Source organism: Nocardiopsis sp. NPDC006139, from assembly GCF_040614155.1.
GTDB classification, from domain to species: domain Bacteria; phylum Actinomycetota; class Actinomycetes; order Streptosporangiales; family Streptosporangiaceae; genus Nocardiopsis; species Nocardiopsis changdeensis.
Window position 1 is genome coordinate 1 of sequence record NZ_JBEXTT010000030.1, and the last position, 56,731, is coordinate 56,731.

Here is a 56,731-nt window from a genome sequence, read left to right on the forward strand (position 1 = left end):
GAGCCGGAGCACCCCTACACGCAGGCGCTGCTGGCGGCGGTGCCGCGGGTGGAGGTCTCCCGGGCCCAGCGCCGCGCCCAGGACCGCGCCGACCGGGCCGAGCGCGAACGCGGGGAGCAGCGGGCCGCGGGTGCGGTCACCGGGGAGACCCCGGGGCGGGAGGGGTTCGCGGCGTTCACGCCCAAGGAGCCCGAGGGCGGGCGGGAGGCCCTGCTCACGGTCTCGGGGGTGGGCCAGCGCTTCAAGGTGCGCGGCGGGATGTGGGGGCGCTCCACCGACTTCTGGGCCGTCAAGGGCGTCAGCTTCGACCTGTACAGGGGCGAGACGCTGGGGATCGTGGGCGAGTCGGGCTCGGGCAAGAGCACGCTGTCGCGGATGGTCATGCGCCTGCTGGAGCCGACCGAGGGCACCATCGTGTTCGAGGGGCGGGACATCACCCACATCGCCGAACACCGGATGCGTCCGTTGCGGCGTGATGTGCAGATGGTGTTCCAGAACCCGTACTCGTCGCTGAACCCGCGTGTGACGGTGGGCGACGCGATCGGGACGGCGCTGCGGGTGCAGGGCGAGCGCGACACCAAGAAGATCAAGCGCGAGGTGCAGGAGCTGCTGGACCGGGTCGGGTTGGAACCCGGCCACTACAACCGGTTCCCGCACGCGTTCTCGGGCGGTCAGCGCCAGCGGATCGCGATCGCGCGGGCGCTGATCCTCAAGCCGAAGCTGATCATCTGCGACGAGCCGGTGTCGGCGCTGGACGTGTCCACGCAGGACCAGGTGCTGCGGCTGCTGTCGGAGCTGCAGGACGACTTCGGGCTGACCTACATCTTCGTGGCCCATGACCTGGCGGTGGTGCGCCAGGTGAGCGACCGGGTCGCGGTGATGCGCAAGGGCGAGATCGTGGAGCTGGGCGACAGCGACTCCATCTACGAGAACCCGCAGAGCGACTACACCCGCCAACTGCTCAACGCCGCACCCGTGCTCGACCCGGACCAGGCGCGCGAGCTGCGCGCCGAGCGGGTCCGCGAGCGCGCCGAAGGGGCCTGAGCCGGGGCCCGGCCGGGGCGCCGCCCCGGCCGGGACCGCCGGCCCGAACCGTCAGAAGAGGTCGCGGCGCCCGGCCAGGGCGTCGACCCACCGGTCCAGCTCCCGGCTCCAGTCCATCGCGGCCGCCTGCTCGTGGGTGACGTTGAAGCTCTTGAAGGTGTCGCGCCCCTCGGTGAACAGCCCCGGCTTCTTGTCCAGCTCCAGGACCACGTCCATACCGTGCTCGTCGGTGACGAACGACAGCTCCAGCTGGTTCAGGCCCCGGTAGCGGCTCGGGGCGTAGTACTCGATCTCCTGGTAGAAGGGCAGCCGCTGGCGGGTGCGGGCGATGCGCCCGCGTTCCAGGTCGGCCTTCTTGAACCGGAAGCCCAGGGAGTCCAGCGCGAGCAGCACCGCCTGCTGGGCGGGCAGCGGCTCGATCGCCACCGGGTCCAGGTCGCCGGGGTCGACGGCGCCCGCGACGGCCAGGCGCGTGTTGACGCCGAGGTTCATGCCGTACAGCCGCTGGCCGCCCAGGGACGTGACGGGGGCCTCCCAGGGCACGGGCAGCTCGAAGGGGACCTCGAACCGCTGTCCGGGGACCAGGCCGGTCCGCCCGCCCAGCCGGACCCGGTGGAACTCCATGTGGGAGGTGACCTCGCTGTCACCGATCTCGGACTCGACCGCGGCCTGCAGGCCCACGGTGAGCTCCTCGACCTCCTGCTCGACGTTCCCGCCCTCGACCAGGACGGTGCCGCGCACCGTGCCGCCGGGACGGGTGGACGCCGAGTCCAGGTGGGTCTCGACCGAGGCCCCGCCGAAACCGATGCCGGCGAGCAGACGCTTGAGAACCATGGGCCTTTCCTGTTCCCGCCCCGGCGGTGCCGATCCGGGCGGGGCGTTCGGGAGTGTTCGGGCATAGGGGAGAGCGGCACCCTCACACGTACAGACGGCCGGCGGCGGGTCCCGGTTCCCCTCAGGCCGCGAGTCCGCGCAGCAGGGCCCGCAGCCCGTAGTGGAAGCGGGCGGCGGCCTCCTCCGCGTCGGGGGCGTCCTCGTCGTCCTGGTGGCGGACCTGGTGGACGACGGCGCCCAGGCAGTGGGCGTACAGGGCGTCGGCGGCGCGGTCGAGGTCGCCCTCGGGCACCCCGGCGTCGGTGAAGGCGCGGTGGACCAGCGCGCGGGCGGCGGCGTCGGCGGGAGTGGCGGGTGCGCGGTGCACCAGCAGGGACAGGGCGCCGGAGTACTCCAGCAGCCGGGCACGGTACCCGTCGGCCCAGGAGGTCAGGCGCTCGTCCCAGGGGCGGGTGTCGGCCTCCTCGGCGCCGTCCTCCTGCGGCTCCCCGCCGTCCTGGTCGTCGGCCTCCTCCGGGAGGGCGTCGCCGGTGGCGCCGGGGGAGGTCACGTAGGCGGCGATGGCGTTGAAGAGCTGCTCCTTGCCCAGGGGGAAGTGGTGGTAGATGGCCATGGCCTCCACCTCCAGGGCGTCGCCCAGCCGCCGCATGGACAGCCCGCCCAGCCCGCGCCCGGCGATGATGTGGAGCGCCTCCAGGATGATGCGCTCCCGGCTGAGCCCCGCGTAGTTCCTACTCACTTGTTTCCTTTCGGAAGTTTTGTCATCAAATGTGGCGTTTTCTGTGCGTCGAGGCCATCACCGACGCACGATCCGGCTCGCCTCATGATCCACGTCACCACTACAGTGCCATTGCAGGCGGTGTACCCGGTGAACGGAGCGAGCGATGGGACTTGGCGGACGAGGCACGGCGCAGGCGCGGGAGAGCCTGGTCGCCGACCGCGAACGGGCCGGACGGCTCGACGACCTCCTGCGGGAGGTGGCGGCCGCCCAGGCGGCGCTGGAGGAGGCCCGCGAGTCGGGGGCCGCGGTGGAGGAGCTGCACGAGCGCGCGCTGGCGCTGGACACCGCGCTCACCGAGGCGATGCGGGCCGCCTACGCCCGCGAGCGCGTGCTCGTCGGGGAGAAGGGCTACCGCGACCGCATCCACCGGCGCAAGCGGCTGGCCCGGCCCGCGGTGCGCGAGGCCACCGAGGTCGCCGAACAGCTGCTCACCGCCCGTGAGGCCCACCGGCTGCACGGCGTGCCGCGGGTGCCCCGCACGGTCGGCGCCCTCTGACGTCCGCGCCGCCCCGCGCCCCCCGCGGGCGCGGGGCCCGCACGCACGGTAGTTTTGGGCGCGAACGGGTATGGGGCCCGGAGCACGAACGCCGAACGTGGGGAGCGCAGGAGGAGATGGCGGAGTTCATCCGCGTCGACCCGACGTCGAAGGTACCGCCCTATGAGCAGATCCGGACGACCGTGGCGATGGCGGCCGCAGCCGGGGAGCTCCCGGTCGGCTACCGGCTGCCGACGGTACGGGCGCTGGCCGGGGACCTGTCGGTGGCGGTCAACACCGTGGCCCGCGCCTACCGCGAACTGGAGCAGGCCGGGGTCGTCGAGACCCGGGGCCGCTCGGGCACCTTCATCGCGGCCGCGGGGGACGACCAGCGCGCGGAGGCGCTGGCGGCCGCCCGCGCCTACGCCGAGGTGATCTCCCGGGTGGGGCTGGACCACGACGAGGCCGTGGACATCCTGCGCGCCGCGCTGGACTCCGCCCGGCCCACGGGCTGAGGCTCCGCGGGCCGGGCGCCGCTCAGCGGCGCAGGCCCAGCACGGAGACGAGGTAGAAGAGGATCAGGCCCGCCCACACGGCGGCGATGGCGGCGGCCCCGCCCACCATGGCCGCGACGATCGCGGTGGCGGGGAGGCTCACCCCCAGGCACACCAGGGACAGCACCATCCGCACCGTGTTGGAGGGGACCCCCACCTTCTCCTTGTGCTCGCGCTGCCGGTGTTCCAGGTGGCGCCGGACGCTGGTGTCGATGGCGTCGTCCATGCGCTCGATCAGAGAGGTCGCCAGCGCGTCGTCGTACTCGGGCCCGAGCTCGCGGCCGGCGCGCAGCGCGGCGGCGATATCGGCCTGCCGCTGGGAGGTGCTGTCGGTCATCTCCCCATAGTGGCACCCGCCGAGGACCCCGGGAGCCCCTCGGCCCCGATCCCGGGGAAGGTTCAGGGACATCCCCGATCCCGGACACGCCGAAGGGCCGCCCCCCGGTGCGGGAGGCGGCCCCTGTCGGCGGCTAGCTGGCGAAGTCGAGCAGCTGCTGGGCGCGGCTCGGGTGGCGCAGCTTGGAGAGCGACTGCTTCTCCAGCTGCCGGATGCGCTCCCGGGTCAGCCCCAGGTGCTTGCCGATCTCGTCCAGGGTGCGCGGCCGGCCGTCCATCAGGCCGAAGCGCAGCGACATGATGGTCGCCTCGCGCGGCTCCAGGTCGGACAGGGCGTTGCGCAGCTGGTCGGCCATGAGCTGGCGGTCGACCACCTCGGAGGCCTCCGAGGCGTCCACGTCCTCGATGAGGTCGCCGATGCGGGTCTCGCCGTCCTCGCCGATGGTGGAGTCCAGGCTGATGGGCTGGCGGGTGACCCGCAGCAGCTCCTCGATCTGGGCCGGGGTCTTGTCCAGCTCCAGCGCCAGCTCCTCCGGGGTGGGCTCGCGGCCCAGCGCCTGGTGCATGTCCCGCTCCAGGCGGCTGACCTTGCTCAGCAGCTCCAGCACGTGGACGGGCAGGCGGATGGTGCGCGCCGAGTCGGCGAAACCGCGCTGGATCGCCTGGCGGATCCACCACATGGCGTAGGTGGAGAACTTGAAGCCCTTGGTGTAGTCGAACTTCTCCACCGCGCGGATCAGGCCGAGGTTGCCCTCCTGGACCACGTCCAGCAGCGACATGCCCCGGTCGCTGTACTTCTTGGCCACCGACACCACCAGGCGCAGGTTGGCCTCCAGCATGTGGGACTTGGCCTTGCGGCCGTCCTCGGCGATCCACTCCAGCTCGTCGCGCTCGGCCTCGGACATCGGCACGGAGGTGTCGACCTCGCCGTGCAGGCCCAGCCGGTACTCCGCGTACAGGCCCGCCTCGACCCGCTTGGCCAGCTCGACCTCCTGCTCGGCGGTGAGCAGCTGTCGGCGGCCGATGGCCTTGAGGTAGGTGTGGACGGAGTCGCCCATGGCGGGGGACTGGTCGTCCAGGTCGGCCTCGCCGGTCTCCGGGTCGATGGTGGCCTGGGATGTGTCCTCGGTCTTCTTGGTGCGCCGCGTGGTGCGGGTTTTCCTCCGGGGGGAGGGGCCCTTGCGCGGTGCGACCTTGCCGGATGCGGCCTTGGGTGCCTCGTCGGTGTCGGGCACCGTCGCGATGAGAGTGTTTTCCAGCACGTCGTCCTCGGCGTCGGGTTCGGCCACCGGTGCGGAGTGGTCGCCCCCGTTGGCGAGCCGGACCCCGTGGTCGGTGAGTTCACGCAGGATGGCACGGCCGTCGCCGGCGGAGACTCCGGCCGCGGAGAAGGCGGTGCGCAGCTCGGCGAGGGACAGGTGCCCCTGGGCGCGCCCGCGGGCGAGCAGGTCGGTCAGCGCCGCGCGGTCCGCCGCGAGCGGAGCGGTGCCGTCGGTGGGCGCCGAACGGGTCCGGGCGGAGCTCGTCATCCGGACACCTCCCTCCCTTCCATGACGTGTGGCACGTGGCGGAAGGCTCCCGCCGACTGGACGCGCCAATATGTCCAACGTGTCGGGGTGTCAAATGTTCCCCGTCTCGATTGGATATCTTTCGAAGTGGTATGGATCACCGCGCGTTCAGTGGCGGGCGGCGGGAGGCAGCGGGTATGGGAGCCCGCCCGGGCGGCCGTGCCGGGGCGCGGCGCTCCGGGCGCGGGGGAGGGCGCAGGGGCGTGGGCGGGTGGACTCGTGGCTGTCGCCAACTGCGGACCTCCTTGGCAGAGGGGCCGTGGGGTCCGGGCATTCGGGCGGCCCGGATACTCAGGTAGACGCCGGGCGGCCCGGGGAAGTTCCCCACATGGGCGGACATGTCCTCTCATGTGGTGGCGGCCGGCCCCGGTCGGGGCACGGACCGCCCGCCCGGCCGCGGCCTCAGCCGCGGCGCAGCGCCACCAGGTCCGGTTTGCCCGAGGCCAGCATCGGCAGCCGGTCGCGCACCTCCACCTCGCGCGGGGCCGCATAGGCGGGCAGCCGGTCGCGCACCACCGCCCGCAGGTGCTCCAGGGCGGGCGGCGCGGCCGGGTCGGCGGGCACCACCACCGCGCACACCCGCTCCCCCCACTCGGGGTCGGGGCGGCCCACCACCACCGATTCGGCCACCGACGGGTCGGCCATGATCAGCGCGTTGACCTGCCCGGGAACCACCTTGTGGCCGCCGGTGTTGATCACCTCGTCCATCCGGCCCAGGATCTCCAGCCGCTCCCCGTCCCAGCGCCCCAGGTCGTTGGTGCGCAGCACCCGGGACCCGTCGGCGGCGGTGTCCGGGCCCGGCACCGGATCCGCCCCCGGCGCGGTCCGGTAGCGGGTGAGCAGGGTCGGCCCCGACAGCAGCACCCGGCCGGCGCCGTCCGGGCCCGGGGCGTCGGTCGCCACCCCCACCCCGTCCAGGGGCACGCCGTCGTAGACGCACCCGCCGCAGGTCTCGCTCATGCCGTAGGTGGTGACCACCCGGCCGCCGGCGGCGCGCGCCGCCGCCAGCAGCTCGGGTTCGGCGGCCGCGCCGCCCAGCAGGATCACCCCGAACACCGACAGGTCCGCGCCCGCGGCCAGCAGCCGCCGCAGCTGGGTCGGCACCAGGGACACGTGCGGGCGGAGCCCCTCCGCCAGGGAGAGCACCCCCTCCACCGAGAACGGGGCGTGCACCGCCCCGGTGCCCGTGACCAGGGCGCGCAGCATCACCTGTAGACCGGAGATGTGCCCGGCGGGCAGTACGCACAGCCAGGAGTCGCCCGGCCGGGCCCCGATCCGCGCCACCGACGCCCGCGCCGAGGCGAGCAGCGCCGCGGCCGACAGCTCCACGCCCTTGGGCGCGCCCGTCGACCCGGAGGTGGTGACCACCAGGGCCGTCCCGGGAGAGGCGGGCAGACCGCCCTCCAGGGGAGACTCCCCCTCGGGGGTCAGCACCGAGGAGGGGCGCATCGCCCCCAGCAGCTCGCGCACCCGGGCGTCCGGGGTCCCGGCGGGCACCGGCATCAGCGCAGGGCCCCCGCCCTCCAGCGCCGCGGCCAGCAGGTCGGACAGGTGATCCGGCTCCAGCCCCACGGCGGCGCGCAGCGCCGGGCCGTCGGCGGTCGTCGGGTCGGGGACGTCGGGAAGGTTCACGGAAGCCACGGGGCACAAGGGTACGCCCGCCACGCTCCCGGGGGGCGTACCCGGTCGTCCCCGTCGGCCTGGCACAATGCGTAGGGTTGACGCGGGGGTCGCCCCGGAGGGGGCTCCGTGGGAGCCGGTCCGGGCACCCGCCGTTCCGATGTCCCGTGAGGAGAAGCAGTAGCCGTGAGCAGCGTGATCGACTGGCAGCGGTCGGGCGAGTATTCCGACATCATCTACGAGACCGCGGAGGGCATCGCCAAGATCACGATCAACCGGCCCGAACGGCACAACGCGTTCCGGCCGCAGACCCTCTTCGAGCTGCAGCAGGCGTTCAACATCGCCCGCGACGACTCCGAGGTGGGCGTGATCATCTTCACCGGCGCGGGCGACCAGGCGTTCTGCTCCGGCGGCGACCAGAAGATCCGCGGCGACGACGGCTACATCGGCGACGACGCCGTGGCCCGCCAGGGCATCGGCCGCCTCAACGTCCTGGACCTCCAGGTGCAGATCCGCCGCCTGCCCAAGCCGGTCATCGCCATGGTCGCCGGCTGGTCCATCGGCGGCGGCAACGTGCTCCAGGTGTGCTGCGACCTCACCATCGCCGCTGACAACGCCAAGTTCGGCCAGACCGGCCCCAAGGTCGGCTCCTTCGACGGCGGCTACGGCTCCTGGCTGCTCGCCGAGACCGTCGGCCTGAAGAAGGCCCGCGAGATCTGGTACCTGTGCCGCCAGTACAGCGCCCAGGAGGCGCTGGACATGGGCATGATCAACACCGTGGTGCCGCTGGCCGACCTGGAGAAGGAGACCGTCTCCTGGGCCCGCGAGCTGCTGGAGAAGTCCCCCCTGGCGCTGCGCATGCTCAAGGGCGCCATCAACGCCGTCAGCGACGGCGCCGCCGGGATGCAGCAGTTCGCCGGCGACGCCACCATGCTCTACTACATGAGCGAGGAGGCCCAGGAGGGCCGGGACGCCTTCAAGGAGAAGCGCCGTCCGGAGTTCGACAAGTTCCCGCGCCGCCCGTGACACCGTCCCCCGACCCCGCCGCGGAGACCGGCCCCGGAGCGGGCCGGGCCTTCGCCATCGGCCTGCGCAACCGGTTCCGCGGCATCACCGTGCGCGAGGGCATGCTGGTGCGCGGGCCCGCCGGGTGGGGCGAGTTCTCGCCCTTCGCCGAGTACGGCCCGCGCGAGTGCGCCCGCTGGTGGGCGGCCTGCCATGAGGCCGCCCACCGCGGGTGGCCCGCCCCCGTGCGCGACCGGGTCGCGGTCAACGTCACCGTCCCGGCCGTGGACCCCGGGCGGGCCCACGCCATCGTCGCCGCGGGCGGCTGCGCCACCGCCAAGGTGAAGGTCGCGGAGCGGGGTCAGGACCCCGCCGAGGACCTGGCCCGGGTGGAGGCGGTGCGCGACGCCATCGGCCCCTCGGGGAAGGTGCGCGTGGACGCCAACGGGGCCTGGGACGTGGACACCGCGGTGCGGATGGTGCGCGCCCTGGACCGGTACGGGCTGGAGTACGTCGAGCAGCCCTGCGCCACCCTGGACGAACTCGCCGCGGTGCGCCGTCGGGTGGACGTGCCGGTGGCCGCCGATGAGTCGGTCCGCCGCGCCGAGGACCCCCTGAAGGTGCGCGCCGCCGACGCCGCCGACATCGTCGTGCTCAAGGTGCAGCCCCTGGGCGGGGTGCGCGCCGCCCTGCGGGTCGCCGAGGCCTGCGGGCTTCCGGTGGTGGTCTCCAGCGCCGTCGAGACGTCGGTGGGCCTGGCCGCCGGGGTGGCGCTGGCCGCCGCCCTGCCGGAGCTGCCCTACGCGTGCGGCCTGGCGACCATGCAGATGCTCACCGCCGACGTCACCGCCGACCCGCTGCTTCCCGAGAACGGGTACCTGCCGGTACGGGCGGTGGAGGTCGACGAGGAGCGGCTGCGCGCGGTCGAGACCGAGCCCGGGCCCTGGCGCGCCCGCGCCGCGGCCGCCATTGCCGCCGACCGCCGGGATTGACCGGTACAGGACACGGATCACACGGGCGGGCGTTCGCCGTTCGCGCCCGAACGGGGTTCACTGGGAGGTGTGCGCCCGTGAGAAGAGGGGTGCCGGGCGGCACCCCGGCGTCCTGCGGTGATACTTGTTGCACACTTTGACGAACGAAAGCGTTTGGATGAATCCGTCTACCGCCCTGGCGCGGGTCCTCGTCGACGAACTGGCCCGCTGCGGCCTGGCCGAGGCCGTGGTCGCGCCGGGGTCCCGCTCGACGCCGCTCGCGCTCGCCCTGGTCTCCCACCCCGGGATCCGGGTGCACGTGCGGGTGGACGAGCGGTCGGCGTCCTTCCTCGCGCTGGGACTGGCCCGGGCGTCGCGCCGCCCCGTGGCCGTGGTGTGCACCTCCGGGACCGCCGCCGCCAACTTCCACCCCGCGGTGCTGGAGGCCGACGAGAGCGGGGTGCCGCTGCTGGTGCTGACGGCCGACCGGCCGCCCGAGCTGCGCGGCACCGGCGCCAACCAGACCGTGGACCAGATCGGCCTGTACGGCGGTGCGGTGCGGATGTTCGCCGAGGTCGGCACGCCCGACCCCGTGCCGGGGATGGTCGCCTACTGGCGCTCGCTGGTGGGGCGCGCCTGGGGCGCCGCCCGCGGCGGGCGGCCCGGGCCGGTGCACCTGAACGTGGCGTTCCGCGACCCGCTCACCCCCGACGGCCCCGGCCGGGAGTGGCCCGAGCCCCTGGAGGGGCGGGCCGGCGGGGCGCCGTGGATCTCGCGCCCGGGGCCGTTCGCCGAACCCCCGGCCTTCGTGCTGCCCGACGTGGAGCGCGGCGTGATCGTGTGCGGCGACGGCGACTACGACCCGGTGCCGTTCCTGGCGCTGGCCGAGCTCACCGGCTGGCCGCTGCTGGCCGAACCCACCTCCAACGCCCGCCGGACGGGCGCGGTCTCCGCCTACCGGCAGCTGCTGGCGTCCCCGGCGATCGCCGCGGGACCCGCACCGGACCTGGTGGTGAGCGTGGGGCGGCCCAACCTGTCCCGGCAGACCCTGGCGTTCCTGCGCCGGGCCCGCCGCCACGTGGTGGTCACCGCGGGGTCCCTGGGGGACCCGTGCGCGGCGCTGCCGGACGGGTTCGCCGACCCGGCGCGCACCGCCACCGACGTGGTGGCCGCCGTCGCCGCCCCGCCGGCGCTGACCTTCGACGAGCCGCGCCGCACCGACTGGTCGCGGCTGTGGCTGCGGGCCGAGGCCGCGGCCCGCGCGGCGCTGGACGCGGTGCTGGACGAGCAGGAGACGCTCACCGAGCCGCGGCTGGCCCGCGACCTGGTGTCGCACCTGGCCGCGGGGTCGCTGCTGTTCGCGGGTTCGAGCATGCCCATCCGCGACCTGGACGCCACCATGCGCGCCCGCTGCGGGGTGCGCCTGGTCGGCAACCGGGGCGTGAGCGGCATCGACGGCACGGTGTCCACGGCGATCGGCGCCGCCCTGGCCCACCAGGCGGCCGACCCGGCCGCGGGGGCGTTCGCCCTGCTGGGCGACCTGGCGGTGCTGCACGACCAGAACGGGCTGATCATCGGGCCGGGGGAGCCGCGCCCGGACCTGGCGATCGTGGTGGTCAACAACGACGGCGGCGGGATCTTCTCCGGCCTGGAGCAGGCCGGGCACCCGGACTTCGAGCGGGTCTTCGGGACCCCGCACGGGGTGTCGATGGAGCGGGTGGCGGCGATGGCGGACGTGCCCTACGTCCACCTGGAGTGGGCCACCGACCTGCCCAAGGCGCTGCTGGGGGAGGGGGTGCGCATCGTGGAGGTGCGCACCGACCGCGCCGAGAGCGCGGCCCTGCGCAGACGCCTGCAGACGGCGGTCGACGCGGCCCTGGCCGAGGCCCTGTAGCCCCCCGGCCGAGCCCTGTAGCCTTTGTGCCCACCGCGCCCCGCCGGACCCGGTCCGGCGGGGCGGTTCTTTCCGCGAGGTCTCCGCGATTTTCGCGCGTCGCGATGAGTCCCGGGGCGTTCGGTGGTCGTACCGTCGAACCCGGAACCGAGGAGGAACCCCCGATGCGCAACGTGACCTGTTCGATGGGCGTCTCGCTGGACGGCTACATCGCCGGGCCGGACGGCGGATTCAACTGGTCGCCGCCCGACCGGGACGTCTTCGAGCTGGCCACCGACGAGGTGCGCCGGACCGGCGCCTACCTGCTGGGGCGGCGTCTGTACGAGACGATGACGTACTGGGAGACGGCCGACCAGCACCCGGAGCACGACCACCCGACGCGCGCGTTCGCCGAGCTCTGGCGGGCGCTGCCCAAGGTGGTCTTCTCCTCCTCGCTCTCCGAGGTGCAGGGCAACACCCGCCTGGCGTCCGGCGGCCTGGCGGAGGAGGTCGAGCGGCTGCGGGCCGAGCCGGGGGAGGGCGACATCGCGATCGGCGGCGCCACCCTGGCCGCCGAGGCGGCCGCGCTGGGCCTGATCGACGAGTACCGGCTCCGGGTCCACCCGGTGCTGGTCGGCGGCGGCACCCCGTTCTTCCCCCGGGCCGAGCGCCATGTGGACCTCGACCCCGTCGAGTCCCGCCCCGTCGGCTCCTCGAAGGTGGTCTACCTCCGCTACCGCGTGGTCCGCTGACCGGCGCGGCCGCACGCACGGACCGGAGCCCGCCTCGGCCGCGTTCGAAATCGGTCACGGTGTCGGAGAACGCCGCCGGTTCCGCCCAGCCCGCCGCGGCGTAGTGGCGGACGATGTGCGGGCCGAAGACGGCGCGGGCGGCCTCTCTGGTCTTCTCGGCCCGGCTCGAGACTCCCGGCGGCACCGACCAGATCCGACCGCGGTGTCCCGGGCCCCGCAGCCCGCGGGACCCGGGGGCACGTCCACGTCACGGTGCTGTCCGGCTCACCCGTGCATGAGCACGAGGGGTGAGAGCCGCGACGGATGGGCGGGCTCATCCGGCGTGGGCGGAGCCGTCCCGTAGGGCGTGTTCCACCCGGAGCCGCTGGGTGTGGTGCATCGGCAGGTCCTCGATCTCGGTGGGCGCGAACCAGCGCACCTCGTGCGACTCGTTGCTGACCGCGAGTTGTCCGCCCACCACCCGGGCCCGGAAGCACACGTTGAACTGGCGGCGGACCTCGCCGTCGCTGTAGGCGATGACGTGCCGGGCGTCGGTGTAGGTGCCGACCAGGCCGGTCACCTCCACCTCGTACCCGGTCTCCTCCCGTACTTCGCGCACCGCCGCCTGCGGCAGGCTCTCGGTCATCTCCATCGCCCCGCCGGGCATCGCCCACAGCCCGTTGTCCACCCGCCGCTGCAGCAGCAATCGTCCCTTGCCGTCGATGACGGCCGCGCTGGCCGCGACCACCAGGCTGTTCGGGACCGGCGCGGCCGGGTCGTCGTAGTACTCGGTACGGGCCATGTTCCGGTTCACCCCTCCAACGGGCGGGCATCGTTCCATACGGCTTCCATACTGGCGGCGTAGGCGTCGAACAGTCCCCTTCGGGTGATTCGTTCAAGCCGTAGTAGCGGGTTGCCGTAGGCGTTGACCCCGTACAGGTGGGTGTTGACGTACATGTGGTTATCGGCCCGGTAGAGCGAGTTGTACAGCGTCGTGGAGTGCACCCGCACCGCGGCTCCGGGCACGATCGCCAACGGCCGGTAGTGCATCGCGGCCAGGTGGCACCGGGACTGGATGCCGTGACCGAAGTTCTCCTCCTCCCCGCGTACACGCACGGCTTCGCAGCCGGGGTCTCCGATGAGCACACGCACTCGGACACCGTTCTCGGCCTTTTCTCTGAGCAGGTCGTTCCAACCGGGGATCTGCTCGTGGAGGAACAGGGCCGCGTAGACCAGGATGTCGATCGACCTCGTCGCGGCCGCGAACATCGTCCGCCACTGCTCGATCGGTACCTCGGAGCGTTGAAGGTGAACGGACTTCAGGTCCTGTTCCGCGCCCGTTCCGTTCTCCCTCCTCTGCTCCAGAGAGGGCCAGAGTTCGTGGACGTCCACACCGAGTGTTCTGGCCACCGCATGGGCGTTGCGACGGTGGGGCACACGCCCGGTACTGATCCAGCGGGCCACGGTCTTGGGGTCGGTGTGCACCTGCTCGGCGAGTGAGGCCACCGTGTGCCCGGACTGCTCCAGGCAGAGGCGAAGCCGTTCGTTAGGGGGCATGGGGACGTTCTATCGCAGCAGGACGTCCTTCGAGGTGTCCTTCGTGCGGTAGATCCGTCCTCCGGTCCAGGAACAAACTGAGGACCACATCACCGGCGCACACGAAGGAGCGTGCAGCGATGCAGGAACACGCCCACCCCGTACAGGCGGTGGAGGTATCCGGACCGGAACCCTTCTTCCCCGACGTCATCGAACTCGGCGATGCGGTGGAGATGACCGAGGGGACGAGCAGCCGGAGCGGCACCGAGGACAAGCGCTACAAGTACCAGTGACCACGCGCGAGGTCAGTGCCTCAAAGACAGGAGAAGCCATGGGCTGGTTCGGCGGGGTGGTCACCGCCTCCACGTCCTCCGCCCCGCGACCGATGTCCCCGACCTGGTCAGTGGAGCTCTCCTGTGGGGCGCTGTGGACGGTGGGCCCGGGTGCCGGGCCCACTGTCACCGTCGCCGGGGCCGGCCCGCTGACGGGTGCGGTACTCGGCAGCCACACGGTGTCCGAAGACGATCTGCGCGCTTGGCTACAAGGAGCCTGGCGTGCAGGACCTCCCTCGTGGGCCGGCACGTACGCGGTGGTCGTCGCCCACCATGGCGGGGCGACGGTGTTCGCCGATCCCGTACACGCGCTCCCCCTCTACTTCTGCGAGGTGGAGGGCTCAGTGGTGTGGGCGTCCTCCAGCCGTGCCCTGTCCGGCCTCACCGGTACCGGAGTGGACCTGGCCTGGGTGTCGGGCCTGCTCGTGGACCCGGCAGGACCGCACCTGCCTGAGCGAAGCGCATTCCAGCAGGTGTACGCCGTTCCTCCAGGGCACCGCTTGAATATGCGTCGCGGAGGACAGGCCGTGGCCGACCGGTGGTGGTCATCGCCCAGGACGCTGCCCCGGACCGAGGCCGTGCCCCGGTTCGGGAAGGCGCTGACAGGCGCCGTGGAGGTGCGGCTCGCACAGGCGGAGCTTCTCTCCTGTGATCTGAGCGGAGGCCTGGACTCGACCTCCCTGTGTCTCCTCGCCGAGCAGCGGGCCACGGGCGCTCGGCATTTGACCGCCTGGACGGTCCACCCCGTCTCCAGAGACCACGGCGGCGACCTCGATCATGCACGAGAGGCCGCGCACGGACGGCTCGGCATGCGCCACGAACTGCTGGCCCTGAACGAGAGCGAACTCCCCTACAGCGGCCTGGCACGAATGCCGCCGACTGATGAGCCTGCTCCGTCCACCATCACTTGTGCCCGGCACATCGTCGCCTATGAGCGGATCAGGATCGCGGGAAGCACCCTGCACATGACCGGTGACGGCGGCGACGCGTTGCTGATGCAGTCGCCCGAGTCCGCGTTGAGGTCGGCGTCGCGAGGTCGCGTGATCCGTGCCCTTCGTGACCTGCACGGGTGGGCCAAGCTCGACCGGCGTTCCCCGGTGGGCCTCCTGCGACAGTCGCCCCGGGCCGGGGACGGGGTCTCCTCCCGCTGGCTCACCTTGAAGGCACAGACCATGGCGGCCCCCGGAGGCGGCCGTGGTGTGGTCGGCTTCCTGCGCTCGGACGCGGAACTTCTCGCGTTGCGCGGTATCGGGCGCACCGCCCATGCCGATGCGCAGTTCGCCGGGGCTTTCGGGGTTCGTCTGGAGGCTCCGTTCCTGGACAGGGCCGTCATGGAGACCGCCCTGACATTCCGTGTCACGGATCGGGGGTCGCCGTGGAGTTACAAGCCGCAGCTGGTGGCGGCGATGCGCGATGTCCTGCCGGAGGCGATCACGCGACGCCGCACCAAGGGAGGCACCGATGCCGACCACCACCTGGGGTTGCGTGCACGGCTTTCGGAGGTGTCGGACCTCTTGGACGGCTGGTTGGCCGGTCACGGTCTGATCGACCCGAAAGCGCTACGACAGGAGCTCTACCTGGCGGCGCTGGGCAGGGACGCCCCCTGGGGGCTGCTGGAGCCGGTGGTCTCCGCCGAGGTGTGGGGACGTGTGGTCGAGGCGAGCCCTCCGACCGAGTGGACCCGGAGCCGGGAACGGCAGGAGGCGGGATGACGGCACTTCCACCGCACCTTGTGCCGGCCTCGCAACTGCGGCTGATCTGTTTCCCGTCCGTCTGTGTCGCCCTGGACGTGGAGACGGGGGCCTTGCTGCTGCTCTCCGGGGAGGCCGCTCGGCTGATCTCGCACCTGGAACGTGCGGGAGGCGCGACTTCGGTCCTGTCTTCCTCGGCTCGGGAGCGAGCCGTCGCGGCGTTGGTGAACTCAGGAGTCCTCGTCGGGGGAGAGGAATCCGAGGCCTGGGACAGGGTGAGACCGGGGATCCCCTCCTCATCCAGTTGGGGAACACGGGAGAGCCCCGCCGCGCTCGCGCCGATTCCCCGTTCCTCGCCGCGTTGGTATGCGTTGGGAGCCTGCGCGCTGCTGCTTGTCCTGGGTGGTGGGGTGCTCGGTCGTACAAGAGCGTTCGCCCGTACCCGGCGTCTGGTCGGGCGGACGGCGATGGGTCCTCCCGAGCCCGCCGCGGCGGAGGCGGCGGCGTACGCGGTAAGGAGGATCGGCCGCCTGCTGCCGCTGCGCGTGGCATGTTGGGAGGAGGCCGCGGCGACCACCGTCGCCCTGCACCGGGCGGGGTACCAGGCCGTGTTCCGGCACGGGGCGGCCACCGATCCGGTGCGGTTGCACGCTTGGGTCGAGGTCGGCGGCCGACCGGTCGCCGAAGCCGACGACATCACCGATTACACATCCTTCGAGGAGTCCTGTGAGTGACATCGCCGAACCGGTTCTGTGGGCGCGGGTCGAGGGCATCGCGCTGGGGGCGCTGCGGGCTGATCTGGCCCGGGAGTACTGGCGGTGGGAGAGCGATCCGGGTGCGGTGCTCGGATACGGGCGGCAGGTTCCCGAGAGCGCGGAGTCGCGGGCCGAGGGACTGGAACACCAGCTGCGAGGGGCGCCCGACCAGGTACGATTCACCGTCTACGACACGCAGGGCGGTGGACCGGTGCCGTGCGGGTTGGCGAGTCTGCTGATCGACCACCAGGTGCGCACGGCGGAGTTCGTTCTGGTCGTCGCGCCGGAGAGTCGCGGCCGGGGTGTGGGGACAGCGGCCACGCGGCTGACCCTGGACTACGCCTTCCATGTGATCGGGTTGGAGATGGTCTGGCTCAAGGTGCTCGAGCCCAATGCCGCAGGGCGCACCGCCTACGCCAAGGCTGGGTTCCGGGAGGTGGGCATGCTGCGTAGCGCGGGGGCCTGGCGGGGGCGGCGCTGCGGGGAGGTGGTCATGGACGCCCTGCCCGAGGACTTCCCATGGCCATCGGTGATCGTGGGCGAGGGTGACTGATCCGGACCGTACGGACATCGGCTTCGGCGTATGCGGCCGTTCATCATCGGGGGGAAGGGCGACGGAGGGTGAAGCTTCCCGTGCTTGCCGAGCCGACCGACCGCATTCGCGCCTCCCCGGCCCTGTGGACCTGAAGTACCGCCGACTCACCCGGGGCCGCCCCTCGGGGCAGGGGCGGCCCCGGCGTGTCCCGTTTCAGCCGGCCAGGGCGTCGGCGACCCGGCGCCAGGTCGGGAGGCCGCCGGTCGGGCCGCGCAGGAGGGTGACGTGGGGGACGGCGTCCAGGAAACCGAGGCTGCGGTCCCAGGCCGGGTGCCCCGCGAGCGCGTCCCCGGCCTTGGGCACCAGGAACGTCGGCACGCCGCGGCCGATCATCTCGCACACCAGCGCGACCGCGAACGTGTCCGTGATGCCGAGCGCCGTCTTGTTGGTGCTGTTGAACGTCCACGGGCAGGCCAGGACCGCGTCCGGCGGGGGCAGGCTCACGCCGGTCCCCGGCCGGCGGAAGTCCACGCGCACCGGTTCGCCCGTCAGCTCCTCCAGCGCGTCGAGGTCGTGGAAGCGGGTGCCCGTCGGCGTGCACAGCACGGTGACGCGCCACCCCTCGTCCTGGAGCAGGCGGACCAGGTCGGGGGCGGTCTCCTCCGGTGCGGTGGTGGCCCCGGAGAGTGTGAGGTACAGGGTTCGCATGCGGTCCAGTCTGGCCGCCGCGGACGGGCGGCGCCCCGCCGGGGAGGCCCGGCGGGGCGTTCGCGTCAGCCGCGCTCGAAGTGGCGGCGGCGCTCGAAGTCGGTGACGGTGGCCGAGAAGGCCGCCAGCTCGGCCCGCCCGGCGGCGGCGTAGTGGCGGACGACGTCCAGGCCGAAGACCGCGCGGGCGATGTCGCTGTTCTCCCAGGCCAGGACCGCCTCCTCCAGGGAGGCGGGCAGCCGCGGCAGGTCCGGGGCCGCCCCGGCGTCGCCCGCGGTCGGCTCCGGCAGCGGCAGCGCCTGGTCGATCCCGTACAGTCCCGCGGCGATGATCGCCGCCACCGACAGGTACGGGTTGGCGTCCCCGCCCGGCACCCGGAACTCGATCCGCGCCGACTCGCCCTGCCCCACCACCCGCACCGGGCAGGTGCGGTTGTCCAGCCCCCACGCGATCGAGCTGGGCGCGTAGGCCTGCGGGGACAGCCGCTTGAACGAGTTCACGTTGGGCGCGTGCAGCAGCGCGAACTCCCGCATGCACGCCAGCTGCCCCGCCACGAAGTGCTCCATGTGCCCGGACATCCCGTACCGCCCCGACCCGTCGTCGGCGAAGACCGGCGCCCCCGCCCCGTCGCGCAGCGACAGGTGCACGTGGCAGGAGTTCCCCTCGCCCCCGTCGTACTTGGCCATGAACGTCAGCGCCGCGCCCGCCTGGGCCGCCAGCGCCTTGGCGCCCGCCTTGTACACGACGTGGTTGTCGCAGGTCCGCAGCGCGTCGTCGTAGCGGAACACGATCTCGTACTGCCCCGGGTGGCACTCGCCGCGCGCCGACTCCACCCGCATCCCCGTCCGCTCCATCGCGGTGCGGATCCGCCGCATCAGCGGGTCGATCTCGGCGACCTCCGGCAGCGCGTAGTCGGAGTTGAACCGGGTCGCGGCGGTCAGCCCCCGGTAGCCCCCCTCGAACGCCTCCTGGTAGGAGTCGCGGAACACCAGGAACTCCAGCTCCGTCCCCGCCAGCGCCCGCCACCCCCGCTCCGCCAGCCGCTCCAGCTGTTCCTTGAGCACCTGCCGCGGCGCCACCGGCACCGGCCGCCCGTCGGCGTCCAGGGCGTCGCCCAGCACCAGCGCGGTCCCCGGGTCCCAGGGCAGGTACCGCAGGGTGCCGGGGTCGGGCAGGATCGCGAAGTCGCCCAGCCCCCCGCCCCACGGGTCGGTGGCGTAGCCCGGCCGCGACTCCATCTCCACGTCGGTGGCCAGCAGGTACAGGCAGGCGTCGAACCCGTTCTCCAGCACCCGTTCGGCGAAGTCGCGCGGCGCCACCCGGCTGCCCTGCACCCGCCCCTGGAGGTCGGGCAGGGCCACGATCACGTCGGTGATCCCGCCCGCCTCCACGTCGGCGCGCAGCCGCTCCAGCGGCACCGGGAACGGCGGCGGCGGGGGCGACGGCGGCAGGGTCTCGTACAGGGGCGGCAGTCCGTCGCCGATCGTCGTGCTCATCGCTTCTCTTCCGGGGTGTGCAGCGGGTTGGGGACCGGCGGGGCGTCCAGGTGGAACTCGGCGTCGCGCTCGGCGCGGTCGTGGTAGCCGCCGCCCAGCAGCCGCTCCCGGTTCAGGCACACCCGCTCGTACTCCGGCGCCAGCAGGTCGAACAGCGCGAACCGGTCGGCCAGCTCGGGGAACTCCGCCCGGTACCGGTCGATCTCGGCCCGCACCAGCGCCCAGAACCGTTCCTCGCCCACCCCCAGCTGCTCCTCCACCAGCGGTGCCAGGTACCGGAAGTGCCCGATGAACAGCGACTTGGCCACCGACGAGGTCAGCTCGCGGGCGTCGAAGCGCATCAGCACCCCCAGCGCCTCCGCCGGCAGCCCCTCGTACTCCGGCAGGTCGGCGTCCAGCAGCTTCATGTCGTCCACGAAGTCCTTGACCGCCAGCCGCACCGGCCGGTCCCGCTCGTCGTAGACGACGATGGTGTTCTCCCCGTGCGGGTTGAACGCCAGGCCGTACCGGTACAGCAGGTGCAGCAGCGGCGGCAGCACCGTCCCGAACAGGGCGGCCAGCCACTCCTCGGGGTCCAGCCCGGACCGCTCCACCAGCTCCGCCGTGAACGCCCGGCCCTCGCCGTCCACGTGCAGCAGCGCCGCCAGGGTCCGCGCCTGCTCGCCCGGCTCCAGGAAGCCGGCGACCGGCTCGCGCCACAGCGCCCCCAGCAGCTGCCGGTGCCGGTACGGGGCGTCCGGGATGTCCTCCAGCACCGGGTGGCGCACCGCCACCGCGGCCACCTCGCCGGGCAGGATCACCCGGTGGCGCTCGGCCAGGAACGCGTCCCCGGCGCGCAGCGCGTGCACCCACCCCGTGCTCACCGGGGCGGCCCGGCACAGCTCCGTGGGGATGCCCCGGTAGACCATGGTGTTGAGGATGGCCAGCGACAGCTTGACGTTGAACCGGTCCGGCCGGGTCAGGTTGGTGAACGTGCGGATGGACTGCTGGGGGAGGTGGTCGTCCGCGGCCTCGCCCAGCGGGACGATGAGCCCGTGGGCGAGTTCGGCGGCGAACAGGGGCACCACCACCTCGTCCCACTGCCACGGGTGCACCGGCAGCCACACGAACGCGTCCGGGTCGGCGCCCGCCGCCGCCAGCCGTCCGGTGAACCGGGCGACGGTCTCCCCGCCCAGCTCGCGGGCGCGCAGCACCTGCTCCTCCAGCCCCGGCACCCCGTGGTACTCGGCCAGGGAGCGGTGCACCGCGATCCACGGCAGCCGTACGGGCCGCCGCGCCTCGGGTGGGAAGTCCGCGCGGTCGCGGGCGGAGAAGCCCACCCGCCCCTTGTTGGCGAAGATCCACGGGTGCCCGGTCTGGTGCCCCTCCAGGTCGGCGTAGGGCAGGTCGGCCAGGTCGGCGGCGGTGCGCCGCTCCACGGCCAGCCGGGCGTCCGCCGACAGGGTGGCGGTCAGCTCACCGACGGTGAACGCCTCCACCGCCGGGTCCACGACCCCGGCCGCGCCCAGGTCGCGCAGCAGGGCGAACGGGGAGGCCGGGGCCTCGGTCCCGTCGGCGCCGACCCGGGTGACCCCCGGCAGCACCCGCCACCCGTCCAGGAGGGTGCGCCGGCCCTCGAACCGGTAGCGGGCGGCGCCCACGGCGGCGCTCCAGCGGCCGGGGCCGTCGGCCTCGGGGACCAGCGCGTACTCGAAGCACAGCTCGGCGACCATCTTGGCGGACAGCAGGTCGCAGGCCCGGTCCCAGTGCCCGGCGGTCAGCTCGGCGGGCACCGGCAGCGGTGCGGCGGGGGTGCGGGCCACGTCGTTCACTCCTCCTCCCCGGGGACGGCCAGCGGGTTGTCCACCAGGCCGTGCATGACGTCGAACTCGGCGTCGCGTTCGGCGCGCTCGTGGAACCCGCCGCCCATGAGCTGCTCGCGGTTGAGCGCCACCCGCCCCACCCGGGGCGCCAGCAGGTCGAACCAGGCGAAGCGCTCGGCCAGCTCCGGGAAGCGCGCCTGGTAGGCCAGTACCTGGGCGCGGGCCAGCGCCCACAGCCGCGCCCCCGGCACCCCGAGGTCGTGCTCGACGATGTCGGCGAGGAACCGCAGGTGCCCCGCGCAGATCGCCGACAGCACCGAGTGCGCCAGTTCCTCCGGTCTCCAGCGGTGCAGCACCGACCGCACGTGCTCGGGGATCCCGGCGTACTCGGGCAGGTCGAAGGGGAGCAGCTCCACGTCCGACCCGAAGTCCTTGAGTGCGATGCGCACCGGGACCTCGTCCTCGTCCAGGATGAGCACCACGTTCTCCCCGTGCGGGGTGAAGGACGCCCCGTACCGGTACAGGTAGTGCAGCACCGGCGGGAACAGGGCGGCGACGAACCGCTCCAGCCAGGCCTCCACGCCCAGCCCGGAGCGCTCGATCAGCTCGGCCACCAGCGGCCGCCCGTCGGAGCCGCGCAGCAGCAGGCAGGCCATGGTGCGGGCGCGCTCGCCCCCGCGCAGGTGGCGGTGGACCGGCTCGCGCCAGATGGCGCCCAGCAGTTCGTGGAACCGGTACGGGGCCTGCGGCATCCGCGCGAACACCGGGTGCGGGACGGTGGCCGAGGCGCGCTCGGCGAGCATCACCACCCCGGTCTCGGCGAAGTAGGCGTCGCGTTCGGCGAGGTCGCGCAGCCAGGTGCTGGTGTGCGGGGCGCAGCCGGTCTGGGTGCCCGACAGCCCGCGCCAGACCAGGGTGTTGCGGATCATCAGCGGCACCTTGACGTTGAGCCGGTCGGGCCGGTCCAGGTTCATCAGGGTGCGGATGGACTGGAAGGGGCGGTAGCGGTCGCGGCTCTCGCCCAGGCGCACCACCCGGCCCAGGGCGATCTCCGCGGCGAACAGCGGGGCGACGACCTCGTCCCACTGGAAGGGGTGGACGGGGACCCACAGGTAGGCGTCGGGGTCGCCGCCGCGCTCGCGGATCCGCTCGGCGAACTCCGCGCGCTGGTCCCCGTCGATCTCGGCGGCGACCAGGGCGGCCCGGTCGGTGCCCGCCATGGACTGGAAGGCGCCCAGGTCGGGGTGGACGGCGATCCACACGAGGTGGAACGCGCCGCGCGCCTCGGGGGTGTAGCGGGCGGCGTCGTCGGCGGAGAAGCCGAGCCGGCCCTTGTTGACGAAGATGCAGGGGTGGCCGGTCTGGTACCCCTCCAGGTCCTCGTAGGGCAGGTCGGCCAGGTCGGCGGCCGGGAGGGCGGCGGCCAGCAGGCGGGCGTCGGCGGCGTGGGTGGCCAGCAGGTCGCGCACCACCTCGGCCAGGGAGTCGCCCGGCAGGCCCACGGTCTTCTGGGCGTCGGTGACGAACCGGGTGGGGTCCCAGGCGGGCTCGGGGCCCTCGGCGCCGGTGCGGACGAAGGAGTCGGCGTCCACGTGCCAGGAGCCGAAGCCGCCGCGCCGGGCGGTGAAGGCGTAGGTGACGCCGTCGTCCACGGGCAGCCGCCAGGCGGGGGAGCCGCCGGGCGCCCCGGGCCCGGCCGCGGGCTCGGGGACGATCATCTCCTCGTAGGCCATCTCGCCGACCATGTGGGCGAGCAGGCGGCTCCCGGCCCGGCGCCACAGGTCGGCGTCGTGGGTGGACTGTGCGTTCTCAGACATGGTGCGGTCTTTCGGTGCGGTGCGCGGACGGGTCGTCGGAGGTCCCGGGCGGTGGAGGCGGGCGCGAGGGGAGGCAGAGCAGCAGCGCGAGCACCGCGAACAGCCCCGCCCCCGCCGCCAGCGGCAGCCCCGCCCCGCCCGCGGCCAGGGCCGTGGCGGCCACCGGGCTGACCAGGGTCGCGGCCACGCGCACGGTGGCCACGGCGGAGAACGCCGGACCGTCCGTGCCGGTCACGGCGAACACCCTCAGGTCCAGGGCCACGTGTCCCAGCCCCAGCCCGACGCCGAACACCACCCGGCCCAGCGCCAGCGGAACGGGGTCGACGGTGAGGAACTGCCAGGCCAGCCCGGCCGCGGCCAGCAGGCACGCGGCCGGCAGCAGCGCCCGGCCCAGCAGGGCGTGCGCCCGCCCGGCCAGCGGCAGCACCGCCAGCACGGCCACCTGCGGGAGCAGGAAGAGGACGGCGGCGGCCGTGGTGCCGGCGCCGCCGTCCTGGGCGTACAGGGTGAAGAACGGGCGCACGACCAGCCGTGCGGTCTCGACCGCCAGCACGACGGCGCTCACCGCGGCGATCGCCGCCACCGCGCCCCGCGGAGCCCTCGTCCGGGGTTCGGGGGCGGAGTCGGCCACCGCGGGCGCGCGCCGCTCCCGCGGCAGCCTGCGGTGGCACAGCACCGCCAGCGCCACGTACAGCAGCGCGCAGGCGGCGATGCCCCAGCGGGGCTGGGGCAGGGCCATGATCCCCGCGCCGATGAGGGTTGCCGCCACCGTGCCGCCGTTGACCACGTAGGCGAACACGGTGACGTCGCGGACCCGGTCGGCTCCGGTGCCCACGAACGCCGGATAGGCCAGGGTGAACGCCATCGTCACCGCCACCTGCACCGCCGACAGCACCAGGAACACCGGGTACGCCGGGGAGGCGGCCAGCGCCAGCTCCAGTACCGCCGCCGCCCCCAGGGAGCCCAGCACCAGGGACGACAGCGAGAACCGGCGGGCGAGCAGGCCCCACAGGGGCATGGCCGCCAGCGCGGTCACCCGGCACACCCAGATGTACACGCCGGTGGCCGCCGGGTCGGTGACCCCGAACAGCCGCTCGAACAGCTGCGGGTAGAACGGGCTCAGCGCCACGTCGCCCACCAGGTGCAGCAGGACGACCAGCAGGTACAGCCGGCGGAACGAGGCCCCGCTCACCGCCGGGCCCCGGCCGGGGCGCCGAACGACGTGAACGCCGTCCGCTCCGGCAGCCGGTAGGCGGTGCCCCCGGTGAGGGAGTTGAGGATGACGGCCGCCCGCCAGGCGCCCAGGCCCAGGTCGGGGGCGCCCACGCCGTGGGTGTGCAGTTCGGCGTTCTGCACGTGGATCGGGGCGGTCAGTGCCGGGTCGGTGGCCAGGCGCAGGTTTCCGTCGATGAGCGGCCGGCCCCGTCCGTCGGTCTCGATGAGCTTGGCGAGGGGCGCCAGGAAGCCGGGGGAGCGCTGGGCGTACCCGGAGGCGGCGACCACCGCGCCGGTGCGGACGGTGAACTCGGCGTCCTGCTCGCGGTGGCGGAACCGCAACGCGAACCCGTCCCCGTCGGCCTCGGCGGCCAGCAGCTCGCACTGGGCGCGCAGGCTCACCCCCACGTCGGCGCCCGCGATGCCGCGCTCGTAGAGCACGTCGTGGATCTCGGCGATGGTGTCGCCGCTGATGCCCTTGTACAGCTGCCACTGGGCGGGGACCACGCGGTCCTTGGTCTCCTGGGGCAGGGCGTGGAAGTAGCGGGTGTAGTCGGGGGTGAAGTGCTCCAGCCCCAGCTTGGAGTACTCCATGGGGGCGAACGCCGGCGAGCGCGTCACCCAGTGCACGGTGGTGTCGCGGTGGGCGGGGGAGCGCAGCAGGTCCAGGAACACCTCGGCGCCGGACTGGCCCGAGCCCAGGACGGTGATGTCGTCGACCCCGTCCAGGCCCGCCGCCCGCTCCAGGTAGTCGGCGGCGTGGAACACGCGCTCGCCCACCAGGGGGCGCAGCGGCCCGGGCAGCACCGGCTCGGTGCCGATGCCCAGCACCAGGGCGCGCCCGCGGGTGCGGGTCACCGCCCCGGCGGCGTCGGTGTGCTCCACCGTGAAGACCCCGTCCTCGTGGTGGACGGCGTCCACGCGGGCGTCGAACCGGCACGAGCCCAGGGAGCGGGCCACCCAGCGGCAGTAGTCGTCGTACTCCCGGCGCGGCACGTGGAAGTGCTCGGAGAAGTAGAAGGGGAACAGCCGGTCGTGCTCGCGCAGGTAGGACAGGAACGACCAGGGGCTGGTGGGGTCGACCAGGGTCACCAGGTCGGCGAGGAAGGGCACCTGGAGCCGGGCGCCCTCCAGCAGCAGGCCCGGGTGCCAGGAGAAGTCGGGCCGGGCCTCCAGGAAGCGCGCGGTGAGGCCGGGCACGCCGTCGGCCAGGGCGGCCAGGGCCAGGTTGAACGGGCCCAGGCCGACGCCCACCAGGTCGTACGGTTCGTCGTCCCCGTGGGCGAGGGGGCGGGGGGTGGCGGTCAACGGGACTCCTTCAGGGCGGAGAGTTCGGTGTCGCCCGCGGCGGCGACCTCGGCGAGCAGGGCGGTCGTGTCCTCGACGGTGGTGGCGGGGTTGAGCAGGGTGAGCTTGAGCCACACGCGGCCGTTGATCCGGGTGCGGCCGACCACGGCCCGGCCCTCCTGGAGCAGGCGGCGGCGCAGGCGGGCGTTGACCTCGTCGGAGTCGGCCCCGGCGTCGTAGCGGAACACCACGGTGGTGAGGGAGGGTGAGTCGGCCAACTGGAGCCGCGGGTGGGCGGTGACTTTGGCAGCCGTACGCAGGGCCAGGTCGCGGCAGGCGTCCACGAGGCGGCCCAGCCCGTCGGTGCCCAGGGCCCGCAGGGTGACGGCGATCTTGAAGACGTCGGCCCGGCGGGTGGTGCGCAGCGAGTACCCGAGCAGGCTGGGGTAGCCCGCCTCCTCGTCGTCGGCGGGGTTGAGGTAGTCCACCGAGCGCGAGAGCGGGGCGAACAGGGCGCGCTCCCGGGTGAGCAGGACCCCGGCGGCCACCGGCTGCCAGCCGAGCTTGTGCAGGTCCAGCCCGACCGAGTGGGCCCGGTCCAGCCCGGCGAGCAGGCCGCGCAGCCGGCGGGAGAACAGCAGCCCGCCGCCGTAGGCGGCGTCCACGTGCAGCCACACCCCGTACTCGCGGGCGATGTGGGCGATCGCGCCCAGGGAGTCGATGCCGCCCAGGTCGGTGGTGCCCGCGGTGGCGACGATCGCGACGGGGATGTCGCCGTCGGCGCGCATCCGGTCCAGGGCCTCGCGCAGGGCGCGCGGGCGCATCCGGTGCCGGGAGTCGACGTCGACGGTCTCGACGGCGTCCTCGCCCAGGCCCAGCAGGGCGGCCGAGCGCTGGACGGAGAAGTGGGCGGCGGCCCCGCACAGGATGCGCGGGCGGGCTCCGGCGGCCGCCCGCGCCACCCCGTGGCGGACGGGGTCGCGCTCGGGCCCGGCCAGGGCGTGGTCGCGGGCCAGCAGCAGGGCGGTCAGGTTGGACTCGGTGCCGCCGGAGGTGACCACGCCGCCCGCCGTCTCGGGGTCGTACCCGGCCAGGCCGGCGAGCTCGCCGATGACCCGGGTCTCCATGGCGGTCGCGGCGGGGGCCTGGTCCCAGGAGTCCATGGACTGGTTGAGGACGGAGGCGACGGCGTCGGCGGCCACCGCCACGGCCAGTGGCGGGCAGTGGAGGTGGGCGGCGCAGTGCGGGTGGGCGGGGTCGGCGGCGTGCACGGCCAGGGCGTGCGTGAGCCGGGTCAGGACCCGTTCGGCCAGGTCGGGGGCGTTCCGGTCGCCTTCGGGTGCGGCGGTCGGCGGGCCCAGGGCGGTCCGGACCGCCTCGGCCACCTCCTGCGGTGTGCGGGCGGGCAGCGGTCCGCCGCGCTCCTCGCGGGCCGCGGACAGGGCGTCGGCGGCCGCGGCCAGGAGGGCGGCCACGGCCTCGGGGCCGCCGGGGGCTCCGGCCAGGGCGTCGGGCAGCAGGGCGGAGGCGTCGGCGGGGACGGTGAGGCCGTCGGCTCCCCAGGTCACGGTGTCGCCACCGGGAGTGATGGTCATGGGGCGTGGGGCTCCTGTTTCTCTCCGAGGCGGTTCGGGCGCGCGGACGGGGCAGGGCGGGGGAGTCCCGGGCCGCGGGGCCCGGTCGGTGCGTTGTGCCGGGGGCGGCGGGGGAGGCCGCGCGTCCCGGTGCCCGCCGGGCGGGGCGGGCGGGAGGGGGAGCGCCGGCGCGCACGGCGGCGTGCGCACCGGGGGCGCGGGTCAGCGCAGGGGCATGGTCAGGGCGTGGTGGCGGCGCCAGCCCGGATGGGGCTCGACGTCGCCGACGTGGGTCCAGCCGTTGCGCAGGACCAGGTCCAGGGCGTGGGCGTTGGTCTCGGCGACCAGCCCGGCGGCGCGTTCCTCGGTGCGCCCCTGGACGAGGAGGGGGAAGGCGCGCTCGACCACGCCGGATCCCCGGAACGGTTCGGGGACGAGGGCCTCGCACAGGGCGAAGGTGCGGCCCGGGTACTCGGCGGTGACCTCGTCCGCGTCCACGCCGGGCAGCGGGGTGAAGCCGTTCCACCAGCCGGTGGTCACCGGCAGGGGGTACCCGTAGGCGAACCCGGCCAGGACGCCGTCGGCGTGGCAGGACGTGAGCCGGAAGCCCTCCCGCCGGGCGCTGAAGGCGAGGCGTTCGGCGAAGGCGGGGGTGCGGTGGTCGGGCAGGTGCAGGGCGTGCGCGTAGACCTCCTCGTAGGCCCGGACCCAGGGGGAGGGGTCGGCGAGGACGTCGGCTCCGGTGAGGTTCTCGATCCGCCAGGTGACGGAGGTCGGGTCGGCCGTCGGGACGGGGGAGGCGGACACGGTGGGATCTCCTTGTCGGGGACAGGGGTACAGGGCCGGGGGAGGCCGAACCAATTAGGGCAGGCTTACCTAAGTCGTGTCAAGAGGGGGATGCATGTCCCGCGCCACAGGGGTCGCGGTCAGGGCAGCCGGGAGTCCACGGTGGTGCGCACCGCAGGGGGGTGCCCCAGGAACGCGGGCATGGCGAACTCGAACCCGTACGCGCCCGCGTTGGGGAAGACCAGCACGTCGCCGGCGCGCACCGACGCCACCCGCACATCGCGGGCCAGCACGTCCTCGGGGGTGCACAGCTCGCCCGACACCGTCACCGACGCCCCGCGCGCCTCGGGCCGGGGAACGCCGGACGGCCACAGGTCGTCCGCCAGCACGGCGAAGTTGTGCCGGATCTCCCAGGAGGTGGGCAGCTGGAAGTGGTTGATGCCGCCGCGCACCACGGCGAAGGTCCCGCCGTAGGACGCCTTGACGTCCGTCACCCGGGCCGCGTACCAGCCCGCCGGGGCGCCGATCCACCGGCCCGGCTCGAACACCACCTCCACGCCGGGGTCGGGGGCGTCCGCCAGCGCGGCGCCGAACCCCTCCAGGTCGAAGGCGTCGTCGCCCGCCTCGAACGGCACGCCCAGGCCGCCCCCCACGTCCACCGTGCGCAGGTCGACCCCGTGCCGGTCGGCCGTGCCGCGCGCCCACTCCAGGCACCACAGCACGTAGGCGGCGTGCGCCGCGGCGTCGGTGTTGCCGCTCACCGCGTGCACGTGGAAGCCGGTCAGGTCCAGGCCCGGCAGGGAGCGCACCGCCTCCACCGCCGCGGGCACCTCCGCCTCGGGGACCCCGAACGGGCCCGGGGTGCCGCCCATCACCAGGGAACCGCTCACCGGCACCCGGGCGGGGTTGACCCGGATCGTCACCGGCAGCACCGTGCCCGCGTCGACCGCGGCCGCCGAGGCCCGGTGCGCCTCCAGGACGCTCTCCAGGTTGACGGCCACGTCGGCGCCGTGTCCGGCGCGCAGCCGGGCCAGCCCGGCCAGCAGTTCGGGGGTCTTGCCCGGACCGCTCACCGCGATCCTCCCGCCGGGGCCGCCGCGCCGCTCGCGCAGCGCCGCCAGGGAGGCGCGCGCCTCGCGCAGCGAGGCCGCCTCGAACCCGTCCACGGCCTCGGCCAGGTGCGCCAGCACCGACTCGAAACCGTTGGCCTTGACCGCGAAGTACACCCGGGCCCAGTCCGGCAGCGCCTTGCGCAGCGTGCGGGCCCGGTCGGCGGCCAGGGCGGGGTCGTACACATAGCCCGCCCCGGTCCTGGCGGCCAGTTCCAGTGCGGCCGCCCGCACGGGGGCGGGGATCAGGCCGGCGTCCAGGCAGGGGGCGTGTTCGAAGGAGCGGGGCGGTTCCACGGGGTCTCCCGGTGTGGTGTCGCGGGGCGGCGCGGGTGCGCGGCGCCGGGCGGGGCGCCGCGCACCCGTTCGGGGAAGGCGGGGGCGCGCCGTTACCGCTGCGGGTCGACGCCGAACATCTCGGCCAGGTCGTCCAGCACCGCGTGCGCGGCGATCAGGCCCACACCGGAGATCCAGTACTCGTCGTCCACCTCGGTGATCTCGCCGGTCAACTCGCCCCACAGCGGAGCGGCCATGTACTCCTCCTTGCTCTCCTGGACACCGTCGGCGCCGCCGTCGTCGTAGGTGGCGACGAAGATGTGGTCGGCGTCCAGGTCGAGCAGGCGCTCCTGGCTGTGGTAGGTGACGATCTCCTCGGACTCCGTGTCCACGCCCGGGCCGGGCTCCAGGCCCACGTCCTCCAGGATCACGCCGATGTAGGACTGCGGGGTGTACAGGCGGACGCCGTCGGCGTCGCCGGCGAACCGGACCGCCGACACGGTGGGCGCCTCGCCGCCGTTGGCCTCCACGATCGCCTCGCCCAGGGCGGCGGCGCGCTCCTCGAACTCGGCGACCAGCCGCTCGGCCTCCTCCTCGGCGTCCAGCGCGGCACCGGTGAGGACGAGGTTCTCCTTCCAGGTGGCGCCGGTGGTCTCGGACATGACCGTCGGGGCGACCTCGGAGAGCTGCTCGTACCCGTCGCCGTGGCGGACCTGCGCCGACAGGATCAGGTCGGGGGAGGTCTCGGCCACGGCCTCGGGGTCGACCTCCCACAGCAGGCCCACCGGGACGGCCTCGTCGGCGGTGCCGACGTTCCAGTCGCTCTCCACCAGGTAGTCGGGGAGCTCGGTGACGTCCTCCGCGAACGTGGTGAAGCCCACCACGTTGCCGCCCAGGGCCAGGGTGGAGTCCACGTAGGCGGCGTCCAGCGGCAGGACGCGCTCGGGGGCCGCGGTGATCTCGGTGGAGCCGAGGAAGTGCTCCACGGTCCGCGGGTAGCCGTCGGAGGGCTCGTTGGAGGCCTCGGGGGCGGCTTCGGGGCCGCCGGCGCCGCAGGCGGTCAGCATGGCGACCGCGACGGCCGCCGCGGCGACGGACGGGAACAGCCGGCGCGGCCGGGTGGACAGGGTCATACGGGGGCTCCATGAGGGTCGGGGAACACGTTCGGTCCAGGGCGGGTCGGTCCAGGGCGGGCCGGGGGGCGTGAACCACGGGGCGGTGTGTCGTTCCAGGCCGGGACGTGGCAAACTTAGGCCATCCAGATACGGCTAGGCAAACCTAACTTAGGATTGCCTGGCCTTCGTCATGATAGGAGTCCGGGTGCACGACACCTCCGGGCCGCCCCCCGGTAACGCGGATCCCCCCGCGCCGCGGGCGATCGCGGCGGACACCGCGGTCGCCGCACGCCGCTCGCGCCGCCTCGCCGGGCTGGCGGTGCTCGTCCTCCTGCTGTGCGCGGCGTCCCTGGGCAGCGTGCTCATCGGCGCCCGGGCCCTGAGCCCGGACACCGTATGGCAGGCGCTCACCGCCACCGCCGGGGCCGAGGCCGACATCATCGTCAACGACATCCGCCTGCCCCGCACCGCGCTGGGGATCATGGCGGGCGTCTCCCTGGGGCTGGCCGGGGCGCTCATGCAGGGCCACACCCGCAACCCCCTGGGCGACCCCAGCATCCTCGGCGTCACCTTCGGGGCGGCCCTGGCCGTGGTCCTGGGCATCGCGCTCTTCGACATCACCGCCCTGTACACCCAGGCCTGGCTGGCCTTCGCCGGGGCCGGCGCCGCCGCGGCAGCGGTCTACCTCATCGGGTCCGTGTCCGGACGCGGACCCACGCCCGTCACACTGGCGCTGGCCGGGACCGCGGTGAGCTGGCTCGCCTACTCGGTGGTGTCCGGGCTGGTCCTGCTGGACCGCTCCACCATGGACGACTTCCGGTTCTGGCGGGTGGGAGCCCTGGTCGGCCGCGATCCCGAGATCCTGCCGCCGATGCTGGCCGTGGTCGCCGTCGGCACCGCCCTGGGCCTGGCCAACGCCGGGGCGCTCAACGCCCTGGCCCTGGGCGAGGACACCGCCAAGGCGCTGGGCCACCGTGTCGGCCGGGCCCGGGTGGTGGGCCTGACCGCGATCACCCTGCTCACCGGCGTCACCGTGGCCGCCTGCGGCCCCATCGCGTTCGTCGGCCTGATCGTCCCCCACCTGGCGCGCGGGATCGTCGGCGCCGACCACCGGTGGCTGCTGCCCTACTCCGCCCTCATGGGGGCGATCCTGCTGCTGGCCGCCGACGTGCTGGGCCGCTTCCTGGCCCCGCCCGGCGAACTCCAGGTCGGCATCGTGCTCGCCCTCGTCGGCGCGCCCTTCTTCATCTACATCGTCCGCCGCCGGAGACTCCTCGCCCTATGACCCCCGTCGCTCCCGAACACCCGGCGCACCAGGTGCGCGACCGGCTGCGCCGCAGCCGCCCCGCCCTGCGCCTGGGCCCCGTCGCGCTGCGGCTGCGCCCCCGCCTGATCGCCGTGTGCCTGGCGGTCCTGGCGGTCCTCACGGTGCTGCTCGCCCTCAACCTCTCCCTGGGGCGGACCCCGCTGACCCCCGCCCAGGTGTGGGCGCACATCATCGGCACCGACTACGAGCACTACTTCACGGTGTGGCGGGTGCGGATGCCGCGCGTGGTGACGGGCATGCTCGCCGGGGCCGCCCTGGCCGCAGCCGGGGCGGTCACCCAGACCATCATGCGCAACCCCCTGGCCAGCCCCGACCTGCTCGGCGTCACCCACGGGGCGAGCGCCGGGGTGGTCGCCGTCCTGGCGTTCGGCGGCAGCTACGGCATCCTCTCCGGCGGCGGCGCCCTGTCCTCGCTGGGCGTGCCCGCCGTCGCCCTGGCCGGCGGGCTGGCCGCCGGGGCGCTGTGCTACACGCTGGCCCGCCGGGGCGGCGTCGACGGCTACCGGCTGCTGCTGGTGGGGGTGGGCGTCTCCACCGTCCTGATGAACCTCACCCTGTGGCTGCTCACACTGGGCGAGGTCACCGACACCGGCCGGGCCATGGTCTGGGTCGCCGGCAGCCTGAGCATGCGGACCTGGGAGAACGCCGCCCCGGTCGCCCTGGCCCTGGTGCTGCTCCTGCCGCTCGCCCTGGCCGCCTCGCGCACCCTGGACGCCCTGTCCTACGACGACGACGTGGTGCGCGGCCTGGGCGTGGACCTGGAGCGCGCCCGCACGGCCATGCTCGTCCTGGCGGTGCTGCTGGCCGCGTTCGGCACCTCCGCCGCCGGGCCCATCCTGTTCGTGTCCCTGGCCTGCCCGCAGATCGCCCTGCGCCTGGCCGGGCCCGGCACCTCCCGGCCGCCCGTGCTGCTGTCGGCGCTGGTGGGCGCCGCCCTGGTCAGCGGGGCCGACCTGGCGGCCCGCACCGCGCTCGACAACATCCAGCTGCCGGTCGGCGTCGTCACCGGCTGCCTGGGCGCCCTGTACCTCATCCACCTGCTCGTCCGCGCCAACCGGAGGACCCAAGCGTGACCGCCCCGCAGACCACACGCACCGAGGGCACGCCCTCCGACGCCCGGGCGCGCCTGAGCGCCCGCGGCCTGACCCTGGCCTACGACGACCGCGTCATCGTCGACGGCCTGGACGCCGACATCATCGAGGGGACCGTCACCTGTGTCATCGGCCCCAACGGGTGCGGCAAGTCCACGATGCTGCGTGCCCTGGGCCGGCTCATGCGCCCCAGATCCGGGCTGGTGGAGCTGGACGGCCGCGACATCCACCGCACCCCCACCCGGGAGGTCGCCCGAGTACTGGGGGTGCTGCCCCAGCAGCCCACCGCCCCCGACGGGCTCACCGTCGCCGACCTCGTGGCCCGCGGCCGCCACCCGGCCCAGCGCTGGTACCGCCAGTGGTCGGGCGACGACCACGAGGCCGTCGCCCGGGCGCTGGAGCTGACCGGGCTGGCCGACCTGGCCGACAGCCCGCTGTCGGAGCTGTCCGGCGGCCAGCGCCAGCGCGCCTGGATCTCCATGGTGCTGGCCCAGGGCACCGACCTGCTGCTGCTGGACGAACCCACCACGTTCCTGGACCTGGTCCACCAGGTGGACGTGCTCGACCTGGTGCGCGAACTGCACGACGAGGGCGGGCGCACCATCGTCATGGTCCTGCACGACCTCAACCTCGCGGCCCGCTACGCCGACACGGTCATCGCCATGCGGGACGGGCGGGTGCTGGCCAGCGGCGGCCCCGCCGACGTGCTCACCCCCGAGCTGCTGCGCGAGGCGTTCGGGCTGGACGCCGTGGTGGTGGAGGACCCGGTCACCGGCGGCCCCATGGTGGTGCCGGTCGGCCGCAGCAAGGGGAGGGGATAGGGCGCGGCGGAACCGGGCAGGGGCAGGGGAACGGGAAAGGGCCCCGGGCGTGGGGTCTGGACCCGGTGGTCCGCGGTGGTGGATCATCGCGGACAAGGGCCGACGGTGGGTGTTCACCGAGTCGCGAAGAGTGGTCAACTCAGCGCTGCGCGGGAGTTGTAGGGGCGTTCACCTCGGTTTCACCCGTGCGTGTGGAACCTCGGCCAAGGTCGAGAGCGACCGGTGGGACCACCCCGCCTGCCGCGACCCCGCACGGCCCCGACCCAGCCCCGTACCAGGGCGGAGGCCGCCGGGGGGAAGCAACGATCCCCGAGGAGAAGGTGTGCCCGAATCCGCGCCCCGCCGCCGCTTGCTGCCGTTCGTCGACACGGCCGGCGGTGGCCGTTCCCGCAGGACCTGCGAGCTGCGCTGCGGTGATGCCTGTTTCCACCCCGCTCCCAACAAGAGCGACAACGCCTACTTCGGTGACATCTTCGCCAAGGCGCTCTCCCGCCGCTCGATGCTGGGCGCCGCAGTGGTCGGCGCCGGTGCCGGCGCCCTGGGCATGGCCGCCCCCGCCGTCGCGGACCGGGGCCCCGGCCGCCCCAAGCCCGCTCCCCGGCCGACCTTCCGAAGCGTCCTGCCCAACAACGACGACAAGGTCACCATCCCCAACGGCTACGAGCAGCACGTCATCGTCCGCTGGGGCGACCCCGTCCTGCCCGGGGCCCCGGAGTTCGACATCGAGAACCAGACCGCCGAGGCCCAGGCGCAGCAGTTCGGCTACAACTGCGACTACGTCGGCCTCCACCAGCTCGACGAGAACCGCGGCCTGCTGTGGGTCAACCACGAGTACACCAACGAGAACCTCATGTTCCGCGGCTACCGGAACGGGGCCTCGGCGACCCCCGAGCAGATCCGGATCGCCATGGCCGCCCACGGCGGCTCCATCGTCGAGGTCGAGCGCGTCGGCCGCACCGGCCAGTGGCGCCTGAGCACCGGCGAGCGGCGCTACAACCGGCGGATCACCACGGACACCCCGTTCACCCTCACCGGCCCCGCCGCCGGGCACGACCTGCTCAAGACGGAGGAGGACCCCACCGGGACCACCGTGCGGGGCATGCTCAACAACTGCGCGGGCGGTTACACCCCCTGGGGCACCTTCCTCAGCGGCGAGGAGAACTTCAACCAGTACTTCGGCAACGCCCCGGCGAGCCCCGAGTACGCCCGCTACGGCCTGTCCACCGGCGCCTCGGGCCGCCGCTGGGACCGGGTCGAGGAGCGCTTCGACCTCTCCCGGCACCCCCACGAGGTGAACCGCTTCGGCTGGATCGTCGAGACCGACCCCCTCGACCCCTCCGCCCCGCCCGCCAAGCGCACCATGCTCGGCCGCTTCAAGCACGAGGGCGCCACCGTCCGCCTCGCCGAGGACGGCCGCGCGGTCGCCTACATGGGCGACGACGAGCGCTTCGACTACATCTACAAGTTCGTCAGCGCGAAGAAGTTCCGCGAGGGCGACACCCGCCACAACCTCACCCTCCTGGACACCGGCACGCTCTTCGTCGCCCGCCTCACCGGCAACAGCCCGGAGGAGGAGATCGACGGGTCCGGCGCGCTGCCCGCCGACGGCGAGTTCGACGGCTACGGCGACTGGATCCCGCTCACCAGCGACACCACGAGCTTCGTGGACGGCTTCAGCGTCGCCGAGGTGCTCGTCCACACCCGCCTGGCCGCCGACGCCGCCGGGGCGACCAAGATGGACCGCCCCGAGGACATCGAGGCCAGCCCCGCCACGGGCAAGGTCTACGTGGCCCTGACCAACAACTCCGCCCGCGAGCCCGGCCAGGCCGACGAGCCCAACCCGCGCGGCCCCAACAAGCACGGCCACATCCTGGAGATCATCGAGCACAACGGCGACGCCGCCGCCGAGGCGTTCGCCTGGACCGTGCCGCTGGTGTGCGGGAACCCCGAGGACGAGGACACCTACTACGCGGGCTACGACAAGTCCAAGGTGATGCCGATCTCCTCGCCCGACAACGTCACCTTCGACAGCGACGGCAACCTGTGGATCTCCACCGACGGCCAGCCCGGCACCCTGGGGATCAACGACGGCCTGCACGTCATGCCGGTCGAGGGGCGCTTCCGCGGCGAGCTGAAGACCTTCGCGACCGTTCCGGTGGACGCCGAGGCGTGCGGCCCGTTCATCACCAAGGACGACAAGACGGTCTTCCTGGCCCCGCAGCACCCCGGTGAGGACGGGACCTTCGAGGCGCCCACCAGCGTGTGGCCCGACGGCGACTTCCCGCGCCCGTCGGTGGTCTGCATCTGGCACAAGGGCGGTCGCGCCGTCGGCAGGTGACCGGCGCCCCCGAACACCGGCCCCGGGACTCCATCGTGGGGGAGCCCCGGGGCCGGTTCGTGTCGGCGCGTCCTACAGGGTCTTGCCGAAGCACAGCGACGAGGGCTCGTCGGCGTAGGCGCCGAAGGGCTCCACCGGGGTGTAGCCGGACTTGGTGTAGAACCGCACCGCGTCGGGCTGGCGGTCGCCGGTCTCCAGCCGGAGCCGCTTCCACCCCCGGTCGCGCGCCCATTCCTCCAGGGCGGCCAGCAGCCGCGGGGCCGCTCCCGACCCCCGGTGCCCGGGCAGCACGTACATCCGCTTGACCTCGCCGCCCTCGTCCGGCCCCAGGTCGCGCAGGCCCCCGCAGGCCACGGCGGTGCCGTCGGAGGCCCGGGCCAGCGCGAACACGGCGATGTCGGACGCCGAGGGGGGAGTGCCGGGCTCGGAGTCGGGGGTCCCGTACCGTTCGGCGATCTCGGCGCGCTGCCCGGCCCGGAGAGCGGTGGCGTCGGGATCGTCCCAGGCCACGAAGTCGATCTGCATGGCGTGACGGTATACCGGGCGTGTTACGGGCCGGTTTCCCGTTCCGCGCCGCGGGGCGCGGCCCGGCTCACCCGTCGGTGAGGGCCTCGCGCACCGGCCGGAACTTGGACTCGGTCTCGGCGATCTCCGACTCCGGCTCGGACCCGGCGACGATCCCGCACCCGGCGAACAGCCGGGCCGTCGCCCCGTCCACGTGGGCGCTGCGCAGGGCGATGCCCCATTCGGCGTTGCCCGCGCCGTCCACCCAGCCGACCGGTCCCGCGTAGCCGCCCCGGTCCATGCCCTCCACCTCGTCGATGAGGCGCATCGCGGTGGCGGTGGGGGTGCCGCCCACGGCGGCGGTCGGGTGCAGGGCCGCCACGGCGTCCAGCGCCGACACCCCCGGCCGCAGCCGGGCGTGCGCGCGGGTGGCCAGGTGCTGGACGTTGGCCAGCCGCAGCAGGTGCGGCCAGGCCGGGACCACCAGCTCCTCGGCGAGGGGGGCCAGGGCGTCGCGCAGGGAGTCCACCGCCAGCCCGTGCTCCTCCACGTCCTTGGCCGAGGACATCAGCTCCTCCGCGAGCCGCTCGTCCTCCTCCGCGTCGGCGCCGCGCGGGCGGGTGCCCGCCAGCACCAGGGAGGACAGCTCCTCGCCCTCCCGGCGCAGCAGCAGTTCGGGGGTGGCGCCGACCATGCCCGCGACCGAGAACGTGAAGCACTGCGGGTAGCGGGCGTGCAGCCGCTCCAGCAGGGTGCGCACGTCGATGGGGCCCTCGGCCCGGGCGACGAGGTCGCGGGCCAGTACCGCCTTGTCGAGCTCCCCGGCGCGGATGCGCGCGACGGTGTCCGCGACGACGCCGCCCCACTCCCGGGCGGTGAGCTCGCCGGTGTCCCAGGAGAGGGGGCCGACGGGGCGCGGCGCGGGGGCCGGGTACAGCAGCTCCCCGGGATGGACGCCGGGTTCGTCGGTGACGGTGGTCAGCCACGCCCGGTCGCCGCGGCGGCCCAGCAGGACGCGGGGGACCACCATGGTGGAGCCCGTGGAGGTGGGGGCGAAGGTGAACGTGCCGAAGGCGACGGCGCCGGTGCCCGGCAGGCCGACCTCGTCCTCCACCACGGCCCGCTCCAGCACCCCGTTGAGCCAGCGGGCGGCCTCGGTGAACCGGGTGGTGTCGGTGGGCTCGGTGCCCGCGGGCTCGGCGGCCGGGCTCCAGTGGGCGGCCCGGCCCCAGCCGACCAGGCCGTCGTCGCCGGTCAGCCAGGCCAGCGGGGCTCCGGCGGGCAGGCGGCGCACCAGGGAGTCGGCGCCGCCGCGCAGCGGAACGGTCCGGACGAAGAGCTTGGGAGGGCACACAGCGGCGTTCACGTCACCCGAGTCTAGGTCGCCCGGTGCCCCCGCGAGCCCGGACCGGGGGCCGGTGGAGGGGAGGGTCAACCCCCCTGGCGGTGTGAGGGGGCCCGCACCGCGACGGTTTCCGTACCCGGGGCCGGTGGAGCCATGGGGATCCGGGGTGCCGCATTGACCTGGGGCGATGTTCCCTTCCCGGGGCTTGTGCGAGGTTGTCCACAGATTGGCTCAATCGTGTCCGAAAATTGACATTGTCCTCTACTCTGGTCCACGGCACGGCGCTCCGGGGAACGGGCGCCGCCCCGGCTTCCAAGAGGAGACATCGCTTTGAAGGGTTCTGTGGCACGGGCCGTGGCCGTACCGCGCGCCGCGCGCTGGGCGACCATGGCCGCCGCGTCCACCGTCCTGCTCGCCGGATGCGCCGCGGGCGCCCCGGGGGGAGCGCCCGGCGACGGCGCCAGCGGGAGCCGCAACGACACCGGCGGCACGGTCCGGACCGCGGACGCGCTGTGCTCGGCCGACTCCGCGCGGCAGATGCGCGGCGCCTGGCTCACCACCGTCCGCAACATCGACTGGCCCTCCGAGCCCGGCCTGTCCGCCGAGGAGCAGCGGGCGGAGCTGGACGCCTACCTCGACGACGCCGTCGCCATGGGCCTCAACGCCGTGTTCCTGCACGTGCGGCCCACCGCCGACGCCGTGTACGCCTCCGACAAGGAGCCCTGGGCCCGCTACCTCACCGGGGAGCAGGGCGGCGACCCCGGGTACGACCCGCTGGAGTACGCGGTGGAGCAGGCGCACGCCCGCGGCCTGGAGCTGCACGCCTGGTTCAACCCCTACCGGGTGGGCCTGCAGGACCCCGACATCGAGAACCTGGTGGACGACCACCCGGTGAAGCAGAACCCCGAATGGCTGGTGGACTACGGCGACGAGGCCTACGTGGACCCCGGCAACCCCGAGGTGCGGGCCTGGGTCACCGGCGTGATCATGGACGTGGTCGAGCGCTACGACATCGACGGCGTCCACTTCGACGACTTCTTCTACCCCTACCCCAAGGACGGCGAGGAGTTCGACGACGACGCCTCCTGGGAGGCGCACGGCGGGGACTTCGACGACCGCGGAGACTGGCGCCGCGACAACGTCGACCAGCTCATGCGCGACGTGCACGGCGCCATCCAGGAGACCGAGCCGTGGGTGAGCTTCGGCGTCTCCCCGTTCGGCATCTGGCGCAACCAGAGCACCGACCCCAGCGGGTCGCCCAGCTCCGGCCTGCAGTCCTACGACGCCCAGTACGCCGACACCCGCACCTGGATCCAGGAGGGCACCGTCGACTACGTCGCCCCCCAGCTGTACTGGGAGCGCGGGTTCGGCACCGCCGACTACGAGGCGCTCACCGACTGGTGGGCGGACGAGGTCGAGGGCACCGGCGTGGACCTGTACATCGGCCAGGCCGCCTACCGCCTGGGCGAGGACGGGTGGACCTCCGACGACGCCCTCTCCACCCAGCTCGACTACTCCGGCGGGCTGGAGGGGGTCGGCGGCGACATCTACTTCTCCATCAAGAGCCTGCGCGAGAACCCGGACGCGGTGGACCACCTGCTCGGCGGCCACTACGCCGAGCCGGCCCTGCCGCCGCGGACCGACTCCGGCGAGGAGGAGGCCCGGGTCGGCGCCGTGGCCGGGGTGACGGCCCGCGCCGGCGAGCACGGGGTCGAGGTGTCCTGGGAGGAGGCCGAGGGCGCCCGCTTCTACGCCGTGTACCGGCTGCCCGCCGAGGCGGCCGAGGCCGGGGACGAGACGGCCTGCGAGGCGCTCACCCCGGAGAACCTCGTCGGCGTGACCGGCGGCACCTCGTTCGACGACACCGGTGCGGGGGACGACACCGTGTACGCGGTCACCGCCCTGGACGACTACCGGGCCCAGGGGCCGGTCGGCGAGATCGCCGCCCCCCGCGGCTGACCGGTACCGGACGCGGCCCCGGCCCCCCGCGGGCCGGGGCCGCGCCGTGTCCCGGAACGCCCGCCCGGCGGCCGCGGCCCTGCCCGGGCGAGTCCCTCCGCACAGGCGCCGTTCGGACGATCATCCGACGAATGCGGCCCTTTCGGCGCGAAAAAGCTGTGATCCGCCAGCCCTGAGGGGCTGTTGCCCTCGCATCTGCGAGCAGTAGATTGCTCCCATGCCGACCTTCCAGATCAGCGAGGCCGCCGAACTGCTCGGCGTCAGCGCCGACACCGTGCGCCGCTGGGTCGACGCCGGACGCCTCAGCGCCTCCCGCGACGCCTCCGGCCGCCGCCTCCTCGACGGGGCCGACCTGGCCGCCTTCATGCGCGAGGGGTCCCACCAGGACCCCGACCGCCACCGTTCCTCCGCGCGCAACCGCTTCCACGGACTGGTCACCGGGATCGTCCGCGACACCGTCATGGCGCAGGTGGAGGTCCAGGCGGGGCCGCACCGCATCGTCTCGCTGATGAGCCGCGAGGCCGCCGACGAACTCGGCCTGGAGGTCGGCGCCACCGCCACGGCCGTGGTCAAGTCCACGAACGTGATCGTCGAGACGAGCGGAGACCGCCATGCGTGACACCCCCCTGCGGCTCGTCGCGGCGCTGGCCGCGGCGGCCCTCGCCCTCACCGCCTGCGCGGGCCGGGACACCGGGGCCGGACCGGAGGGACAGGGCTCCGGGGGCCCCGCCGGCGAGCTGACCGTCTTCGCCGCCGCCTCCCTCACCGACGTCTTCGAGTCCCTGGCCGAGGAGTTCGAGACGGACAACCCCGGGGCGGAGGTCGTCTTCAACTTCGCGGGCAGCAGCGAGCTGGCCGCCCAGATCGGCTCCGGCGCGCCCGCGGACGTGTTCGCGGCCGCGAACACCGCCACCATGGCGCAGGTCGCCGAGGGGGAGGGCCTGGACCGGGAGTGGGCGGACGAACACGGCGACGGCGCGGTCTTCGCCACCAACACCCTCCAGATCGCCGTGCCCGCCGACAACCCCGCCGGGATCGAGGGTCTGGACGACCTCGCGCGGGACGGCGTCTCCGCGGCGTTCTGCGCACCGGAGGTCCCGTGCGGCGCGGCCACGGCGACCGCGCTGGACGCCGCCGGGCTCGACGTCACCCCCGTCACCTACGAGGAGGACGTCCGCGCGGTGCTGACCAAGGTCGAACTGGGCGAGGTCGACGCCGGACTCGTCTACCGGACCGATGTGATCGCCGCCGGGGAGGCCGTCACCGGCATCGCCTTCCCCGAGGCGGACGCGGCCGTCAACGACTACCCGATCGCCCTGCTGGCCGACGCGCCCGAGCCGGACCTGGCCGCCGCCTGGATCGACCTCGTACTCTCCGGGACCGGCGCCGCCGTCCTCGCCGACGCCGGGTTCGGCACCCCGTGACCCGCGGCTCCGCGCGGACCGGGCCCGCCCTGCGGGCCCGGTCCGGCAGGCCGCCCTGGCCGCTGGTCCTGCCCGCCCTCGCGGGCGTCGCCTTCCTCGTCCTGCCCCTGCTCGGGCTGGTCGTGCGCGCGCCCTGGCACGACATGGGGCGCCGGGTCACCGAACCCGAGGTGCTGGCCGCGCTGTGGCTGTCGCTGTCCACCGCCACCGTCGCCACCGCCCTCTGCCTGGTCCTGGGGGTCCCGCTGGCCTGGCTGCTGGCCCGCACCGACTTCCCCGGGCGGCGGATCGTGCGCGCCCTGGTCACCGTGCCCCTGGTCATCCCGCCCGTGGTCGGCGGCGTCGCGCTGCTGCTCGTGCTCGGCCGCAACGGCCTGCTCGGGCGGTACCTGGACGCGTGGTTCGGGATCACCATCCCCTTCACGTCCGCCGCCGTGGTCCTGGCCCAGGTGTTCGTCGCCATGCCGTTCCTGGTCATCAGCGTCGAGGGGGCGCTGCGCGGAGCCGACCGCCGCTACGAGGAGGCCGCGGCGACCCTGGGCGCCGGGCGGGTCACCGTGTTCACCCGCGTCACCCTGCCCATGGTGCTGCCCGGCATCGGCGCCGGGGCGATCCTGTGCTGGGCCCGGGCCCTGGGCGAGTTCGGCGCCACCATCACCTTCGCCGGCAACTTCCCCGGCACCACCCAGACCATGCCGCTGGCCGTCTACATGGCCATGCAGCGCGACCCCGAGGCCGCGATCGTGCTCAGCCTCGTCCTGCTCCTGGTGTCCCTGGCCGTGCTGGCCACCCTGCGCGAGAAATGGGTGAACGCCGCGTGAGCGTGCTCTCCGCCGACCTCCGGCTGCGCCGGGGCGACTTCGAACTGGAGGTCGCCCTGTCCGTGGCGGCCGGGGAGGTGCTGGCCCTGCTCGGCCCCAACGGGGCGGGCAAGTCCTCGGCGCTGCGCGCCCTGGCCGGACTGCTGCCGCTCAGCGGCGGGCACGTGCGGGTGGACGGGGACGACCACACGCGCACCCCCGTGGAGCGGCGGCCCGTCGGCATGGTGTTCCAGGACTACCTGCTGTTCCAGCACATGAGCGCGCTGGACAACGTCGCGTTCGGGCCGCGCTGCCAGGGGGCGTCCAAGGCCGACGCCCGCGCCCGCGCCGCCGAGCTGCTCGACCACATGGACCTGGCCGGGTACGCCCGCGCGCGGCCCCGGAACCTGTCCGGGGGGCAGGCCCAGCGCGTGGCACTGGCCCGTGCGCTGGCGGTGCGCCCGCGCCTGCTGCTGCTGGACGAGCCCATGGCCGCCCTGGACGTGAGCACCCGCGTCCGCGTGCGGGGACGGCTGCGCCGCCTGCTGGAGGAGTTCGACGGGGCGACGGTGCTGGTCACCCACGACCCGCTGGACGCCATGGTGCTGGCCGACCGCATCGCCGTCGTCGAGGGCGGCCGGGTGGTCCAGGAGGGGGCGCCCGCCGAGGTGGCCCGCCGCCCCCGGACCCCCTACGTGGCGCGGCTGGTGGGGCTCAACCTGTTCCGCGGGCGGGCCGACGGCACCGCCGTCCTGTTGGACGGCGGAGCGGTGGTGGAGGTGCACGAGGCGCACAGCGGCTCCGCGCTGGTGGCGTTCCCGCCCCGGGCCGTCGCCCTGTACCGGCGGCGCCCCGACGGCAGCCCGCGCAACCTGTGGGAGCTGACCGTGGACGGGGTGGAGCGGTTCGGCGACCAGGTGCGGGTGCACCTGACCGGAGCGCTCGACCTGGCCGCCGACATCAGCCCGGCCGCACTGGCCGAGCTGGGGCTGGTCCGCGGCGGCACCGTCTGGGCCGGGGTCAAGGCCGCGGAGGCCGAGTGCTACCCCGGATGACCGCTGCGCGAGACGCCGTTCCCACGTGTCGGGACGCCGTGCGGCGGTGACCTGCGGGGGTCCGGGACGGCCGGGAAAACCCGCCGAAGCCGGGGATATCCTCGCGCTCCGCTGGGGAGACTGTAGGACACCCGGTGGCGATAGTAGACCTTCCCCCGGCCGCTGAAGGAGGGTGCGCCATGTCCCTGAGAGAACACGAGCGGAGAATCCTCGAGGAGATCGAGAGGCGGCTCGGCGAAGAGGATCCCGAGCTCGCCGAACGCCTGGATTCCTTCGGGGACCCCGACGCGCCCGCCGAACCCGGCCTGAGCGGCTGGAAGCCCTGGGTGGCCTGCGGCCTGATCGCGGCCGTCACCGCCGGACTCCTGGTCCTGCTGTTCGTCCTCACACCCGGCGCGCCGCAGCCCGTCGAGCAGCCGTCCGCGCCGGCGCCCGCGCAGACCCTGCAGCCCGCCGACGAGGGCCGCTGAACGGCGGGCGGCCGAGGCCGCCCGCCGTCACGCCTCACAGCGCGTTCGTGAACTTCGCGGCGATCGGGCCGGCGACGGAGGAACCGCCCCCGCCGCCCTCCACCACCACGGCGAACGCGACGTCGCCCTTGAAGCCGACCATCCACGCGTGGCTGGGCAGCTCCTCGTCCTCGCCCTCGGCGGTGCCGAACTCGGCCGTGCCCGTCTTGCCGTAGACCTCGCCCTGGAAGGGCAGGTTCTCGGCGGTGCCCTCGGTGATGACCGCGCGCATCATGGTGCGCAGGGCCTCGGCGTTGGGGATCGGGCGCGGCTCGGCCGGGGCCTCGGCGGCCGGCTCGGTCACCAGCAGCGGGGGCCGCCAGTTGCCGTCGGCGACCGCGGCCGGGACCGTGGCCATGTGCAGCGCCGAGGTCTCGACCTGGCCCTGGCCGATGGCCTGGGCGCCCAGCATGACGGCGCCCTCGGAGAGCGGGTAGACCGGCTCGAAGGTCGGGACGCCGATGTCCATCGGGGCGTTCATCCCGAACAGCTCGGCGCTGGCCAGCAGGGCGTTGGCGTCGATGTTGTCGACGGCCGCCTGGACCAGGGCGGTGTTGCAGGAGGTCGCGAACGCCTGGGTCATCGTCTGCGCGCCGTACTCGGCGCCGCCCGCGTTCGTGAACTCCCAGCCGCCCGGGTTGTACTCCTTGGGGCACTGGAACTGGGAGTCCATGGTCAGGCCGCCGTCCAGCAGCGCGTTGTAGCTGACGACCTTGAACGTGGAGCCGGGCGGGTAGCGGCCCTCGAAGGCGCGGTTGAACCCGCCGGGGACGTTCACCGCGGCGAGGATCTCGCCCGTGGACGGCCGGATCGCCACCATGCCCGCCGGGTCGTCGGAGTCGATGATGGCGTTGGCGGCCGCGTTCTGCACCGCCATGTCGATGCTGGTGACGACGTTCTCACCGGGGGCGCCGTCCAGGCTGGCGACGGTGTTCTCCTCGGTCGCCTCCACGGCGTCGGCCTCGGTGCCGGCGTCCACCATGACGATGGTGGTGGCGGCCTGTCCGGCCAACCGCTCCTCGTAGGTGCGCTGCAGCCCGCTGGTGCCGACGGTGTCGCCGACCCGGTAGGCGGGGCCCAGCCGCTCGATGTCCTCCTCGGTGGCCTCGCCCATCCCGCCGACGATCATCTGCAGCGAGCCGGAGACGTCCGGGGTGTCCAGGCGGGTGCCGTCGGCGGCGAGGATCTGGCCCCGCTCGCCCCACACCGCGGTGCGGGCCAGGGTCTGGCCCTCGGCCAGGCCGGGGAACGCCACCTCGGGGGAGAAGTCCACCAGCCACTCGCCGTCCTGGCGGACCAGGGGGAGCTCGCCCTCCCAGCCCCAGTCGCCGGCGTTGGACAGGCCGACGGCCACCTCGTAGGAGGCGGTGCCGGTGCCGCCGTCGGCGGTGGGCTCGCCCACGGTGACGTCGACGCTCTCCACCCCGATCCCGGAGGCGATGCCGCCGAGGACCTCGGCGGCGCCACCGCCGGTGGTGACGGCGGCCAGGCGCTCGTAGTCCTGCGCCTCCCAGGCGGCCGCGTACTCCTCGACCGCCTCCTCGGGCTGCGGGAGGGTGAGCACGTACCAGGAGACTCCGCCGCCGATCAGCGCCAGCACCACGCCCGCGGCGATCAGCCCGATGACCAGGCCGCGCTTGGACTTGCGCGGCTGCCGGTCGGGCTGCTCCGGCGGTGCGGCGGCGTTGCCGTGGTAGAGGTACTCGAAGCCGTCGCCGCGGGGGGCGGACTCCGCGTCCCGCGGCTCGCCGTCCCAGTCGTCCCAGCCGTCGCGCGGCCCGCCGGGTCCCGGCGGGGGGCCGCCGCGGCCGTCGCCGGCGCCCTGCTGCGGTCCGCTCCACCGGTCCCCGTGCCCGGGCTCCGCCGTCCGCGGCCCCGTGCCGCCCGCTCCCGGGGGCTGCTCGCCCCATCCAGGCGCGTCGTCGCCGGAACCGCTCCACGCGGCAGCGGTCTGCTGGGGTCCGCTGTGGGCGTCCCAGCCGTCGTTCGACCCATGCGCGTCGCGGGGCTGCTCGTCCCATGCGGGCGCGTCGTCGCCGGGACCGTTCCACGCGGCAGCGGTCTGCTGAGGGCCACTGTTGCCGTCGCCCCAGGAGTTGCCCTGGTCGCTGTCGTCCCAGGTGTTGTCCGACCCACGCGAGTTGTCGGGGTCGCTCCACGCCGCGGCGGTCTGCTGCGGGTCGCTCTGGGCGTTCCAGTCGTCGTTCGCACCGCGTGCGTCGCGGGGCTGCTCGCCCCACCCGGGCACGTCGCCGGATCCGGTCCATGCCGCGTTGGTCTGCTGGGGGCCGCTGTTGCCGTCGCCCCAGGAGTTGCCCTGGTCGCTGTCGTCCCAGGTGTCGTTCGACCCACGTGTGTTGGCGGGCTGCTCGCCCCATCCAGGCGCATCGCCGGGGCCGCTCCACGCGGCAGCGGTCTGCTGGGGTCCGCTGTGGGCGTCCCAGCCGTCGTTCGCGCTTCGCGCCTCACCCCACCCCGCGGTGGCCTGTGGGGAGCCGCTGCTGCCGTTGTCCGACCCGCGTGTGCTGCCGGACTGTTCTCCCCATGCGGGTGCGTCGTCGCCGGGGTCGCTCCACGCGGCACCGGTCTGCTGGGGACCGCTCTGGGTGTTCCAGCCGTCGCTCGTTCCGCGAGTGTCGCCGGGGCGTTCGCCCCACCCCGCGTTGGTCTGCTGGGGACCACTGTGGGTCTCGCCCCAGGAGTCGCTCTGGTCGCCGCCGTCCCAGGAGTCATCCGTCGCGGGCGCGGCGCCGGGACGGTCGTCCCAGGCGGGACCGGTACCCCGGTGGGCCCCGGTGGGCCGTTCATCCGGTGCGGGCGCGCCCCCGGTGGCGTCCCATGCGGCGGTGGTCCGCTCCGGGCCGTCGGCGTCGCGGTCGGGTGCGGCCTCGGGCTCCTCGCTCGGGGCCTGCCAGTCCTTCCAGGTGTCCGTGGGAGGGGTCTCCTCGGGACGAGGTGGCGTCCACTCACCGGTGGGGCCCTGGGCGGCCGGGTACGGGGTGTCCCAGCTCTCGGGACGGTCGGACGGACCACCGGCGGCCGTCCCGCCCGGGGCCGGGGGCCGCTGCGGAATGCGATAGGGGTTCTCCGGGCGAACGCCTCGGGTCGGGGTGTCGCCCGACTCCTCGGGCGGCCCGGAGGAATCCGGTTGTCGGGGGGACCGTTCGTCCACGCCTGACCGTCCTTCGTCGTTTTTCGGGGAGAATACCAAGATGCCCCGCTCCCACCTCGGTGGGAGCGGGGCACGAGACTGATGGTCGGCATGGCGGTCGCCTCTCGGCGCGGGGCACAACGGGGCTCCGGACCGTACGGTCTCCCCTGGCGGGGGCCGTACGCGGTATTCCGCGAAGGCAATAGTTGAGGCCCGGGGGACACTTGCTACCACACCGACCAACAGTGACTCTAACCCATGGAACCGGGCCGTTGTTCCATGTTCCCCCGGCGAGTCGCATGCGCAATCTCACGGTGGGGAACCCTTTGCGGGTGGGAATAGGGTGCCGGCCCCGCAGAGGGGCGCGGGGCCGGCCGGGACGTTCGCGCGGGGTCAGCCCTGACGCGCGACCGTGGTCTGTTCCTCGCGGGTGAGCAGCTTGAGGCGCTTGCGGCCGCGCTCGGCCCCCAGCTCCTCTTCCCGGGCCTCGATCCGCTGCCAGCCCTCCCAGGTCGTGTACTCCACGCCGCGCTCCTCGAGCAGGGCCCGGAACGCGACCGGGTCCGGCTCGGCGGCCGGGGTGAACGACTCGCGGTCGGAGACCAGGTTGGTGACGGTCTCCAGGGCGTCGCCCTTGGTGTGGCCGATCAGGCCCACCGGTCCGCGCTTGATCCACCCGGTGGCGTAGACCCCCGGGATGTGGTTGTCGTCCAGGTCCAGGACCCGGCCCCCGCGGTTGGGGACGACGCCGTTCTCCTCGTCGAAGGGCAGGTCGGCCAGGGGCGAGCCCAGGTAGCCGATGGCCCGGTAGACGGCCTGGACCTCGTGGTCCACGAACTCGCCGGTGCCCTTGACCCCGCCGTCGCCGGTGAGCTCCATGCGCTCGGTGCGGAAACCGGTGACCCGGTCCTCGCCGAGCACCGCCACCGGCGAGTGCAGGAAGTGCAGGTGCAGGCGGACGTCCTCACCGCGCGGGTCGCGCAGCGCCCAGTTCTGGAGCACCTTGACGTTGGTCTTGGTCTGGTTGGAGTCCTCGCACGCCTGGAGGCTGCCCTCGTCCATCTCGAAGTCCTCGGGGTAGACGATGACCTCGACCCCGGGCTGCTTGTCGAGCTCGCGCAGTTCCATCGGGGTGGCCTTGCACTGGGCGATGCCGCGGCGGGCGAAGACGTGCACGTCGGTGATCTGCTTGGCGCGCAGGCCCTCGTACACGTTGTCGGTGATGTCGGTCTCGAGCAGGTCGTCGGCGTTCTTGGCGAGGATGCGGGCCACGTCGACGGCGACGTTGCCCGCGCCGATCACGGCGACGCTGGTGCCCTCGACGTGCCAGGACGGCGAGACGTCGGGGTGGGAGTCGTACCAGAAGACGAAGTCGGCGGCCCCGTGGCTGCCCGGCAGGTCGATGCCGGGGATGTCCAGGGGGCGGTCGCGGTCGCTGCCGGTGGAGAAGATGACCGCGTCGTAGTGCCTGCGCAGGTCGTCGAGCTTGAGGTCCCGCCCGTACTCGACGTTGCCGTAGAAGGTGATCTCGGGCTTGTCGAGGATCTTGTGCAGGGCTCCCTGGATCTGCTTGATCCGGGGGTGGTCCGGGGCGACGCCGTAGCGGACCAGGCCGTAGGGGGAGGGCAGCTTGTCGAGGATGTCGATGCTGACGGACGTGCCGCACGCGGACAGGGTCTCGTCCTTGGTGAGCAGGTCGGCGGCGTAGATTCCCGCCGGACCGGCACCAACGATTCCCACTCGCAGGGGTCGCGTCATCGCACAGCTCCAAGTCTTCGCGCCAGGGGTCGGACGCCATCTAAAGTAAGGCTTGCCTAATCTATCCGGTGTCGGCACCGGTAATTCCCACTGTACTGGTGGGGAATTGTGCCCCCGTTCCCGGGGTGCGGCTCCGGACCCGGGTGGCCCCTCGGCACCTCGGTGAGCCCGGCATCCCAGTTGGGGCGGGGGTCGCGGCGCGCGCGAAGGCGTCGTTCCGCACCCCTCGATCAAGGGTCAACGCTCCGTCAAGGACGAATCAGCCCCGAGTCCACTGTGGTGAAAGTCACCCGCGCGGGCCGCCCTGTCCCAGTTCGGCCTTGACCGAGGCCGCGTAGCGCGCGACCCGCTCCTGCCCGGACAGCTTGGCGATCGCCTCCATGATGGCGTCGGTGGCCTCTCTGCGGGGCTTGGCCCGGTCCGCCCGGCCCTTCCACGGGGACAGGTCCACGGGCTCCCCGAAGCGCACGCCCACCCGGTTGAACGAGGGCACCTTCCGCCCCTGCGGCAGGATCCGCTCGGTCCCGGCCAGCGCCACCGGGACCACCGGGACGCCGGTCGTCAGCGCCAGCCAGGCCAGCCCGGTCTGCCCCTTGTACAGGCGGCCGTCCGGCGAGCGGGTGCCCTCGGGGAAGATGCCGAAGACCTCGCCGCGCTCCAGCACCTCCAGGCTGTTGTCCATGGCCTCCTGGGCGCTCTGTCCCGGACGGCGGTCCACCGACAGCTGGCCGAGGCCGCGCAGCACGCGCGCGAACGTCCGGCGCGGCAGCGTGCCCTCGTCGAACAGCTCCTGCTTGGCGATGAACCGCACCGGCCGCGGGCAGGCGACGCCGATGAACAGCGGGTCGATGAGCGCCAGGTGGTTGGCGGCCAGGATCAGCCCGCCCGTGCGGGGGACGTGGTGGGCGCCCTCGGCCTTCACGGGCCACATCATGCGGGTCGCGGGCGCGACGACGGCCTTGGCCGCTCCGTACAGTGACACCATGAAGTGGACCCTTCTCCGTGCGTGATGCGGGTTCGCGGTGGCGGGGATCTCCACGGCGCCGCCGCGTTCACCGACCTTACCGGGCCCGCGGAGCGGACCGCCGGGCCGAGGCGGGGCGAACGCCTCCGGGGGGTTCCCGGCGGGCACCCGGAACAGCAAGATGGTGGCGTGGGTCACACACGCTAGGCTCATGGTCTAGACCTCTGGTGCAGCCCGGGGGTCGCGCACCGGACACGCTCGTGAAGCGAGGAAACAGCCATGTCCAAACCGGTCGACGTCAGCCACCAGATCACCGACGGGATGACCACCCGCCCCGGTCTCCCGGAACCGCACATCACCGAGGGCTCGGCCGCCCACGGCGACGGGGGCGGGGTCACGATGGCCGGTGCCACCGGCACCTACGTGGAGATGCCCGCCCACCGCTACCGCGACGGAGCGGACCTGGCCGACCTCGACCTGGACCGGGTGGCCGACCTGCCCGGTGTGGTCGTCGACGCGGCCGGCGCCCGCCAGATCGGCCCGGAGGCGTTCGCCGGCCTGGACCTGCGCGGCCGGGCCGTGCTCGTCCGCACCGGCTGGGACCGCCACTGGCGCACCGAGTCCTACGGCGACCACGACCACCCCCACCTGACCGAGGCCGCGGCCAAGACCCTGGTCGAGGCCGGGGCGGTCCTGGTCGGCATCGACTCCGTGGGCGTGGACGACACCTCCCCGGCCGCGGAGGGGGCCCGCCCGGTACGGGCGGTCCTGCTGGCCGCGGGCATTCCCGTCGTCTCCCACCTGTGCCTGCTCGGCGAGCTGCCCGCCGAGGGCTTCCGGTTCTTCGCGGTCCCCGCCAAGGTGCGCGGACTGGCGGCCTTCCCCGTCCGCGCGTTCGCCCTGGTCGACTGAGCCGGGGGACGGCCGCCCCGGGCCCGGCGGCCGCCCCGCCTCACAGGTCGGCGTCGAGGTCCCCCTGGGCCCGGCGCCGCTCCAGCTCGGCCCGCTTCTCGGCCTCCAGCCGCGCCGCCCGCTCGTCCTGGGCGACCGCGCCCGCCATGGCCGTCGACAGGGCGCGCAGCTCCATGTTGATCCGCGGATGGGCGGGCAGCCGGGGCAGCGCGCCCAACCGCGGGGTGCGCCGCTCCTCCATCGCCGAGATCAGCTCGCGGAACGCCAGGTCCACCCGCTGCAGGGTGATCGTCCCCACCGGCTCCGGGTTCTCCAGGGCCAGCGCCGACAGCGCCAGGTACCCGGTGCGCTGGGTGGCCACCACCACCGGCCACAGCGGCTGTGTGGAGGCGGCGCGCGGCACGTCGCCGATGGCGCTCTCGTAGACCCCGCGCAGGCTCACCAGCGCCGCCCGCATGTCCCGCCGCAGCTCGTAGCGGAGCCGTCCGTCGATCACGGTGTCCTGGTCCAGCACCGCCGCCATGGCGCGCCTGGCCTCCTCCAGCACACCGACGATCGACTGCGGCAGCCGTGTCGCCGACGCGCCCCGCCACAGCAGCATCGCCCCGGCCAGGCCCACCAGCGACCCCACCACGGTGTCGATGATGCGGGTCTCGGCCAGTTCGGTGATGGGGTGCGGCGCCGCCGTGTACGACAGCAGCAGCGCCATCGGGGTGAGCAGCACCGAGCCGTAGAAGAAGTTGCGGCCGATCACCAGCTGGGCGGCGCCCTGGAACAGCCCCGCCAGCACGATGACCCCGGCCAGAGGCGGGTTCGCGGCGATCAGCAGCGCCCCGATGACCACGCCGACCAGGGTGCCCAGCGACCGCTGGACCGACCGGTTGAGGGTCAGCACCACGTTGCCGCCCTGCAGCACGGCCGTGGTGGTGATGCCCACCCAGTAGGAGTTCTCCAGGCCCGAGGCCAGGGCCAGCGCGCCCGCCGCCGTCACCGTGATCCACATGCGCAGGGCGGTGGGCCGGATCAGCGAATCCTGGCTGAGGCTGGAGCGCAGCGCGCCCCACAGCGCCGGGTAGCGCTCGTCGTGCAGGTTCCGGGCGCGCTCGTCGTCGTCGAGCCCGCCCGCGTCGCGGCGCGCGGCGGTGGCGGCCCGGGCCATCAGCCCGTACAGGCGGGCCTCCAGGGAGCGCGGGCGCATGCCCCGGCGCAGCCCGTCCAGGTCGGCCGGGTCGGGCGCCTTCTCCGGGGCGGCGACCGCGGCCGCCATCCGCTCGGCGAACGCGGCGGCCTCGGGCGGCAGCGGCGTGGGCCGGGCCATGCACACCTGCGTGGTGGCCAGGTGGATGTCGGAGACCCAGCGCAGCAGGGAGCGCAGCCGGGCCGCCTCGTCGCTGGTGCGGTAGCCGCGGGTCTGCGCCAGCAGCACCAGCCGCCAGGCGTCGGCGACCGCGACCGAGGCGTCGTGCTGGGCGTGGTCGAGCTCGGGGGTGCCCACCGCCCGCAGCAGCACCGCGAGCTTGCGGTACGCCCCGGCGACCGCCTGCCGCTCGGGCTGGCGGGCGCGCACGAAGACGCCCGACATGGACACCGCCCAGCCCACCGCCGCGCCGGACGCGGCGATGGCCGCGTGCAGGGGGACGTCGGCCAGGCCGCCGGGGACGATGGTGGAGATCGCGCCGACCAGCACGAAGAACATGGGTCCTGGCTTGTCCACCCGCCAGGCCGCGCAGACCCAGGTGGCCAGGCCGGCGGTCAGCCCGATGGAGAACACCGCCGCCCACGGGGACAGGGCCGAGGCCAGCGAGCCCAGGGACACGCTGATCACGAACCCCACCCCGACCAGGGCGAGCGCGGCCGCCCGGTAGGCGTAGGGGGTCTTCTTCTCGTACAGGACCGTCATGGAGCCCATCGCCGCCAGGGTGGCGACCTGCGGACCGAACAGCCACGCGGCCAGCGCGAAGGAGATGGTCATGGCGATCGCGGCCTGCGCCGCGGTGGTCCAGGCCCAGGTACCCGATTCCAGCCCGAAGACGGCGCGCAGGTCCACCCGCGGCCGGGGGCGCTCGCCGACGGCGACGCGCCGGGGGCCCGGGTGCGAGGTGTCGCCCACGTCGAGGGGTCCGGTATCGCCCGTGGTTCCCAGATCTCGCACGTGCCCCATCCTAGACCGGGACGAATCGGTACTCATGTCCCAGGGGACGCGCCGCCCCCGCGTCCGGGTTCGGCCCCGCGCCGGTGTCGTGGGCCACCCTCCGGCCGCGGCCGGGTGTCCCGGGCGCCATCGGGCCGGTCGGCCGGTCCGCTGATCTGCCCCGATGCCGTGGGGGTGGCCGCCCGCACGGTGCGGGGTGTCTTCGGACACCCCGGCACGGCCCCACCGCCCCGGTGGACCGCCGCCGGGCTCGCGGCCCGGCGGGAGCGCCCGCCCCGGCCCTGCGCGCGTGCACGCGGACCGGCGGGAGCGCCCGCCCCGGCCCTGCGCGCGTGCACGCGGCCGGCGGGAGCGGCGGCACGGGACCGATCCCGCGCGCGGGCGCCACCCGCGGCGTCCCGGCGATGCGCCGGTGTCCGGTCACCCCTGGGAGGGGGCGGACTCCGCGGGGCGGGCCAGGGCCTCGTCGCGTTCGGCCTCGGCGCGCTGCGCCCGCTCCAGGGCGCGGTCCCGGGCCTCCTCCGCCAGGGCCAGGCGGGCGGCCGCGGCCTCGCGGGACTCGGCCAGGGTCAGCTCGGCCGCGCGCCGCTGCGCCGCCAGCTCCCCGGTCAGGCGGTCCCGCTCGGCCACCGAGCGCTCCAGCTCGGCGGTGAGCCGCTCCCGCTCGGCCACCGCCGCCGCGCGCTCGGCCTCCAGCGCCCGCTCGATCCGGCCGAGCTCCGCCTGGGAGCGCTCGCGCTCGGCGGCCAGCGCCTCCTCCGCCCGGCGGGCGCTCTCTTCGGCGCGCTCGGCCCGTTCGCGCTCGCCGCGGGCGGCGGCCAGCGCCTCCTCGCGCTTGCGGGAGTGCTCGGCGGTCTCCGCCCGCAGCCCCTCGGCCTCGGCGTGCGCGTGCTGCAGCCGCCGGGCGGCGTCGGCGCGCTCGCGCCCGGCCTCCTCGCGCTGCTCGGACAGGCGGCGTTCGGCGTCGGCCAGGCCCGCGTTGGCCTCCGCTACGGCGGCGTCGCGCTCCATCAGGGCGGTCCGCGCCTCCCGCTCGGCCTCCTCCCGCGCGCTTTGAGCCTCGTCCCGGCGGGCCAGCGCCTCCTCGGCCATCCGCTCCGCCTCGGCGGTGGCGGCGATCGCCGAGGCCGCCGCCTCCTCCGCCGCACGGCGGGCCGACTCCGCCTCGCGGCGGCGGTTCTCCGCCTCCAGCCGGGCCGCGTCGGCCTCGGCGGCGTGCCGGGCCCCCGCCAGCCGGGCCGCCTCCACCTGGGCCTCGGCCGCGGCCGGGTCGGTCATCGTCGTGAACGCCTCGGTGGCGGCCCGCAGCGTCTCGGTGAGCTGCTCGCTCTGCACGGCGAACCGGGTCAGCAGGTCGTCGGCGCGCAGCCGGGCCGCCGTCACCGGCTCGGTCGAGGCGAACCCCGGGGTGGCCGGGCCGGCCGGCTCCCGGGAGGCGCGCGCCTCGGCCTCCTGCCGCTCGGACTCCTGGGCCTGGCGCTGACGCTCCTTCCAGGCCCGCCACCGGGTGTGCTCGGGCAGGTCGCAGTACTGGGGAGGCCGCCCGGGGGAGGAGGCCCGGGGCACCGGGCGGTCGCAGCCGGGGAAGTTGCAGGTATTGGAGTCGGAGGTCGCCACGCAGGCGAGCGTAGCGTTTCCGGCCCCGCCCGCGCCGGGGTGTGTCGCGCCCGCGCCGCGGTCCCGGGCCGCTCCCGCCCTTGTCCGGGGCGGCGGGCCGACGGACAATGCCCCCATGCCGACCTCCCAGCGTGACGGCGCCGATGCGCGAAGCCTCCTCGTGCGCCTGGACCGTTTCTCCCATCTGCCCGAGGCGCGCGCCCTGCGCGACCGGGTCCGCGACCGCCTGCGGGCCCGGCCCGGCGACACCGTGGTGGACGTCGGCTGCGGCGGCGGCCGGGCCACCGCCGAACTCGCCGCCGCGGGTGTGCGGGCCGTCGGAGTGGACCTGGACCCCGCCATGCTCGACGCCGCCCGCGCGGCCCACCCCGGAACGGACTTCCGCCACGGCGACGCCTACCGGCTGCCCCTGGACGACGGGTCCGTGCACGGCTACCGCGCCGAGAAGGTCTACCACTCCCTCGACGACCCCGCCCGCGCCCTGGCCGAGGCACACCGGGTACTGGCCCCGGGCGGCCGCCTCGTCCTGCTCGGCCAGGACTGGGACGCCTACATGGTCGACTCCGACGACCCCGGCACCACCCGGCGGATCGTCGCCGCCTACGCCGACACCATGCCCGACCCCCGCGCCCCGCGCCGACAGCGGGCGCTGCTGGCGGAAGCCGGGTTCACCGACATCTCGGTCGAGGGCCGGGTCGTGGTGTTCACCGACGCGGACGTGGTGGGGATGCTCGCCGGGTTCGCCGACACCGCGGCCCGTTCCGGGGCGATCGACGGGGAGCGGGCCCGGGCGTGGACGCGGGAGCAGCGGTCCCGGGCCGGGGAGGACCGGCTCTTCGTCGCGGTCCCCTTCCTGCTGGTCGGCGCCGTGCGCCCCTGACCGGCTTCAGTGGGGCCGGACCAGCGCCCGCACCCCGACCGGTTGCAGCGCCAGCGCCGGCCGGGGCCGCACCCGCTCGGGGCGCACCGGCTCCAGCCGGACCCGGGAGCACAGCGCGGTCGCGATGACCTCCACTTCGCGCAGGGCCATGGACGCGCCCGCGCAGCCGCGCGGGCCCGCGCCGAAGGGGAAGTAGGCGTGCCGGTGCCCGGGCCGCCCGCCGTCCAGCCAGCGTTCGGGGAGGAACTCCTCCGGGTCGGGGAACCACCGCCCGTCCCGGTGCACGACCCACTGGCTCAGCCCCAGGGTGGTGCCGGCGGGGAGCGTGTACCCGCCCGCCTCCAGGGGGCGCACGGTCTCCCGGCTGATCACCCAGGCCGGCGGGTACAGGCGCATCGCCTCCTTGGCGGCGGCCGCCGCGAAACCCGGCTCGGCCATCCGCTCCGCCGCCTCCGGCCGGCCGCCCAGGGCGTGGAGGAGCCAGGTCAGCGCGTTGGCGGTGGTCTCGTACCCCGACATCAGCAGCGTGGCCAGCTCGTCGCGGACCTCGGCGAAGGGCGGGCCGTCGGCCAGCAGCCGGCCCAGGGCGTTGTCGTCCTCGCCGGCGGGGTGCTCGGCGATCAGGGCGGCGAGGGTGGTGTCGAAGTCGCGCAGGGACCGGCGCAGGTCGCGGTTGGTCCTGGTGGGCAGCCACATCGGCAGGCGCGGGGCCGAGGTCAGGCGCATGATCGCGGCCACGGCCCGGATCAGGGTCTCGCCGCGCGCGCCCAGGGGGCGCCCGGCGAGGTGCACGGCCCCCACGCCCATCGCCAGCCGGGACATCTCGTCGTGGACGTCGATCTCCAGGCCGTCGTGCCAGGTGTCCACGAGGCGTGCGACGCCCTCGCGGGCGGCGCGCTCCAGGCCGTCCAGCCGGTCGCTGCGCAGGGCCGGGCGCAGCCGGGCCCGCTTGCGCTCCCAGTCGGCCCCCTCGCTGTTCATCATGGCGAGGGGGAAGCCCATGGGGCCGCGCCGGGTGGCCGCGCCGATCTTGGCGACCAGGCCCTCGCGGTCCAGCAGGACCCGGCCGATGTCGTCGGGATGGGCGAGCAGCACGTTGGCGGGGGTGAGGGAGACGACGTCGCCGAACTCGCGGGCGGCCGAGGTCAGGAAGCCCAGGGGGTCCACCGCGTAGTCGGCGGCGTTGGAGGAGGAGCGCCCGCCCCGGGGACCCGGGGGAGCGGAGGAGAGGGGGGTGGGGGCCGCCATCGCGTCCTTTTCCGGGCGGGGCCCGCACCGCCCGGGGGCGGTACGGGCCGGGTGTGACGATCCGGGGCCTGTGCGGCCTGGCGGTGGACGCCTAGTAGTAGATGTAGGGGCGGGTCAGGCGCGCGGCGTCGATGAGGCGCAGCTTGGCGGCGATGCGGTAGGCGGCCTTCTTCACGGGGGGTCTCCTTCCACGGTGTGCTCCGGTCCCCTGTCGGTCCCGGGCGACGCGAAGAACGCTAGACGGCCGGTGACGGAGGGGGACAGTGGCGCGACGGTGAGATAACCCTGCGCGCGGGGCAACCCATTTCTGTTGCCATAACGTCACCCGCCGTCAGACCTCCGGGGAGGGGCGGACACGGCGACGCCCCCGTGCCCGGGGGCACGGGGGCGTCCGCACGGCGGAGGAGCGCGGTCAGTCGTGGGCGCCGAAGCCGTCGACGCGGCAGACCATCGTGGTCACGAAGGGGCGGAAGCCCTCCGTCTCCAGGAAGCTGATGTCCTCCGAGGCGGTGGCCAGGGCGGAGAACTCGATGTCGCGGATGCCCATGGCGGCCAGCTGGTGGCGGATCTCCTCCAGCAGCTTGGAGCCGACGCGGGTGCCCGCGTACTCCGGGTCGATGGCGAAGGTCTGCACGACCGCCACGCGCTCGCCGCGGTCCCAGGTGCCCTGCGGCCCGGGGCGCAGCGTCACCATCGCGTACCCGGCCGGGTCGTCGCCGTGCTCGGCGAGGATCGCCAGCGTCTCGGGGTCGGCCATCCACTCCAGGTACTGGGTGCGGCGCCGGCGCCAGGACTCGTCCATGCTCGTGGTGCTGATGATGTCGGACAGGTGCGGGGCGTTCCGGGCGTGCTGCTGGTGGAGGGCGCCCCACAGGTCCGCGAGTTCCTCTACCTCGTGAGCGCCCAGGTAACGGAAGCCGAGCACGCCGATGTCGGTCGGTCGAGGTTTGGTCATCAGCGAATTTTGCATGTTCTTCTCACCCGTTCCACCAGCATTGGGTGCTGATCCCTGGCGCGCACGGGGTGCGCGCTCTTGGTTGAGCTGTGCCC

At 74.3% G+C, this 56,731-nt stretch carries 50 protein-coding genes; 23 read left to right on the forward strand and 27 right to left on the reverse strand.

Features of this window, described 5'->3' with window-relative positions; genetic code table 11:
* A partial coding sequence (locus ABZ249_RS28845) for an ATP-binding cassette domain-containing protein (RefSeq protein ID WP_355269099.1) occupies positions 1-1,044 on the forward strand: 1,044 nt, incomplete at its 5' end.
* Between the two features lie 51 nt (positions 1,045-1,095).
* On the opposite strand, the gene ABZ249_RS28850 is transcribed toward ABZ249_RS28845, so the two are convergent.
* Together ABZ249_RS28850 and ABZ249_RS28855 are read right to left on the reverse strand one after the other, a co-directional pair.
* Positions 1,096-1,878 carry a sporulation protein gene (locus ABZ249_RS28850; protein ID WP_355269101.1) on the reverse strand — a complete coding sequence of 261 codons (783 nt, stop codon included), beginning with the start codon at positions 1,876-1,878 and terminating at the stop codon, positions 1,096-1,098.
* Between the two features lie 121 nt (positions 1,879-1,999).
* Entirely contained in the window at positions 2,000-2,617 is a 618-nt protein-coding gene (locus ABZ249_RS28855; RefSeq protein WP_355269103.1) for a helix-turn-helix domain-containing protein, read from the reverse strand.
* A gap of 145 nt (positions 2,618-2,762) precedes the next feature.
* On the opposite strand from ABZ249_RS28855, the gene ABZ249_RS28860 reads away from it, so the two are divergent.
* Both ABZ249_RS28860 and ABZ249_RS28865 read left to right on the forward strand, forming a co-directional pair.
* On the forward strand, positions 2,763-3,155 hold the full coding sequence (locus tag ABZ249_RS28860; RefSeq protein ID WP_220560432.1) for a hypothetical protein: 393 nt from the start codon (positions 2,763-2,765) through the stop codon (positions 3,153-3,155).
* A gap of 116 nt (positions 3,156-3,271) precedes the next feature.
* Positions 3,272-3,649 (forward strand): GntR family transcriptional regulator, encoded by a 378-nt coding sequence (locus ABZ249_RS28865; protein WP_220560433.1) that lies wholly within the window; start codon positions 3,272-3,274, stop codon positions 3,647-3,649.
* A 22-nt stretch (positions 3,650-3,671) separates the two neighbouring features.
* Here the strand turns inward: ABZ249_RS28865 and ABZ249_RS28870 are convergent, their stop codons facing one another.
* The 3 genes from ABZ249_RS28870 to ABZ249_RS28880 form a co-directional block, all read right to left on the reverse strand.
* Positions 3,672-4,025, reverse strand: coding sequence for a hypothetical protein (locus tag ABZ249_RS28870; protein ID WP_220560434.1), 354 nt, complete (start codon positions 4,023-4,025; stop codon positions 3,672-3,674).
* Positions 4,026-4,158: 133 nt separating this feature from the next.
* On the reverse strand, positions 4,159-5,553 hold the full coding sequence (locus ABZ249_RS28875; protein ID WP_220560436.1) for an RNA polymerase sigma factor: 1,395 nt from the start codon (positions 5,551-5,553) through the stop codon (positions 4,159-4,161).
* 441 nt (positions 5,554-5,994) lie between these two features.
* Positions 5,995-7,158, reverse strand: coding sequence for an AMP-binding protein (locus tag ABZ249_RS28880; protein ID WP_355269198.1), 1,164 nt, complete (start codon positions 7,156-7,158; stop codon positions 5,995-5,997).
* Positions 7,159-7,398: 240 nt separating this feature from the next.
* Here ABZ249_RS28880 and menB point away from each other — a divergent pair, with 240 nt between their 5' ends.
* The 4 genes from menB (at position 7,399) to ABZ249_RS28900 (ending at position 11,813) form a co-directional block, all read left to right on the forward strand.
* Positions 7,399-8,238 (forward strand): 1,4-dihydroxy-2-naphthoyl-CoA synthase, encoded by an 840-nt coding sequence (menB, locus tag ABZ249_RS28885; RefSeq protein ID WP_355269107.1) that lies wholly within the window; start codon positions 7,399-7,401, stop codon positions 8,236-8,238.
* The gene (locus ABZ249_RS28890) at positions 8,235-9,209 is read left to right on the forward strand and encodes an o-succinylbenzoate synthase (RefSeq protein WP_355269109.1); all 975 of its coding nucleotides are present in this window, start codon (positions 8,235-8,237) and stop codon (positions 9,207-9,209) included. The genes menB and ABZ249_RS28890 overlap by 4 nt, the downstream gene beginning before the upstream one ends.
* Before the next feature lie 157 nt (positions 9,210-9,366).
* Positions 9,367-11,082 carry a 2-succinyl-5-enolpyruvyl-6-hydroxy-3-cyclohexene-1-carboxylic-acid synthase gene (gene menD / locus ABZ249_RS28895; protein ID WP_355269111.1) on the forward strand — a complete coding sequence of 572 codons (1,716 nt, stop codon included), beginning with the start codon at positions 9,367-9,369 and terminating at the stop codon, positions 11,080-11,082.
* Between the two features lie 164 nt (positions 11,083-11,246).
* Positions 11,247-11,813 (forward strand): dihydrofolate reductase family protein, encoded by a 567-nt coding sequence (locus ABZ249_RS28900; protein ID WP_355269113.1) that lies wholly within the window; start codon positions 11,247-11,249, stop codon positions 11,811-11,813.
* A gap of 313 nt (positions 11,814-12,126) precedes the next feature.
* Here ABZ249_RS28900 and ABZ249_RS28905 read toward each other — a convergent pair whose 3' ends face one another.
* Entirely contained in the window at positions 12,127-12,594 is a 468-nt protein-coding gene (locus ABZ249_RS28905) for an NUDIX domain-containing protein (protein ID WP_355269115.1), read from the reverse strand.
* An 8-nt stretch (positions 12,595-12,602) separates the two neighbouring features.
* Positions 12,603-13,349 (reverse strand): XRE family transcriptional regulator, encoded by a 747-nt coding sequence (locus tag ABZ249_RS28910; protein WP_355269117.1) that lies wholly within the window; start codon positions 13,347-13,349, stop codon positions 12,603-12,605.
* A 119-nt stretch (positions 13,350-13,468) separates the two neighbouring features.
* On the opposite strand from ABZ249_RS28910, the gene ABZ249_RS28915 reads away from it, so the two are divergent.
* Genes ABZ249_RS28915 through ABZ249_RS28930 form a run of 4 tightly spaced genes read left to right on the forward strand, consistent with a single transcriptional unit; the run spans position 13,469 to position 16,659 of the window.
* Positions 13,469-13,621, forward strand: coding sequence for a hypothetical protein (locus ABZ249_RS28915; RefSeq protein WP_355269119.1), 153 nt, complete (start codon positions 13,469-13,471; stop codon positions 13,619-13,621).
* 38 nt (positions 13,622-13,659) lie between these two features.
* The gene (locus tag ABZ249_RS28920; protein WP_355269121.1) at positions 13,660-15,372 is read left to right on the forward strand and encodes an albusnodin/ikarugamycin family macrolactam cyclase; all 1,713 of its coding nucleotides are present in this window, start codon (positions 13,660-13,662) and stop codon (positions 15,370-15,372) included.
* Positions 15,369-16,085 (forward strand): lasso peptide biosynthesis B2 protein, encoded by a 717-nt coding sequence (locus ABZ249_RS28925; protein WP_355269123.1) that lies wholly within the window; start codon positions 15,369-15,371, stop codon positions 16,083-16,085. Before ABZ249_RS28920 ends, ABZ249_RS28925 begins: the two co-directional genes overlap by 4 nt.
* The gene (locus ABZ249_RS28930; protein WP_355269125.1) at positions 16,078-16,659 is read left to right on the forward strand and encodes a GNAT family protein; all 582 of its coding nucleotides are present in this window, start codon (positions 16,078-16,080) and stop codon (positions 16,657-16,659) included. Before ABZ249_RS28925 ends, ABZ249_RS28930 begins: the two co-directional genes overlap by 8 nt.
* Before the next feature lie 195 nt (positions 16,660-16,854).
* Here the strand turns inward: ABZ249_RS28930 and ABZ249_RS28935 are convergent, their stop codons facing one another.
* The 10 genes from ABZ249_RS28935 to ABZ249_RS28980 form a co-directional block, all read right to left on the reverse strand.
* On the reverse strand, positions 16,855-17,349 hold the full coding sequence (locus ABZ249_RS28935) for a flavoprotein (protein ID WP_355269127.1): 495 nt from the start codon (positions 17,347-17,349) through the stop codon (positions 16,855-16,857).
* 65 nt (positions 17,350-17,414) lie between these two features.
* Entirely contained in the window at positions 17,415-18,845 is a 1,431-nt protein-coding gene (locus ABZ249_RS28940; protein ID WP_355269129.1) for a glutamine synthetase family protein, read from the reverse strand.
* Entirely contained in the window at positions 18,842-20,656 is a 1,815-nt protein-coding gene (locus ABZ249_RS28945) for an IucA/IucC family protein (RefSeq protein ID WP_355269131.1), read from the reverse strand. The genes ABZ249_RS28940 and ABZ249_RS28945 overlap by 4 nt, the downstream gene beginning before the upstream one ends.
* Entirely contained in the window at positions 20,653-22,464 is a 1,812-nt protein-coding gene (locus tag ABZ249_RS28950) for an IucA/IucC family protein (protein ID WP_355269133.1), read from the reverse strand. The genes ABZ249_RS28945 and ABZ249_RS28950 overlap by 4 nt, the downstream gene beginning before the upstream one ends.
* Complete coding sequence (locus ABZ249_RS28955) at positions 22,457-23,656, reverse strand: MFS transporter (RefSeq protein WP_355269135.1); 1,200 nt, start codon at positions 23,654-23,656, stop codon at positions 22,457-22,459. The genes ABZ249_RS28950 and ABZ249_RS28955 overlap by 8 nt, the downstream gene beginning before the upstream one ends.
* Positions 23,653-24,987, reverse strand: coding sequence for a lysine N(6)-hydroxylase/L-ornithine N(5)-oxygenase family protein (locus ABZ249_RS28960; RefSeq protein ID WP_355269137.1), 1,335 nt, complete (start codon positions 24,985-24,987; stop codon positions 23,653-23,655). Before ABZ249_RS28960 ends, ABZ249_RS28955 begins: the two co-directional genes overlap by 4 nt.
* Positions 24,984-26,561: an aspartate aminotransferase family protein gene (locus ABZ249_RS28965; RefSeq protein WP_355269139.1), complete on the reverse strand. Its 1,578-nt coding sequence runs from the start codon at positions 26,559-26,561 to the stop codon at positions 24,984-24,986. The genes ABZ249_RS28960 and ABZ249_RS28965 overlap by 4 nt, the downstream gene beginning before the upstream one ends.
* A 201-nt stretch (positions 26,562-26,762) precedes the next feature.
* Positions 26,763-27,347: a GNAT family N-acetyltransferase gene (locus ABZ249_RS28970; RefSeq protein WP_355269141.1), complete on the reverse strand. Its 585-nt coding sequence runs from the start codon at positions 27,345-27,347 to the stop codon at positions 26,763-26,765.
* 119 nt (positions 27,348-27,466) lie between these two features.
* A complete protein-coding gene (locus tag ABZ249_RS28975) occupies positions 27,467-28,732 on the reverse strand; it encodes an alanine racemase (RefSeq protein ID WP_355269143.1) in 1,266 nt (421 codons plus the stop codon).
* A gap of 92 nt (positions 28,733-28,824) precedes the next feature.
* Positions 28,825-29,844 carry an ABC transporter substrate-binding protein gene (locus ABZ249_RS28980; RefSeq protein WP_355269145.1) on the reverse strand — a complete coding sequence of 340 codons (1,020 nt, stop codon included), beginning with the start codon at positions 29,842-29,844 and terminating at the stop codon, positions 28,825-28,827.
* A 187-nt stretch (positions 29,845-30,031) separates the two neighbouring features.
* Here ABZ249_RS28980 and ABZ249_RS28985 point away from each other — a divergent pair, with 187 nt between their 5' ends.
* The 4 genes from ABZ249_RS28985 (at position 30,032) to ABZ249_RS29000 (ending at position 35,403) form a co-directional block, all read left to right on the forward strand.
* Positions 30,032-31,111 carry an iron ABC transporter permease gene (locus ABZ249_RS28985; protein ID WP_355269147.1) on the forward strand — a complete coding sequence of 360 codons (1,080 nt, stop codon included), beginning with the start codon at positions 30,032-30,034 and terminating at the stop codon, positions 31,109-31,111.
* Positions 31,108-32,226, forward strand: a complete 1,119-nt coding sequence (locus ABZ249_RS28990) for an iron chelate uptake ABC transporter family permease subunit (protein ID WP_355269149.1) — start codon at positions 31,108-31,110, stop codon at positions 32,224-32,226. The genes ABZ249_RS28985 and ABZ249_RS28990 overlap by 4 nt, the downstream gene beginning before the upstream one ends.
* Entirely contained in the window at positions 32,223-33,065 is an 843-nt protein-coding gene (locus ABZ249_RS28995) for an ABC transporter ATP-binding protein (RefSeq protein WP_255646488.1), read from the forward strand. Before ABZ249_RS28990 ends, ABZ249_RS28995 begins: the two co-directional genes overlap by 4 nt.
* Before the next feature lie 322 nt (positions 33,066-33,387).
* Positions 33,388-35,403: a PhoX family phosphatase gene (locus ABZ249_RS29000; RefSeq protein WP_355269151.1), complete on the forward strand. Its 2,016-nt coding sequence runs from the start codon at positions 33,388-33,390 to the stop codon at positions 35,401-35,403.
* Between the two features lie 72 nt (positions 35,404-35,475).
* On the opposite strand, the gene ABZ249_RS29005 is transcribed toward ABZ249_RS29000, so the two are convergent.
* Together ABZ249_RS29005 and ABZ249_RS29010 are read right to left on the reverse strand one after the other, a co-directional pair.
* Entirely contained in the window at positions 35,476-35,928 is a 453-nt protein-coding gene (locus tag ABZ249_RS29005; protein ID WP_355269153.1) for a GNAT family N-acetyltransferase, read from the reverse strand.
* A gap of 67 nt (positions 35,929-35,995) precedes the next feature.
* On the reverse strand, positions 35,996-37,273 hold the full coding sequence (locus ABZ249_RS29010; RefSeq protein ID WP_355269155.1) for an isochorismate synthase: 1,278 nt from the start codon (positions 37,271-37,273) through the stop codon (positions 35,996-35,998).
* Positions 37,274-37,639: 366 nt separating this feature from the next.
* Between ABZ249_RS29010 and ABZ249_RS29015 the strand changes: the two genes are divergently transcribed.
* From ABZ249_RS29015 to ABZ249_RS29040, 6 genes are all read left to right on the forward strand, one after another.
* A complete protein-coding gene (locus ABZ249_RS29015) occupies positions 37,640-39,211 on the forward strand; it encodes a family 10 glycosylhydrolase (RefSeq protein WP_355269200.1) in 1,572 nt (523 codons plus the stop codon).
* Positions 39,212-39,428: 217 nt separating this feature from the next.
* Positions 39,429-39,830, forward strand: coding sequence for a TOBE domain-containing protein (locus ABZ249_RS29020; protein WP_355269157.1), 402 nt, complete (start codon positions 39,429-39,431; stop codon positions 39,828-39,830).
* Positions 39,823-40,635 (forward strand): molybdate ABC transporter substrate-binding protein, encoded by an 813-nt coding sequence (modA, locus tag ABZ249_RS29025; protein WP_355269159.1) that lies wholly within the window; start codon positions 39,823-39,825, stop codon positions 40,633-40,635. The genes ABZ249_RS29020 and modA overlap by 8 nt, the downstream gene beginning before the upstream one ends.
* A complete protein-coding gene (locus tag ABZ249_RS29030) occupies positions 40,632-41,456 on the forward strand; it encodes an ABC transporter permease (RefSeq protein WP_355269161.1) in 825 nt (274 codons plus the stop codon). The genes modA and ABZ249_RS29030 overlap by 4 nt, the downstream gene beginning before the upstream one ends.
* Entirely contained in the window at positions 41,438-42,490 is a 1,053-nt protein-coding gene (locus ABZ249_RS29035; RefSeq protein ID WP_355269163.1) for an ABC transporter ATP-binding protein, read from the forward strand. The genes ABZ249_RS29030 and ABZ249_RS29035 overlap by 19 nt, the downstream gene beginning before the upstream one ends.
* Before the next feature lie 179 nt (positions 42,491-42,669).
* Positions 42,670-42,960, forward strand: a complete 291-nt coding sequence (locus ABZ249_RS29040; RefSeq protein WP_220560468.1) for a DUF3040 domain-containing protein — start codon at positions 42,670-42,672, stop codon at positions 42,958-42,960.
* A gap of 34 nt (positions 42,961-42,994) precedes the next feature.
* Here ABZ249_RS29040 and ABZ249_RS29045 read toward each other — a convergent pair whose 3' ends face one another.
* From ABZ249_RS29045 to ABZ249_RS29055, 3 genes are all read right to left on the reverse strand, one after another.
* Positions 42,995-46,171, reverse strand: a complete 3,177-nt coding sequence (locus ABZ249_RS29045) for a penicillin-binding transpeptidase domain-containing protein (protein WP_355269165.1) — start codon at positions 46,169-46,171, stop codon at positions 42,995-42,997.
* Positions 46,172-46,543: 372 nt separating this feature from the next.
* Positions 46,544-47,890 carry an FAD-dependent oxidoreductase gene (locus tag ABZ249_RS29050; protein WP_355269202.1) on the reverse strand — a complete coding sequence of 449 codons (1,347 nt, stop codon included), beginning with the start codon at positions 47,888-47,890 and terminating at the stop codon, positions 46,544-46,546.
* Positions 47,891-48,194: 304 nt separating this feature from the next.
* Complete coding sequence (locus tag ABZ249_RS29055) at positions 48,195-48,890, reverse strand: lysophospholipid acyltransferase family protein (RefSeq protein ID WP_355269204.1); 696 nt, start codon at positions 48,888-48,890, stop codon at positions 48,195-48,197.
* A 261-nt stretch (positions 48,891-49,151) separates the two neighbouring features.
* Here ABZ249_RS29055 and ABZ249_RS29060 point away from each other — a divergent pair, with 261 nt between their 5' ends.
* Positions 49,152-49,784, forward strand: coding sequence for a cyclase family protein (locus ABZ249_RS29060; RefSeq protein ID WP_220560470.1), 633 nt, complete (start codon positions 49,152-49,154; stop codon positions 49,782-49,784).
* Positions 49,785-49,824: 40 nt separating this feature from the next.
* Here ABZ249_RS29060 and ABZ249_RS29065 read toward each other — a convergent pair whose 3' ends face one another.
* Positions 49,825-51,945: an FUSC family protein gene (locus ABZ249_RS29065; RefSeq protein ID WP_355269167.1), complete on the reverse strand. Its 2,121-nt coding sequence runs from the start codon at positions 51,943-51,945 to the stop codon at positions 49,825-49,827.
* 411 nt (positions 51,946-52,356) lie between these two features.
* Positions 52,357-53,553 carry a hypothetical protein gene (locus ABZ249_RS29070; protein ID WP_355269169.1) on the reverse strand — a complete coding sequence of 399 codons (1,197 nt, stop codon included), beginning with the start codon at positions 53,551-53,553 and terminating at the stop codon, positions 52,357-52,359.
* 115 nt (positions 53,554-53,668) lie between these two features.
* Between ABZ249_RS29070 and ABZ249_RS29075 the strand changes: the two genes are divergently transcribed.
* Positions 53,669-54,433, forward strand: coding sequence for a methyltransferase domain-containing protein (locus ABZ249_RS29075; RefSeq protein WP_355269171.1), 765 nt, complete (start codon positions 53,669-53,671; stop codon positions 54,431-54,433).
* Between the two features lie 6 nt (positions 54,434-54,439).
* Here ABZ249_RS29075 and ABZ249_RS29080 read toward each other — a convergent pair whose 3' ends face one another.
* The 3 genes from ABZ249_RS29080 to ABZ249_RS29090 form a co-directional block, all read right to left on the reverse strand.
* Entirely contained in the window at positions 54,440-55,681 is a 1,242-nt protein-coding gene (locus ABZ249_RS29080; protein ID WP_355269173.1) for a cytochrome P450, read from the reverse strand.
* Between the two features lie 91 nt (positions 55,682-55,772).
* Positions 55,773-56,006 carry a cittilin family RiPP precursor gene (locus ABZ249_RS29085; RefSeq protein ID WP_220560476.1) on the reverse strand — a complete coding sequence of 78 codons (234 nt, stop codon included), beginning with the start codon at positions 56,004-56,006 and terminating at the stop codon, positions 55,773-55,775.
* A gap of 87 nt (positions 56,007-56,093) precedes the next feature.
* Positions 56,094-56,636 carry a GNAT family N-acetyltransferase gene (locus ABZ249_RS29090; protein ID WP_220560477.1) on the reverse strand — a complete coding sequence of 181 codons (543 nt, stop codon included), beginning with the start codon at positions 56,634-56,636 and terminating at the stop codon, positions 56,094-56,096.
* Between the last annotated feature and the right edge of the window lie 95 nt (positions 56,637-56,731).

Bases quoted from the DNA above. Each gene is read 5' to 3' on its own strand.
- ABZ249_RS28850 (WP_355269101.1), bottom strand. From the start codon at position 1,878: ATGGTTCTCAAGCGTCTGCTCGCCGGCATCGGTTTCGGCGGGGCCTCG.
- ABZ249_RS28860 (WP_220560432.1), top strand. From the start codon at position 2,763: ATGGGACTTGGCGGACGAGGCACGGCGCAGGCGCGGGAGAGCCTGGTC.
- ABZ249_RS28865 (WP_220560433.1), top strand. From the start codon at position 3,272: ATGGCGGAGTTCATCCGCGTCGACCCGACGTCGAAGGTACCGCCCTAT.
- ABZ249_RS28870 (WP_220560434.1), bottom strand. From the start codon at position 4,025: ATGACCGACAGCACCTCCCAGCGGCAGGCCGATATCGCCGCCGCGCTG.
- ABZ249_RS28875 (WP_220560436.1), bottom strand. From the start codon at position 5,553: ATGACGAGCTCCGCCCGGACCCGTTCGGCGCCCACCGACGGCACCGCT.
- menD (WP_355269111.1), top strand. From the start codon at position 9,367: ATGAATCCGTCTACCGCCCTGGCGCGGGTCCTCGTCGACGAACTGGCC.
- ABZ249_RS28900 (WP_355269113.1), top strand. From the start codon at position 11,247: ATGCGCAACGTGACCTGTTCGATGGGCGTCTCGCTGGACGGCTACATC.
- ABZ249_RS28905 (WP_355269115.1), bottom strand. From the start codon at position 12,594: ATGGCCCGTACCGAGTACTACGACGACCCGGCCGCGCCGGTCCCGAAC.
- ABZ249_RS28910 (WP_355269117.1), bottom strand. From the start codon at position 13,349: ATGCCCCCTAACGAACGGCTTCGCCTCTGCCTGGAGCAGTCCGGGCAC.
- ABZ249_RS28915 (WP_355269119.1), top strand. From the start codon at position 13,469: ATGCAGGAACACGCCCACCCCGTACAGGCGGTGGAGGTATCCGGACCG.
- ABZ249_RS28920 (WP_355269121.1), top strand. From the start codon at position 13,660: ATGGGCTGGTTCGGCGGGGTGGTCACCGCCTCCACGTCCTCCGCCCCG.
- ABZ249_RS28925 (WP_355269123.1), top strand. From the start codon at position 15,369: ATGACGGCACTTCCACCGCACCTTGTGCCGGCCTCGCAACTGCGGCTG.
- ABZ249_RS28935 (WP_355269127.1), bottom strand. From the start codon at position 17,349: ATGCGAACCCTGTACCTCACACTCTCCGGGGCCACCACCGCACCGGAG.
- ABZ249_RS28940 (WP_355269129.1), bottom strand. From the start codon at position 18,845: ATGAGCACGACGATCGGCGACGGACTGCCGCCCCTGTACGAGACCCTG.
- ABZ249_RS28950 (WP_355269133.1), bottom strand. From the start codon at position 22,464: ATGTCTGAGAACGCACAGTCCACCCACGACGCCGACCTGTGGCGCCGG.
- ABZ249_RS28965 (WP_355269139.1), bottom strand. From the start codon at position 26,561: ATGACCATCACTCCCGGTGGCGACACCGTGACCTGGGGAGCCGACGGC.
- ABZ249_RS28980 (WP_355269145.1), bottom strand. From the start codon at position 29,844: ATGACCCTGTCCACCCGGCCGCGCCGGCTGTTCCCGTCCGTCGCCGCG.
- ABZ249_RS28990 (WP_355269149.1), top strand. From the start codon at position 31,108: ATGACCCCCGTCGCTCCCGAACACCCGGCGCACCAGGTGCGCGACCGG.
- ABZ249_RS29005 (WP_355269153.1), bottom strand. From the start codon at position 35,928: ATGCAGATCGACTTCGTGGCCTGGGACGATCCCGACGCCACCGCTCTC.
- ABZ249_RS29015 (WP_355269200.1), top strand. From the start codon at position 37,640: ATGGCCGCCGCGTCCACCGTCCTGCTCGCCGGATGCGCCGCGGGCGCC.
- ABZ249_RS29020 (WP_355269157.1), top strand. From the start codon at position 39,429: ATGCCGACCTTCCAGATCAGCGAGGCCGCCGAACTGCTCGGCGTCAGC.
- modA (WP_355269159.1), top strand. From the start codon at position 39,823: ATGCGTGACACCCCCCTGCGGCTCGTCGCGGCGCTGGCCGCGGCGGCC.
- ABZ249_RS29035 (WP_355269163.1), top strand. From the start codon at position 41,438: ATGGGTGAACGCCGCGTGAGCGTGCTCTCCGCCGACCTCCGGCTGCGC.
- ABZ249_RS29040 (WP_220560468.1), top strand. From the start codon at position 42,670: ATGTCCCTGAGAGAACACGAGCGGAGAATCCTCGAGGAGATCGAGAGG.
- ABZ249_RS29060 (WP_220560470.1), top strand. From the start codon at position 49,152: ATGTCCAAACCGGTCGACGTCAGCCACCAGATCACCGACGGGATGACC.
- ABZ249_RS29065 (WP_355269167.1), bottom strand. From the start codon at position 51,945: ATGGGGCACGTGCGAGATCTGGGAACCACGGGCGATACCGGACCCCTC.
- ABZ249_RS29075 (WP_355269171.1), top strand. From the start codon at position 53,669: ATGCCGACCTCCCAGCGTGACGGCGCCGATGCGCGAAGCCTCCTCGTG.
- ABZ249_RS29080 (WP_355269173.1), bottom strand. From the start codon at position 55,681: ATGGCGGCCCCCACCCCCCTCTCCTCCGCTCCCCCGGGTCCCCGGGGC.
- ABZ249_RS29090 (WP_220560477.1), bottom strand. From the start codon at position 56,636: ATGACCAAACCTCGACCGACCGACATCGGCGTGCTCGGCTTCCGTTAC.